Here is a 55209-nt window from a genome sequence, read left to right as displayed (position 1 = left end):
GGCGCCGTTCAGTGTCTAGACGGTGGTGGTTTGACGCTTACATTCTAGGCCAGATGATGTCCTGTTTGGAGCACCATAACTTCGCCCTATAAGACTATAAAGAGAGGCCTATTCGGAACTTGCTTCGAGAGTAGTTGACACTATTCTGATTCCACTTGACTACGTTCAGACAACAGCAAGGTATTGAACAGATTCAGTTCATTTGCCGCCATGAAAGTAGCGGTCATCGAAAACTTGCGCAAGATTATGAGGCTCTATGGCGCCTACAGAGGCACACCAAGGGAACGAACGATACCTCGATACTGGCAGCATCGTTACCGAGCCAGCGTTCAGAGATTTGGCTAAGGCGCCAAGCCACACGTCCGCATCGTCCAGCTCGAATACTCCAGCGTGCGTCTCCTCAGCCTGTATGAACTGAAGGTAACCCGCTGGCACTGCCACCCAGGTGTTCGGCGACTTCAGGTTCTTGAGCGTATGGAATTCACCAAGTGAGTCCGGGTTGTCACGACGCAGCAGGTCAGCCGGTGACTTCGCTGGAGTGCGAAGGGCACTGGATAGGCCTTATCTTCATCAATCCGGTATAGTTGATTTAAGAGCATTCGGGTTGACTGGGCAGTTTCGGCTTCATGCCCTTCGAATGTGAAGACCTCCTACTTGGCAAACGCCTCTCAGTGTTCGAATATCATGGGGCCTACGAAGTATGTATGGTCAGGGAAGCTAGTTGTGTCGCTGTAGCAAAGAAGTGGAGCGATTGCACTCGTAGCTAACTCTCGCACTGACGATAGTTCCGATTCCTTACTACCGTCCGAGTGTCCGCATCTTTCTTGCTGACTGCCTGCAGTTTCGTTCGAGCGAATAGCTCAATCACGTTGGGGAAGACTTGGCAAACGACCGAACCTACGTGTGTACGTACCTCTTCGTCCGGTGGTCAACTGTTGCTAGCCTTTTGACTACTTTCGCCGGCCCGCAGCCTGGGGTGAGCAACGAAGCGACCACTCAGCTCAAGAGGTGTCTGGCACCGTGCAGCTAAGTTACCGGTCCAGCCCATGAACGTGCAAGCGCTGAAGCCAATTGTCGCGAAATAATGTGCCACCAGGGCCCGGGTGTGCTTGGCTAATTCGAAGGAAGATGGAGGCGCTTACCGGTGGCTTCCATCCCCGGCCGGCCTAATCGCCTTACGGCTAACTTAAGCCTCTCGAATGTTCGAAGCTTGTTTCCCCTTCGGACCCTGTGTGACGTCGAACTGAACTTTTTGATTTTCCTTCAATGTCTTGAATCCACCCATTGAAATTGACGAAAAGTGCGCGAACAAATCCTCTCCACCGTCATCTGGTGTGATGAAGCCGAAACCTTTGGAATCGTTAAACCATTTCACTGTACCGGTTGCCATGTTGCCCTCTCGCATTGACCTATAGGTTACCGACTTGAGGGCGATAGATGTCCTCCGGCCGGGTGATTCGAACTCTCCGTAACCGGAAGCGCCGAAGTTCTATTGTAGCTATGTTGTCAGCAAAGCACGAGCTTTTTGGGGTGCGGGATTATGTTCGTTTTGGCTAGGTGGTTAGGTAGCGGCCAGCACGTCACTGGTCGGTGCCGAGGCTAGCGCTCATTTAACTAAAAGTCTTGCTAGCGGCCCAGCTTGCGGCGCTACGCTTGGAGTACATCGGTCATGCTGCTTTCCCTCGCTCTCCGTGCTTCGCCGTGCCAGCGTTCTATCAATGCGGCTTTACAATTATGAAGGTGGTCGGGCATTACCTTGTTGGCCAAGGGTACTGGACGCGCTGGTGCCGCGCTTTTTTTTCACCTAACAGAAGCAACTCGGCAGTGTGAATTCAACTCACCTTCGCTGGTGAAAGCTCGACTTTCGGAGGTGATAAATCGATTTTTCCCCAGCTTCTTCGCTTGGTACATTAGCTGGTCGGCTGCTTTGAACACGAACCGCGGAGACGTTATTGAAGCCGGCTCAATGTAGTAAATTCCTATACTGGCGCCGAGTGAGCTTTCGAAAAGCCTGCCGACTTCGACTGTCTGCTTCAGAAATCGTGTGAAGGCGGCCTCGAGGTCTTGCCGTGCGCTAAGCTTGCTGACCACGACTGCAAACTCGTCGCCGCCAATTCGTGCGGGCACTCCGAACGGGCTTAGTTCAACGCTAAGACGGTATGCGATATGCTTGAGGACTAAATCGCCACCATCGTGCCCTTGCGTGTCGTTAATCTGTTTAAATCCGTCCAAGTCGAGGAGGATGACAGCGCTGCCGTCCTTCGCAGCGGCGGCACCGTAGCAGACCTCATCAAGAAGTTCATCAAAACCAATTCGATTTCTCAGTCCTGTCATCGCGTCAGTGCGCATTTGAAGTGTGAGCGCATCCGTCAAGCGAAAGACGTACAGAGGGAAGAAGATAGTTGCAAGCGCTAAGCCAGTTCTGATAGTGGGAAATTGCTCCCAGTACGATGAGGACAGCAGTACTGCGCAAGTCAAGGTCGAGCTGAGGGTTGAGAAGAAGACTGCGTAGGTTCTTCCGTAACGTAATCCGCTTCCGAAAGTAAGAAGTAGGGGCATCAATACGAAAGGGGCTGCAACCTCGTCCGTGAAATATAACGTGGCCGCGCATAACAGTTGGTCCAACATTGCGGCAGCAATCCGGCGCACTTGGTCGTTCCCAAAATTCGAACGTACTAAGAGCCAAATTGATGTGGCGAACACCAGGTAAGCGGCCTCAAGCATCCATGCCGCGGCGTACTCAGGAGTGCCCCGATACTGGGTGCTCAGGCCCAGGTAAGCTGCGAACGCTAGAGACCAGCACACGCGTGCGATAGCTTGGCCGCGTTCTGTTGCCAAACCAGGTATCACGAAAAACGGCGCTGGCTTTAGCTTATGTAGTTGTTCTAACGGCATCATGAACTAGTGGAAAGTTTCTTAATAGATATTGTCTCATGTTCATGGCTGTGGTTGCAGAAAAACAATAGCTTCTTACGTTACGGTGGTCATCAATACGGGGCATCAGCAACATACGGGTAGTCGCCAAGAAGTGTCATGAGCAGAGCACGGGTATGTCAGGAAATCGTTTGGCTCCGAGAGGCTGTAAGTACGTCGTCGCGTTAGGCCGGGCGAGAGTGACTCGGCGAGGAGTGGCCGCTTAAGCTCTCGGCGGCCGAAGAAAATGCCCCTTAAACAGATGCTTAAGGGGCATGAATTATTTTTCAGACGTCAACGCCTTTTGCGCCTCAAGATTTTGGAAATGACGTTCGTGAGCAGCCCGTCGTTCATGGCGGAGCATAGTTTCGTTGTCTCGTCTGCGCAATTCGAGTTCATCTGGTACCGAAGAAAGTTCGTTAGTACGCGAAGAATCTCCTTTGTTGAGGCTGAATGTGATAACCGCAGCGATGATAATAATGGCAAGGATGGCGCCGCCGAGGATATAAAATTCTTGCATGTCAGTCCTTTCGTTGTTGGCCTAGCACGTATAGCGACAATTGCACCATTTCAGTAGGTCTTTCGGCCAAATTGTCGTTGCGCATGGTTTCGCAGTGCACTGATTGAAAATGCCTGTTCATGCGACGGTTGGTTTCGGGTGGCGGCTCTCGGGTCGGAAGCTCACGATTCCGCAACGATGCAGCGGTTCCGCTTTGGTCACTCAGCACGCAACCGTAGCGGGCCTTGCTTTGGGCCGTAGGTTAGCCCTTGACGACGCAACGGTTGCTGCAAGTCGTACGAGAATTACGGATGCCGCAATTTGTGTATGACATCGTGACATAACTGATGAAGGCGGCAGAGAGCCCCGTCAAAAGCGGTGTCGCGGCCCGTTGTAGCTCGCTTCGCAAGTTCGAATGCTGTTAGTTGTTCGTTACATATCTCGAGCATCTCACATGCCTACACGCTGCTCAGCATTAAATCGTCGTGAACACAAATTTGCGGAAATGCGTCTTCTTAAAATATGTGCGCAAGATATCGAACTTTGATAGGAGGGAATTTTGGTTTGGGCCGAGATTCGCATTGGTGTCTATCAGGAATCGTGTAGAGAGTCTGGCACTCCAGTGCGACGACACATCCACCGCCTTGCAGAACTTGGCAAGCTCCTCCGCAACCGCAGATTCGAGCTTGAGCTGCGCATCGAAATTTTTGCATACGAAGTTGACTTCTTAGCCACTTTGAACGTCGCTCAGGTCCGTACATAGGTGTTATGCAGACAACCTGCGAACGTCATCCTGTCTACGGCACCTGTTCAAGTATACAATCCGCTCACCAATTTTTTCGTCGAAAGCAACGAGCGTATGAGTTCAACCACAGTCCCGACACTTACATTCCTTTCCGATGGAGGGGAAGCCGGGGCCTTGATGCGCGCCCACGACTGGTCACGGTCTCCCCTGGGGTCACCTCACTTTTGGCCACAGTCATTGCGTTCCATTGTCGGTGTACTACTCAACTCAAAGTTCCCTATGTTTGTCGCCTGGGGTTCCGAATTGGGCTTTCTATACAATGATGCTTACGCAGAAATCCTTGACGAGAAGCATCCGTCAGCGCTTGGCAACCGTTTTCAGGACATTTGGGCTGAAATTTGGAACGATATTCTACCCAGCATTGAGCAAGCGTTGTATGGACAGGCTTCCTTCCATGACAACATGCCTTTGACTCTGAATAGAAAGGGGTACGACGAACAAGCTTGGTTCACCTTTTCGTACTCACCGGTACGCGCTGAAAGCGGCGAAGTGGCAGGAATGTTCTGCGCCGTGATGGAAACGACTGAGCAGGTGCTGGCCGAGCGCCATCGCGCAGAGGAACTCAACCGGCTGCAGCTGCTATTCCAACAAGCTCCAAGTTTTATTGCGGTACTGCGTGGACCAAATCACGTCTTCGAAATTGCTAATGACTCATATTGCCAGCTCGTTGGCCACCGAGATGTGCTTGGGCAACCCATACGCAAGGCGCTACCTGAATTAGCAGGGCAAGGCTTCTTCCGGCACCTAGACCAGGTGTACACAACTGGAGAGCCATTTTTCGGCAATGAACTGCCAGTGGTTTTGCAACGCTCGTCTAATGACGAATTCGAGGAACGCTTCGTTAGCTTTATCTATCAGCCGACTTTGGACCACCGCGGAAACACCACGGGAGTCTTTGTCGAAGGCAACGATGTTACCGAATCAGTCAAGGTCCGTCTGGCGCTGCAGCAGAGCGAGAGCCAACTGAAAGAATCACATCGGCGCAAAGATGATTTTCTAGCCATGCTGGCGCTTGAGCTGCGCAACCCTCTCGCGCCCATCGCCACCGCAGCCGCTCTGCTCAAGTTAAGTACTCTGGACGAATCCCGGGTACGAAAGGCCAGCGAGGTCATCACTCGTCAGGTTGAACACATGACTGAACTGGTGGACGACTTGCTAGATGTCTCCAGGGTGACGCGCGGTCTCGTGACACTCCAGCAAGAGACAATAAACATCAGCAGCGTCGTGGCGGACGCTGCGGAGCAAGTGCATTCGCTCATGGAAACGAAGCGGCAGCATTTCATCGTGCACGTTCCGGATGAGCAACTCTTTGTTAGGGGTGACCGCACCCGCCTGATTCAAGTCGTTTCAAACATTCTCAACAATGCGGCGAAATACACACCAGAAGGCGGGCACATTACGTTACGCGTTGCTGTCGACGACGCGCACGTAGCGGTGACGGTGGACGACGACGGGAGCGGCATTCCTCCGACTTTGTTGCCGCACATTTTTGACTTGTTCACGCAAGCGGAGAGGTCAGCGGACCGCTCACAGGGGGGACTCGGTCTTGGGCTTGCTCTCGTTAAGAGCCTAGTTGAACTTCAGGGCGGAAAAGTCTCAGCACTGAGTGCGGGACTAGGAGAAGGCAGTCGATTTACCGTACGGATGCCGCGAGCTGCGGCAACCAATTTCCTTCCCAAGCGCAGTGCGAGTATGGATGAGGCACCGTGCACGGCCACGAAGCGGGTGCTTGTTGTGGACGATAACAAAGATGCCGCAGAAACGCTGAAATTGTTGCTAGAAGCGGCAGGTCACGAGGTCTTTACTGCAAACTTTGCGCACGAAGCCCTGACCATAGCGCGTGAAACGTCCCCGGAAATTCTCTTTCTAGATATCGGCTTGCCAGATATGGAAGGCTATGAATTGGCGCGTCGACTTCGAGGCCTTCCGGAAACGGCCCACTCATTGCTAGTAGCAGTAACAGGTTATGGGCAGCCGAAAGATAGTGAGCGCGGCATCGAGGCCGGATTCGACCATTATTTGGTTAAGCCGGCCAAAGCTGCGGATGTGCGCAGCTTGCTTTTGAGAACGGAGCATTGAGCACTGCTTTTACGAGTTTGGGGTACGGCCCATCAGCAGCGTTCGAATTATCGGATGTCATTGCTTGCAATTTTTCCAAAAATAATCTAATGGTTGAGCCATTTTAGTATTTAGGACCTCAGTATTATCCTTTCTATAACGCAGGGCAATGTTTGGAAACAGTAGCCTACATAATATTCTTTAACGCTAGGCTAATTACTATTATGTTTTCGTGTTCTGTAACAATGCGGTAAGTTGCGTTTTTGTGAACGGCATGTGTAAGCAGGCATCCACGCCGTTAGCAGAAACTGGCGCGCCGCCTGTTAAAACAGCAATTTTTAGATTAGGTCGCCAAAGTTTTGATTCGCAGGCGAGTTGTTCTATATTTATGGCTCTTGTTCCTGCAATAATTAATACACTACATTGGACTGCGCGGAGGGTGTGCAATACTCTGGCCTCATTTTTTACAGTAATTATATGCAGGTCGGATGTTTGAAGCAAAGAGCAAATCACTGCTGCAAGGGCATTGTCATTGCAAAGTAAAAGAATTATCTGCATAAAGTTTATTTAAAGCGAAAATCTAAGAAAGAGTTTCATGAGCATGATGAGGCGGTCTTGCCCCTTTTGCTCGGTAGGTTATCATAACCATCTGGAAAATGTATAGCAGATGTCGTCTTGCACGGGGTATGTGGTCTGCCTGAACTTCTTTCAAATACCCGCTTCTCAGTTGAATATATTTCACTTGTGAAGGTTGATTGGACTGCAATGGATTTGACTGTGCGATGTCGAGCCAGTGCGATGTTACTGGCCGCGCCGCCGCGCGCCGACTCAGCAGTGTCTTGCGTGGGGGAACGACCGGCGCCGGGCCATGTATCAGTGTCAGCAGTTTAGTAAAGCGGCAGCGTCTTCAGCCCTTCTATCTTGAGCTACCTCTTAATAAATTCGATGCGTTTTTGCAACAGCGTAGACAGTGAAGAACAGCGAGCCGCTGGTTTTGATAACATGTGAATTTCCATGGGGAAATCATCTCGGTGCGCTATCTGGCAGTAGGTCGGGCAAGAAGAATCTTCTGATTTCGATAAGATTTACTTTCTTGCAGCTTGTTCCTCCGTGCTCTGTGTTCAACAAATAGTCCATTCTCCGACGAGCTTCCAAAAATCGAACGCATGCTTGCTCGTCTGCGGCAAGTATGAGTGTCTTTCCTTGCACTGAATAGGTGGAAACTCCGAAGTAGGTCAACGGCAGGCCGTCAAGGACCGGCGCGACAGGATGCGACAACAGTAGAGACACCGTGGGAGCCTCATTTGCTACTACGGAGCTCATTGCGAAAAAGTACAAGCTGAGCGCGATGAGCACTCCTTTTTTGATATACATTTCTTCCTCGGATTTTTGTCAGTCCCGAGGTGTAGCGAGGGAACTTAAATTCGATGTGCAGTCATTTACTCGTGCTCGCGCGCGCATTCCTTATTCTTCTGGCGGTGTTCTGTCCATCCCTGGCGAGGGCAGCATCGTTCGCCTGCGATGGACGGCTTTCTGCTGTTGAGCAAGCAATATGTACGGACAGGCGCCTATCGCAATTAGATGAACGCATGTATTCGTTATATAAGCCCATAAAGAGGGCGTATCCAGAAGCGGTTTTTTCCCAGCGAGACTGGCTGAAGTATGGCCGCAATCGCTGTACTGATAATGCTTGCTTGACACAAGTTTATGAATCGAGAATTCGACAGTTCGAAGCTGGAAGTTTTCGTAACTGGGCCGCTATAAACATGCCGAAAATGGCAGCGGCTGGAAGGGCTGGAGCAGGGGTCAACTACCAAGCTTCACAGAAAAATTCTGCAGCGGCCGCTGAATGGATGCGACAAAACAAGATTTTGGAGACTGGCCTTACGTTTGCTAAGGCAAGATACGCGTACCCAACCAATCTTCAAGTGGCTGCAATGAGCTGCAAGACGCCAAATGCGTTCTACCTTCTGGAGAATGAAATGGTGGTATTTTGTTACGAGCTTACGGAGCGGCTTATCCATCAATACCAGAATGCACTGAGCAATGGTCTAACGACCGAGCAGCAGGCGCTGCAACGACTTTTGTACTCGGTTCACTACGTGCTTCAGCATGAACTTGGCCATGCAGCGTTACACAACCGCAGGGCCAAGCGGAACTTCGGCAATCAGGAGAGCGAAGCTGATAATTTTGCGGCGGTGAGCCTAATCTTGTCAGCTCGGAACGACGCAGACCTGGTCGATATGCTCTTTGGGGTTAAGTACTTTTCGGACGTTTTTCGCCAACAAGGTCTGACGCTCGACGCTTTGACCGACGAACATGATTTGTCAGAGCGACGCTATTACGCATTCGCGTGTTTGGCCGCCGGTGCGAACGCTACGGTTGCACAACAGTTTGTAAAAATCTCGCAGTTCACGGAAGCCAGGGTGAAGCGATGCCAGTTCGACTGGCGTAACGGTAGAGAAGCGATGAGCAACTTGAATACCGCTCAAGCCGCAGCGGTTCGACAGTAAAAACGCAGCCACGGACCAGGTAGCCATCTGCGAACCAACGAAAAATTCTCCTCCGACTGAAGAAGTGCCCGTTATCTCAATGGCGAAGCTGCGATAAGCGTGGCCAATGTAACAAAGTGAACCCCATAAGCTATTAAGCAGCACCTATTACCTCGGGCGTATGGAAACAATGTCGCCAAGGATATCTGTGAAAAAAGAGGGATAGTTCTGCAAGACTTCTTCAATTTCTCCTTGAAACAATGGAATCAATCTTTTAACCTCGGCCACCGTATCGGCCATGTCCCAGATTTCGGCTCCAACAGCTTGCGCCACAATGCGTTCGGCGAAACCTGACTCGAATACCAAAACCGACTTACGGTCCGGTAGGCCATACTTAAGCCTTTTCTGCAAATTGTTGGTCAGTTTCACAAGTTTTTCTCCCTCATCAAACGGGGCTGAGTCCGATATCGACTCGCCTATTGCTGTTAGATAAAGCGGAAATTCATAGGAGAACACTGTTTCACAGACGCCCACTACGATATCTATATTGAATTTTCTTCTTTGCTTTCCATAGGCATAAGTTGCACCTAATTCATTCATGATTTTTAGCAGCTTCTCATAGTTCTGACCGTTCAACCACCCTTCGGCCAACTGAAGTATTGCGTCAGCTGGGGTGGTATCCCGAATGAAGTTATTAGAACTAAGTGAGAATAGTAGAGGAGAAAGGGCGCTAAAAATTTCGGCTTCAGACGTTATAAAAATTAAATGAAATTGGTTCGTTCGCACCCATTCATCAATTTTTAATGCTTGGTCAATACCAAGAAGTGTCTTGCCAAATCTTGCTTGTACTTCGGGGTCTGGAACCGCCGCTCCAATTCTCTTTGCAATATTAGCAAAGACCTCTCTTAACTGAAATTTTTCGTCCTCAGTTGCGAGGAAATGCGCTAGCGTTTCCTGCGCTAACTCTTGTGCCTCACCACTGGATTCTCCTGATAATGAAGCTGCTTGATTTTCCATCAAGAAGCTTTCGACTGTTTCAACCGCACGAAATTTGTTCTGCAGCTGCTTTATGATTTTGCTCGTGGTGAATCCTTCCGTTGGATTCAAAGTTACAAACTGGATGAGGTTGGCCAGGCCGGATTCGCCTTGGGTTGAGAGGATATTAGTGATTAAAGCTGGACTCAGTAGTTCGTAGGTCTTATTTTTGTAATCATTCTCGAGCGGAGCTAGCAGTTCCAGCAATGAGCTGCCCGACCCGATGTTAGAGTCAGTGGCGAATAATTTTAATGCATCGGCCCAGTCATAGCTTCCGCGTCTTTGGTTTCGATTGTCGTACAAGTTTGGGTCCGTAAAGATTACAGTTCCCTCAGTATGCATCCCAGCCCTGCCGACCCTTCCCATCAGGTTTCGAAAATCCCGCGGCTTAATCGAGTCGCTTCCTTGAGATGCATTTGTAATGAACAAATAACGGATAGGCAGATTTACACCTTGAGCAAGAGTCGACGTACAGACCACCAATCGAATTCTTCCATTTCGCATAGCATATTCGATTGCCAAGCGTAGCCCATGGGGCGTGTTGGCATGGTGAGCAAATATTCCTAGGCTTGCTCCTAAAGTTAAATAGGAATTCGGTCCAAAATTGTCGCTGTACAGCTTTACGAAACGGGCAATTTCTTGAGGGTCTGAATGTGTGCTTGGAGGAGGAAGTGCGAAATCTCTACCGAACACTTCTTCTACAGCATCCCGGACAACCTTGGCAGCGGAAAGCTTTGTGCTGCAATATATTGCAACTGCGCCATGTTCAATTTGTTTGATGGCTAAGTAAAGCGCGATGGATGTGCTTTTGTCAGTAGGGAATACGCGGGGTACAGATTCACGGTTAGTAATTGTGAGTTGTTGTGGGCTGATGACCCGGGGAACAAAGAAATCTTGTTCTCCTTCGCCTGCTACGTTAAACACTAGTTGTCCCACTCGACCCGGAGGAAAACTCGCGAAGGCCACTAGGCGTCGGCTCTGCAGTCGCTGGTCAGAAACGACAAGCTCATTGTCGCTAAATAGCCAGGCAGCCATCTCCTGAGCGTTAGTTATCACTGCAGATATAAGGATTGTTTGCGCTCGGTGTGCTAAAATTTTCTTAAGCGATGTCAACAAAAGCTCGTATGTAATACCTCTTGCGCCGGTATCGAACTGATGGCCCTCGTCGAAGATAATGAGCCCTACATCATCAGCCAATTCAGGCTGTTGCCGAAGTGCATAGAGAAGCTTCTCTGGCGTTAAAACAATTACCTTTGGAATAGGACGTGCGTCTACGGAATCCCCAAATACCTCAGCTACGTAGTCGGTCTGAAAGCTGTCCGAAAGTCGATTTACCCTATAATTATCATTTCGAAAAACATTTTCAAGGTCTGTCGAAATTTCTTGGCAGAGCGCCCTGAACGGTGCAACGATAATTGCAAAATTTGTCCGGCCGGACATAAAAGACGAGCGGATTACAATTTCTATTGCCCGGGTTTTTCCCGCACTTGTCGGCATCTGAATAATCGCTGACTCACCTCTGTACAATCCAGCATCGCCTAGGACGCGCTGCGAGGGCCAAAGGTCCCTAATCGCGCTGTCACGCATGAGGTAGCTTTGCCAAGCCTCCACGGAGATGTTAGAGTAATTAGGAAGGAGCTGCCACGCAGAATGTCGCACTCGAGTAAGAGCTATCGCACTCAGCAAATCCGAAAAGAGGAGTTCGTGCGCAGTGCCGCTGTTGTACGCCCACTGAACTAGCTTTTTTGAGCGGGTGCGAACGACTTCGATAGAGGTCCCGAACTGAAAATGGTCGTAAAGTGCCTCAATTACATCTCTTGCGAAGCTGTCGTCGATAGGAACTGCATCGTTGTGTTGTTGCCAGGGACTACTTATTGAAATCCAGATGGCTTTGGCTAGTTCATCATGTTCTGGAAAGCCAAGTTGCACTAGCTTTCGAGCCTGAACGAGAGCCCGACCGGGCATGTCCGCTAAAAAATAGGCGGCTGCAGCTAGCAATCCCAGCTCGAAAGAATATCTTTGGTCAATCTGTGATTCGTCGAATGCTTGAAGCACTTGAGCAGCGAATGCCAAATCGTCGATATCGCTAGTTTTAGGGCGAGCATCTGCGTGACCACGATTTACGGCACTTGCAAAGTCACCTATGGTTCCGATTGCTAGAGGAAACTGCATTTCCAAGTCAAGATTTGGCGGCATCTCGACATGGTGTTCGAGCGGAACACCATACTCGTACATCTTCCCTTTGGATAGTGTGATTGCAGCGGCATATCGAGCTCTTGCGCTAGGCTTCACTGGCTGCCCTTTCATAAAGAAGGTGAACGAACTTCATCATTTCAACGCCATGAATTACAATTAGCGAAAGGTTATCTGCGTTATCGTGGCCGCTAGCGTCGGTACTTGACGTAATTTGAGCAGGGTCGAAGACAGCCTTGCAAAAGAGTGCTGCGGCGCCGGTTTTAAGTTTGTAAGGACGACCCAATGGGTCTTGGAATCTCTCTACTTTTAGAACGTCTTCTTCTTTGCCCTGGTCGTCAAGCCGTTGTTTTATTGCGTTAAGCGACTCGGCTATTCTAAACTTATCCTTTTTTGAATCGACAATAGCGTCCTGTAGTCTCGGCTTGGCCTTCTTTCCTGAAAACTGAGCCTTGGATTCGAAGGAAATTAATATATCCTTTTTGGACGGCGCATCTAGGTCTGTTGAAACTATCTTAAATCCGATAACATCGGTTCCCTTCGGAGATTCGTTTCTCACCATCTTCGATATGTACCGTGTTCGAGGAACCCAATAATTTAGCAACCCTTCAAGCAAGTCTGAAACCAAAATTTCAGCAAAATCACCAGAGCGTGTCGCCGGTCCAAAATCTTGGGTTATATCTGGGAAAACTAGTTGCGTTAGGTATTCTGCCCTAGACAGGTTCGTACCCCTGCGCATTTTGTCTATCTTGCTATCTAGACAATAGTGTTCGCGAAAATGCTTGGCCCATGCATTAAGTGCAGCAGTGTCATTGAAATCAAACTTGAGTTCATAAACTGATATCTCTCGGTTACACTGGCTGGTGAGCCGCTTGACCTTTTTTTTCAACCAAATAACATGCGGTAGTTGCGGGGACATGTAATGCCTTTGGATTTCTGCTGATACCTTGGTTTGACGTACGTAGACAGGTGGTAAAAACTTGAGGTCGCACTGCACTGGTTCTTGATAACGATAAACTTTACCACATAGAATCTATTTCTATTGGAATTTTACGCAAATGGTTGAACATAAATGCAAGGTCGAGATTTAACCAGAACGCCCGCGTTTTAAAGGTATGGGCCGTAAAGAGATGGCCAGAGAAGGGGTGTCGCTATTGGTAACTGAAGATTCTGGCCAAGCAGGCTTCTTTTCAGAAGAGTCCTGCCCGTTTAACTCTCTCGCCAGTGCAAGATATTCAGGCTTTTTCAACGCGGAGACAGATGGTGTCGATGTTTAGGCCAAGGCGACTCCACCGGACAAGCGCTCGGCAATCGCACGTTCCATGTTGTCTGGCGCGCCTCTAAGCAGCTCTGGCCAGTCAGCCTTGGCCTTGTCGACTAGGTTTTTTGCAACCTGTACGATGCGGCCGCGACGCATCACCTTTGCTTTTTCTAGCAATGCGTCAAGGTCATCCCACGTGAATGCTCTCACTGTCTTGTCGATTGCTCGATTGAGGGCGTAGTCTTGTTCGGATACTCCTTCGAAGAATGCTGTAACGCACACTGGGTCGTAAAGCGGTGCCAGCTCGGGGTGGACTCCGTCCGGATAGCGAAACGCCCAGTTCTTCAAGTGCGCATCGGTGTTACCCATCAGGATGAACGTGACGAAGCGATTGACGAATTCCTGCACGTCTTGCGCCGGCCTCGCTGACAGCTGGTCGATAATGCGCAGCATATCCGAGTAATCTTTTTGAAGCCCTTTTCCGTACTTATGTTTGGGGTCGTACCGCAACACCTGAGCGAACTCTTCCATATGTATGCGTTGGCCGGCTAGGCCGCGGTCAAATCGCTCAACCGCCAGAATTTCCTCGAACGGGACGTTTTCTGGCAATTCTGCATCGTTGCGCGAAATCACGGACACATTAGCGCAGTCGAGACCCAGAGCTTTGCAGAGTTGAAACCCCATAAATTCGTTAGCTACCAAGTCGGGATGCCGAGTGGTCGGCAGCTTTAGGATGTATGAGCCGGCCGCGCCGTGACGTTTGACGACGTATCGGCGCCCCTCAAGCACCGCTGAGAATTTTGTAATTACGCCTGGCAGCGCGGATGCATCTTCTACAGGAAATTCAACGAAACCAGGTTCGAGCACGTCCAGCCCCAGTGCTGTGTGCCAGTGGCGCACGGCATCGGGGATGCCTTCATCGGCGGGAACAGGTTCGACTTCAATTGCCCCCATCAAGTCATGGCCTGCCGCAGCCAACAGCTCGAATTCATCATCCGAGCTACACCCGCGCTGCGCTGCCAGCCGGTCGCGGTTATGCCCCTCAGGCAGCAAATTCTGGAAGTAGGCTGGCCATTTCCCATCGCTGCGCGACAGGCGAATGTCCCTGGGAGCCGTCAGAATCGCTTTCGTGGACGCTTCGCTCGTACCGAAGTAACCTAACGATAGTGTCTGGCGGTTGGCATCGCTGACGTAATCTTCGTTGAATGACACCCGTAGGATGTCACCATACTGTGATAGGTAGCCGATAAGATTTTTGGCGCCAGCCGGGGAGTGCATAAACATCCGTAGGTAACGAATAGATGTGGTCATACCTTACTTTTAGGGGCAGTATGTTTTTTGGGATGTTCATCTGTCTGTAGCAGCTCGTCAATCAATGAGGGCGGCGCGCCGATGCCTGAAGGCTGGCCAAGAAACCGGCCGCCTGACCGTACAAAATCCTCTAGGTCCGGTCGCAACGCTTTCGGCACGAGCATCAGGTCCATGCCGAGCGTACGCGCAAGCACTAGAAGTGTGGACAGGCGTGGGTCAATCTTTCCGGCTTCTGTACGTTGAACAGTCATCCGGCTCAAGCCCGCCCGCTGAGCTAGCATTTCGTGGGTCAGGCTAGAGGCTTTCCGTGCATTTTGTATTTCATCCAAAATATTGCTCACGATAGTACTCATATTTCGTAAATTGAGTATCAAGAGTAACATACCGAAGTAAGTGAGTCAAATCTAAATGAGTAGCATTATACGCAATTAGCATAAAATGAGTACTATCCAGAGCATTTTAGTGAGCCAAGAATTTCGTGAAAGCTAGCGATATTGAGCGATGTCAGAATGTCATAGTGCCAATTAGACACTGGATATTGTGGTGTGCTTGACGTCGCCTTCTAACGAGCAAACAAGGAGTGCGCACATCAGACTTACCTCGTAACCTCCTAGAGCAACAATGTCCGCCCTTGTTGGTAAATTGCTACTTGGCACTTTTAGCGGTAGTGGACAAGACGATGGGGAACTGGTAGTCGCGCGCGACATTCGTAAACTCGATATAGAGATGGGCCAATCCGCTCATACTCGGAATATCCTAAACTTGGTGGCGATGTTGAACCAGCGTCATGGGTTGCCCATCGCTGTAGACAGGCTGACCGGCATAGAAGCGGATGTTAGGTTCACCGGTGACAAAAGGATTGTCTGCGAAGCGCTGGTCGAGTGTGGCGTTTTCGACGACAAGCATGTCATTCATCTCTACCGCGTGACTACAGAACGCAATGGAACGCGCTGTTTCCTCTACACCGAGTCCGCAGCGTGACTTGAACCATTGCCGGTGCTCATCGACAAGGGATACCAGAGAAATAGGCGCAGCAAGGCACTTTGCAGCTAAACGCGTAAAGCGGTCAAATCGTGGTTCCGGGCGTGTATCGAGAACATCAAGCGCTCGCAGTGCAGCGAGCCTGGCCTTTTCGGTCGTTAGAATAGAAGTCACAGTTCAGTTGGTATGAGTCCCGCCGATGGGAAGTTGCCAGAACGCGGCTTGATGTCGGGGCAGGTGGGTGCAGGATGGTAGCATGCAGTTCCCAGGGGAAAGTATTTTTTGTGGCGAGAGGGCTAAAGGTGATGTTGTACCCGTCCAACGTTGAGGTACTTGCTTGCATGTTTGAACACGCTCACGTCTTCAAAAATGTGAGCCACTTTCTAGCTCCCGCAGCATACGAAATACGAAACCTTTGACACAGGCACACGCATACGAGGCATCTGTCCTTCCTCGGAACGGGAAATGTTCATTCTATGACCTTACTTCAGTGACCGGAAAGCGTCGCTTTTCGAGCATATAGCGTCGCCACAGCGCCAATCTCGTCACCAGTCATCGGCCGGGCCCCGCTTCGCATTTGTTACTGCCTAACGTTGCTGCGTTGGACAGTCTTTGAACAAGACTGGCTCGGGCTTGCGTTCCAACATGGCGTGCGAAGCTACTGGAGCATTCGCCTAGGCATCGGTTCTGTTTCGCAATACTCCCCAACTTTCGCAGTTTTAAGAGCAGGTCATTCGCCAAGACTGAAGGCCCCTATTGGCAAGCGTTACCCAAGCATTGCCATCTACAACGCATTTAAAGTACCTCGACCGCGTTTGAAGGTGGACATTGCCGTCATCGCAAGGATTACTGTTGTGCAGTACGCTGCGTTGCCGGCGAAGAGCTTCCGTCAAGCGAGTAATGAAGTCCTGGGCGTCGCATCGAAATCATTCGTTGCGGCAATCGAAAGAATCGAGCAGTTGGGCGGAGCACGTAAACTGACGAGTCAAGGAAAGGCTCAATGAAGGACGTACACGCGCTTAGTCCGAGGAGAGGGCTCAACACACGTGGCCGACGAGAGTAAGCGCGTCAAGCGGGATACCATGGACGCACACTGCGCTGCAGCTAGAAGTGAGGTAGGGCGGGCAAATCCGCCTGAAGTCTGGCTAGAATGTTGGCGCGTTTGCGCGAACAAGACGCCCGAATAAGCGCAATTGTTCGGTCTAGAAGCGAGCTAGGTATTCATGCGCCGGCAGAAGCTTCTTCGCCCGAAAGAACGACTTCTACTAAGAGTGATTGGAGAACACTATTGTTTTTTTATTAGCGGGTTGTTAACAACCGCCACAAAACTAGTCGAGGGTATGCGCCCCAAACTTTGGTCACGCTTTTCCTTAAGTGGCGACCGGACATATATAGCGGCGCAGTTAAAAGCCGTGCAGCTGCCGCATATTTTTACAGTTACAACGAAAAAAAGTCCGCTGCGGCACACCACAGCGGACTTTCCGTAAAACGAGACGGCTCAGAAGACCATCACGTGTTACGCTCGCGACAATTAACGCTTGTTGTCGTTTTTGTGGCTTTGGCGTCCTGCTTCAGCATGCTGTTCAGGCGAACCTCCACGAGTGCCGCCGCCGGAGCCCGAACCGGAACCCGACGAGCCCGACTGGTTGTTTCCGTCATTCTTATGGCTTTGGCGCCCAGCCTCAGCGTGCTGCTCAGGCGAGCCGCCACGAGTGCCCGAGCCCGAACCGGAGCCCGACTGCTGGTTGCCATCGTTTTTGTGGCTTTGGCGGCCTGCTTCCGCATGCTGTTCAGGCGTGCCGCCGCGGGTAGACTGATTATCGTTTTGATTGGATTTCATGATATTTCCTTTCGAAGTTACGATATTTGAATACGGACTAACGTAGACGTCTCACGTCGCGCTAGCGAATCCGATAACGCATCATGGTCGCTATGTACCGTAAGCTCCATCAGAACACCGCCCACAGGTGGGTAGGATAATGACTACCATCTCGCCCGACGGCGTCAAATGAACTAACTCGGGAGCGTATAGACAAAACTTGTGGCACACACATGCGCCAACTGAAGTTTGGATGCCTTACGGAACCTGCTGTGGATGTGATAGCGAAACGATACTCTGCCGCTGTTTCACTGTAATTAGGCTGAATTTCCGTGCGCAGTGCAATACAGAAAGACGGAGTAACAGCGCTGAGTATGACGTCAGGAACAACGCCGCTTCTCCCTCAATAACTCCACGCTGAACGCTAAACAGCCAAATAAATTTCTTATTTGATAAGGAATTCGCTTCTGTTTTTCCCATCAAGCCAGCGAGGTTGCCGGCCTCGGCCAGACCACGTTTGACCCGTAAGTGGGTCACGGTATTTGGCGGTTGCTGTTCGCCTAACGATTGACGAAACTTTCTTCTCAACTCCTAGGACATCTGAGCCGCTCAATCCATATTGACGCATCAGTTCGCCAACTTGAGCGCGAGCCTGTGCGATTTCCTCTTGCCGCGCTTGCTCAGCCAACGATTGAAGTTTTGCAATTTGCTCTTGATATTCTTTGTACGACGGCACAGTAGCCTCCAGTAATGGCGAATAGTCGTATGATACCAAAACGATTCCTCTACGCCTATCTTCGCGACTTATCGCGTACTGTTGGAGAATTACGAGTTTCCTTAGACAAAGCCGCGTCTTCTCGTGGGCGGGAAGACCTGAATCATGTATGTCTTGCGGTCATTGCCAGTACCGTATCGTCTTAGCGCTCGCCGCATCAGGTCGTCGGAATCTTTTTCCAAGGGTTTGCGGAGGGCGCTACTGCGTGCAACCAGGAAGGTTCAAAACTTTAAGGAATTTTTGAATGTCCGCCGGTTTAACGAAATGGTGGTGAAAACCCGCGGTTTGAGATTTGCGTCTGTCCTCTGCTGTGCCATAGCCGGTCAACGCAATAAACAGTGCCGTTTCGCATCCTGGCCGAGCCAGTAGTCGGCGGGCTAGCTCATGCCCATCAATCTCTGGAAGCCCGATGTCGAGTACAAAGACATCGAACAACTCCTCTTGCGCACGTGTGAGTGCTTCAATCGGGTGATGCTCGATGGCGACACGGAAACCAAGGGCTTCCAAGAAAAAGCCCAGCATCTTCGCAGCGTCAACGTTGTCGTCAACTATGAGAGCGGCACGCCGTTCGGTGGTTGGGGCCACAGAGCCAAATCCTTCTGTATCCTTGGAGAAAACGGATATTGCAGACAAACCGTCATGTTTTTTTGACAGCAAAAATTTACTTTTATGCATTTTCAAAATCCTTGTTCTGTTATTAAGATTTTTTTCCTTTACTGTCACTGACATGAGTGTACTTGTCGCATATTTGGTGAAATTTGTCCAGCGAAGCACCTCATGAATGGTATGAGCTGCTTTCGCCAACGGACCTTCATCACAAGCCCAGTCAAGATAAGTCAGCCTTGCACTCAACAAGCAGCGATATGCGTTATGAACAACGATGCTGTAGTACAAAAAGAGATGTAAAGGCAACCATTTTGATGGCTCTCTATCATTTATATGACAATCTTTCACCTCAGTTTTCGTCTGATGATGAAAAATTTCGACGACACAAAATCGGCGCCGAACTATACCGCTAAAAATTGCTCATCCGCCGTTTGTTCACTGCGGGGTTGCGTAAGACATTGGTCATGGCCTGGATGTTTATGGGTGGTCCAGTTGCATAAGGGCAATAAAGTATTGGATTTGCGAGTGTTGGCAGTTCTGGTGAGTATCTTTCTTTTCCAGACGTCTACACGTCGGATATGGCAGAAGACGTTTTCAGGTTATAGAACGATTTTGGGTTACACTGCTGGCTTGTTCAGTCACTGATTGTGTTTTCGTTCTGCGAAGCAAGCTTAACTAGCGCTGTCTTTTTTGCGTGAACATCGTCGAGGTCAGTTTAAAATCGAGGCTAATAATGCATCCAAGCGACGCTAATGTGAATACAGATAGTTTGGATGAAATTTCGATTTCATTCGCGGCGCTGAGAAATTCTGTGATTGATGAGTGGGCGGAAGCTGTTTCTGAGGCAATTCCTGCAGCAGCTGAATTAAGGAAGCCTATTCTGACAAATACATTGCCGGTATTTTATGACGATATCGCTGAGGCATTGACGGCCGACTATCCTCGTGAAATAGCTACCGCAGGTAGTAATCTTGGATTTGCTCATGGACGAGAGCGTGCAAGCTCAAGCCATTTTACTGTGGCCGACATTGTGCATGAACTGCAAATCTTTCGAAAAATTATTTTTAACGTGACTCGGCGGGAAAATCTTCAGTTAAGGTTTAGCCATCGTGAAATAATCAACGAGTCCATAGATGACGCAATTCGTCAGTCATTGACCGCCTTTAGCAAAGCGCATCATGAGCTAGAGCAGGCAGTGTATGCAGGGCTTTCGCATGACTTGCGGAATCCTCTGAATATTGCGAACTTCGCGGCGCGATTAATCGAGATGAAATCTCAAGATGCAGAGATTGTAAATCTTGCTAAAAAGATTGGCGTGAAGATTGGCGAGGCCGACGCTATGATTCAATCGATTCTCGATAATGCAATGCGTGCTAATAATAAGAAGTCGCCAACAGATATTGACCAGTTCGATATAAAAGCAGTAGCGGAGGACGCTTGTTCTGACATGGAGATGGCAGGACGAACATGTCAAGTCGTCGGCGCGTCCGTAACCGGTTATTGGAGTCGTGGGAGTCTAAAACGAGCATTGGAAAATCTACTTTCGAATGCGCGCAAGTTTAGTGAACCCAAAACTATCGTGACCGTTCGCGTCTCTTCTATAGATGGAAGGATGCTCCTTGCTGTGCACAACGTTGGGAAGCCGATTCCCGAGGAGGATATCCCGCGGTTGTTCAAGGCATTTGAACGGGGCCTGGAGTCGACAGATGTCACAGGATGGGGGCTTGGTCTACCGTTTGTGCAACACGTGGCTGAAAGCCACTACGGCACCGTTGTCGTGGATAGTGCTCCCGGTCGAGGAACTACCTTTACGATAAGCATTCCATTGGACTGCAGACACTGCAGCACTCAGAATACTGCGAAGTAGGCCTCGTTGACACCTATCGAAGTTGTTGCTTGGACATGTTGAGTGAATCCGATAGCTAAATGTCGGCCGTGAATTTTTTTCGCCTCAATTATAGCGAAATCGTCGGCTCATATCTAAGCACCTCGCTTTACGAACTCGCAGAAGATATCTGAGCGAAAAACTTTGATATGCTAATTAGAGCCATATTCTCGACAGTCTATGGGAATGCTAATCGTGAACGTTGTGCCGCGCCCCTCTGCGCTGTCTACTACCACTACGCCGCCATGACATTCCGCTACAATTTGTACAAATGGCAATCCTAGGCCCCAGCCTTTGATATCAAAGTTTTCCAAGCGATGGTATGAGCGAAACACGCTCTCAAATTGGTCCTCAGGGATGGGGCGACCTTCGTTATGCACTGATAATAGCAATCTGTCGTCGACTCTATTTATGTGAATGCTGACTGTTTTATTTTGGTCACCATACTTTTGCGCGTTTGCAAGCAAATTTTCGAGTACGCGCTTCATAGAGACCCTACACCAGAATCCGATAACGGGCTCCTGATTTGGTATTGTAGGGGGTACGGAAAACGACATGTCCGCACATACTTCTCGTACTAATTCTGTCATATCGAATGAGATAATATGTAGTCTAAGTTTTTTTCGCCCGTTTAGTGCTGCTGCATCGAGAAGTGACTGAATCATTACATCTACTTCAGAGAGTTTTGTGCAAATGCGATGAGCAAGTGTCACAACTTTCTCTTCCGATGATTTATGTTGAATCATCTGCGACGAAACTCTCGCTATGTTCAAAGGGTTTCTTAGGTCATGTGACAAGCATGCAATGAAAGTTTCGCTGATTTCGTTATGTGAAATGGTGAACGATTTAATAGCGTCAACAATTGCAGCTTCGACGGATTGACTGATTATATTGCAGTCCTTAGCGCTAAGTGCTATATCTTCCGTGTTTGCGATATCGAATATGACTTGTCGAAAAATTTGGAATTCTAGTATAAGGTCGGCTGGTGAGTAACCGGTCATGTTCGCGCGTTCACGCCCGTGCGCTGCGCCGAGGTTTGTTCCAGCGGTTGCTAATCCCCTAGGATAGTTTGGGGTGAGTGACTCTACCAGGTTGTCGAAAAGTGCGGGAAAGGTATTTAGAATAATTGGGCTGTCCAAGAGCGCGGCTTCAGGGATTTTTTTAGCAACGCGCTCCATCCACTCGGAAAATACAGAATCTCTTATTGATGAAAAAGAGCGGGAAATTTTGTTTAACTCAGCTGCGCTCGGCGCCGCATCGCTAGGATTCATTTCGGAGCCTAATGGTAGAGTAAGATTGCAATGGTTGTTTCCAATAGGAAATGAAATCTTGTTCCATGCTTTATAGTTATTGAGTATAGCTCAATTTTTGTAAAATTCGACCGCGCTTACTCATCAGCCCCTACCTGCTCAGCGGTAGACTTCACGTTGCCGTCTCAGGTACACGGCTGAAAATTTTAGAAGCGTTGGAGCGCAATTCGCGCTTAAGGCGTTGGAATGGGGTTACAATTCGGCCTCGTGGCGGCGCAGCAAGGAATGACGCCTTTGGTGTCGATATCGTCGGGCGCATTGCCTGAGAAAAACGTCAATTTTGGACGGGTAAATGGGTAGAAACGTCGAACACCATATCGTGGTGTGTTTCTTAGATTACGACGGCGTACTTCATACAGATGACGTGCACAAAAGCCATGACGGAAGGGTCGATGTTCGGTCGCCCGTGCGCAGATTGTTCGAATGGGCGCCAATTGCTGAGGAACTTTTCGCACCCTATCCAAATTTGAGAATTGTCCTATCTACTAACTGGGTGGGGATGACTTCCTTTGAGGAGGCTCGCTCATTTCTTCCGCCAGCTTTGCAGCGACGTGTTATCGGAGCTACCTACACGGCTGCGAACTTGCGTTACATCGATTCTTGGCCAAGGGGCAAGCAAGTATGTGATGATGCTCGAAGCCGTCGGCTCAAGCGTTGGTTTGCGGTTGACGATGACGAATCTGGATGGCCGGAGGGCACGAGAGAACAGCTTATCAAAACGTTGGGCCCTTCCGGACTCAGTGATGCCAAGACGCAAGACGCAGTAGTTAGGATGATTGAGCGACTTCTAGGTTTAAGCGGCGTCAGCTAAAAGCAGGTTTGGACGTCCCGACTTCCCGCCGAGCAAGAGGTTCATTGTGAAGACACCTGGGGATATCATATTTCATGAGCGAATACGTCCGACGTCCTGGCCATTGTAGGGTCCTTGGAAGTCGTAGGAGGCTGGCCCGCGTGCTAATCGTTGACCGCGATACAGAAACAGCCCAAATATTTGGTCTTCTTCTGAGGGCACACGGTTACGATGTCAGAGTTGAATGTGATTGCTCCAACGGCCTAAGAGTCGCTAAATTCCACCGCCCTCAAGTAGTCATTCTCGACCTTGGTAGCGACACGATGGATACGTATGAGATAGCGGCTAGACTGCGGGCAATGCAGTGCCTCCAGGAGGTCTATCTCGTGTCATTATCCGCGCCCGTTGTTCCGGCAGCCTATCCTGTAGACGGAGCCCGTTTTGACGCTTACCTAACAAAACCCACGGGTTATGGGGTGCTTATCGGCATGCTTAACCGATTTTTCGCTTCGACCGAATAGCGTTGAATTCTGTTTGTCAGGCGGCTTTGGTTGTGTCATACGTGCTGCGTGAAACCATATCCTCATGACTTAGCAAATTGTGAACGTTACATCGGTCGGATGTGCCTCGCTTGATGGCACTCTTTAGGGACGATACTCAGCTCTACTGCAGACGATGTGCCGCCTCTAATTACGTCAGCGACATATTCGTGGGTTGTCAACCTGCAAGGCGCACTATCAATGCGGAACCTTTTCAGTTGAGTTGATTAGGAGGCAAGGCGCATTCCTGTCCAGCACGCTCATGCTGAGTGGCGAACCTTCGGTGGCGCGCTAGCGCACCGGTGTCAAAGCAGCGGCCGCAGAGCACACTACAACTCGTCGAGCACCTCTCGTAAGGGCAACATAGAGATGTCTCGCATCCATTAACTCTGGATGAATTATGACCGCGACGTCGGCTTCGAGGCCTTTCAAGAGAAGGATGCTTCCTACGGCGCGTCTGGTAACGGAACGGCCGATGTGCCGGCGACGCTCTCACTTGCGTTCCGTCGCCTCGTGAAAACTGCAGTTGTCCTGAACCGCATACTGCATCGTCGAGATACAGCTGCGGAGAACCTCCGGTCTATAAACCCTTAGACTTGGACTCTGCCGCAATTGAGTGAGCGCTCCCAACGCACGGGTTAAGCTTGGCGCTTTGGCAAAGCTCAAAAGGGCTTGCTCAGCCTGACTGGGCGGATTGCGGGCCGTTCCCTGCCGTGGGCTAGCAACTCTTCGTTGTAGCTCAGCGGCTCCGACATTGGTCATCGAATCCGCAGCGAACGCCACCAGTCGCGCTTCTACATCAGGTGCAGCTAAGTCGAACTGTCGTCCGAAATCAGTCAGGTCGCGCAGGTCAGCGGGCTCGACATTTATTGCCCCAGGCGTTTGACTTGCCATTCGACGTCGCCCCGACACGTTTTGGCTGTCTCCAATCACGAGAACATTGCCATCGCAGGTGGGGGGCAGCTGTCCTGGCCGCTTCAATTCGTTGGACGTCAGCAGATTCTGGGCGTAGTTGAATCCATGTTACCTCTGGCGGTGCCGTTCGCAGGTCGACTCCTCCGCCAGCGGCGAGAGTCTATCTGCACGCAAGCAACCAATGTCCGAACCGTTCGGTCTTCGCGTTGCGCCATCTCCAAGGGACCACAAGCTCGCCTATTGAAGGAAACTGTCGAAGTACGTCCCCGTCCCATAAGAGCGAGCGGCGAAAGGTTACCATATTTAAACTTAACGCCATGATAAGCAAGCTCATATGTTATCCTAGCAACATATAAATTGCTTGGCTAACAATAGATGTTGAAAATCATATCAATCGGCAACGGCGAGTCGTTGGAGAGCGAACACATATTTTTATTAGTGGAAACCGATTGTGATGCTGGGGACTATCTTTTGACGGATAGCAGGTATGGTTCGGACGAGGCCCCAACAACCATGCTTGGACATGTCTTCTTCTTTCCTCCTTGTCTAGTCAAGAAGGGCGACTACGTGATGGTTTGGACAAGAAGCGGCATGCCATACCTCAGTAGAACCACTTGGGACGCGCGACAACATAACCTCTTCTGGGGTCTCGAAAGGACAGTGTGGAGTGTAGAAGGTGACCAAGCCTTCCTGTTTTATGCACCGCGAGCTAAACGTACAACTGCGTCTACTCCAGGGCGTAAAAAGCTCACTGTCGAAACGTTAGATTGGCGTACTTAGGTTCGTTGCAGCGCAAGTGCGTTCTCTCTCCATTTCAACGCTCTTCAGACAACTAACGCAGGGATGTTCTGACAGTACGTTGAAAGTACGGCCGTTCTCCGTCGGAAGTCCAGGCGTCTGATGCATCGTCGAGGCCAATTTGGCGCAGCGAACACTCGACGTGCGTTGTCGGACAAGGAACACGATGCCAACGGACACGATAACGTTGTGTGGTTTGGCCAGACTGAAATTACTGACCCGGCGTCAGTGCCGACCTCACTAGCCTCATACTGGTAGAAACCGAACTCGTTGAGTGTTGGCTGGCGCCAAGCGGAATGCCTTCAACAATACGCACGGCTCGCGACCTTGGGCGGCCGGTGGTTCCAGTCCGAGTCGTCTCTTACAAGTACAACAAGAGCGCTCCCGTCAACCAAATGTGAACACCTGAGAACGTCTCTGTATCGACGTTCGATGCAGGACTCGGCATCGACCTCAGGTACGAAGTCCTCCCGCTATCAGCAAACAAGCAAACTGAGGGCAAGGCAACGCTGGAACAACTGCGCACGGCAAGCTGTGCTGCGTTCGCCTTAACAGCATATCCCGTGGTCTAGAACCTAGTGCGCCGATTGAAGGCAAGTGATGGGCTAGAACAACTCTCCATGTACATCTTCCGGCTCCAGCCTGGCAGCAAGGAAGTCGACCCGACGAACGGCGGTGCCGCAGTTTACGCAGCCGCTCAAGCAATCGAACGGGCCCTGAGTCGTGCTACCGGCCGCCTATCCATAATTTCTCAGAACGAGAGGTGATGAGCGAGCAGAGGAGTCCATACAGGTAGAGGACCCGGACCTGTGGCGTGATGGCCTCGGGCACGGCCTGCCCGGTGCTGCTGAAATGCCGGCTGTCGCCCGGTACGAAGGGGTGCCTTGGGGGCCGATGTAGGAGCATTAGCTTTTTCGAGTCCTCGGCAAAACAGATGTCCTCCGCATGCTTGCGGCTACAGCCAGGGTCTCGGTGTTCCACATCCGAAATACGTGCGCATTGACGACGGTCATCGCGGCACACGGTGAGACGCTGACAAGCTGATAAGCTGAATTCGTAAACGCACTATGCGCCTACAAACCCATCTGTCGGCCAAAGAGCAGCGTCTAGCTGAACTATTTATGCACGGACCGCAAGTGTCTGCTGGCTGTAACGCCGCTTCCTCCTGAAGGCGTGCTAGGTACGTTTGACTCTAACGAAGTAGTTTGCGGCGTGACTAAGCGCCAGTTAGGTAGACCCATCAACCTGCACCTTGCAACGTCATCTTTCACCTGCACTATGAGCGTTTTTGCAAGGTTCGCATTGACAATAGTTACGCCTGCGACTCGCCTAATTTGAGTCACATCGGAAGAGGGCTTGTCACCCGCCCCGGTATATTTCATGAAAAGTACGTCCATATCATCACCTCACAAAAGGTACGCCATGCCCGACGCTTTCCGCATGAAATCCGGCGCGTGTGCAGCTAGTATAGAGCATATCCCTTAGCGTACTTAGTCGCTCTGGTGTTCTTGCCCCGAGACTGCTCAAATTCCGCGACAGTAGAGTTGCTGAAAGTGCGGAGACAATAGGCGCGGCCATGGAGGTACCAGACTCTGCCTGATATCCACTCTCATTGACCGTGCTCACAATGCCAACACCTGGTGCCGCACATCCGACGTGCGCCTCTCCAAAATTTGCGAAGTACGGAGTAAAAAAATCACCACTCGAAGCGCGAACCATTTGCAGAGCGGCGCTGGACCCAAACGGATACGCCTCTACACGTCCAAGCGCGGTGACAGCTACAACGTCAGAGACACTTGCTGGAAAACTGCATTTTTCCTTCGCATCGTTGCCAACTGCGGCGACAACCAGGACACCGGATGAGTGTGCGTAGCTGATGGCCTCTGCTATGGCTTCATCCGAAGCGTTGAATCCAAGACTCAGGTTGATGATATCCACGTTCCGGCTGACAGCGTCCAAAATAGCGACGACAACATCGGCCGTAGACATTGACCGCTTTCCTGCCGGGCAAACTCGATAGCTAACGATGTCTGCTGCAGACGCGTGCCCCAACACCTCGTTGTGGCTACAACCAATGATGCCGGCAACATGCGTTCCGTGCCAATCGGGCTCCCGTAGATTGTCATCCTCCACCACGCCCTTCGAAACAGCGTATCGTTTCTTCACAGCAGTAAGGTGAATGTGACGTGATACCCCAGTATCGATTACGGCAATCTTGACGCCCAAGCCGTCGTCGGGCAAAGGAATCCCTAAAAGTTCGGCATATCGCTCGTGTTTCGACAGGTCGATTGCTGTCAGCCGAATCACAACTGGGTCATTCGAGTGGCTCCGCCCGCGCAACACAAGAGGCCAATAGTTTTCAGGAGGGCGCACATGAAGAACACGCAGAACTGGGAGACCAAATTGAATACTTACCTCGCCCAAATCGTTCGAGAATACCGCTTTCGAAAACATGAGACCGTGCTCAATCACGAACGCCACCCCTGGCAGCGGTTTGTCCGATTCATCCACCACAAGGAACCTGAACTCATGACTCCCGTCGAAAGGCTCATCCGCTGTTTCACAAGCGAGCATATCGAGCGGATAGAGCTGCGGCAGCTCGTATTCACGATTCTCAAACAACTTTAATCCAGAATTGCTTTCCAACTCAGCCTTCTGCGTAGCCGACGCTCGAAGCAAAACGACACCATCGATACTGCTCTCGTTTAGAAAATTTGCTCCAGATTCCGTGACGAACGCCTCATCAACTCGCCCCGCAGGTTGGGAGCTGAGAACGAATCCTTCGTTCGACATGGGCATGCTAAAACTCTTCGGAAACGTCATGTATTCTGTTTGAAGCAACTTACTCATCCTGGTGTCCCACTTTAATATTGCTCGAAGGATACCAGACAACACGGGTCAGACGATAGTTTCGAAGTGAGGTAGATGTTGACTGTTGAGCAATCAGACGAAGCACAAAAATGCATTGGATGCGGTGGCGGCACGAGCGTCACGGTGCCGTGAGACACGTTCCTGGGTCTTGGACTACGAGAATGAATTTGTCAGACGCCAGCATCCCGCCCCAGCACGATGGCAAAACTCATTCGGGCGCGCAGGCATGCGCGCCTTACAGGAGGAATCCCTTCCATTTACGTAAGCGGTAGCCGCACCGCTGAGGTGGCGAGGGGAGAGAGTGGGGGAAATCACACGTTGATTGAGTGAGTCCAACTTGGCAAGCCGATTTTTGAAAGATGGTCCACCAAATTCCTGGAGCCAAAAAAACGGATTCGTCCGTTTTCACTGTAGGCCAGCGCGCTCTGGTCGACTTTGAGGCCCGACGCCTGCGCTCGAGCGGTAAGCTGCGCTAACAGCTGGCTATTTGCAGTGTCGCCTCCACTACTAGACTTAGCTTCAAATACGACAAAATCGATATGTCCACCGTTAGTGGCGCGAGCCCGGATATGAGCAAGATTAATTTTCATGCAACTCTTTGTCTCGGATTTGAAAAAAGCCAGGTCATTGACCTGGCCCCGCTTACTTTTTGCCCTTATTCTTTGCTTGGGTCAATGCAGAGGCAGCAACACTCTTCTGCGCAGCCGTAGACTTCGGATTTTTCAGAATTTTACTTGCTTTTGATGCAACAGCGGCAGATGTATTCTCATTACTTTTTTTCGTAGCCATAAATCCTCCAAGCGATTTGACGGAAGTTACTACATGTAGTGCCAAAAGACGCGTGCCTGCCACATATAGTGGTTATATTATACCGGTATCTTCATTCTATGCAACTAAGTAACTGTGTTTTTGTACAGCTAGCTCCGCCATGACCCTGCCGACAGACTGAGTAATGATAGCCCAGCAGGTTTGTGCTTTTATGTTCACTACAAGTTGTCTGCAGCTACATCATATTGCCTTCTAGCTTGGAATTTGGTCTTGCCGCTCATAGAATTTGTTAGGCGGTCCAATCGTGACTCTTTCCCAGCGGAATCGCGACGTGCGATTCACACGATATGTTGCGTAAATGATAAGCGCGTCAAGGCGAGTGCCTCGGCCGAGACAAGAATTAAAGTCGCAGGGACACTTCGTTTGGATGCTGCCTCCGGCCTGGCAGTTGCCACCAACACGGCAAGGCACGGCCTCACAGCTTCGGCCCGGGCGGTGAGATTCACACATTTCACCCGGCGGCACATACCCGGCGACCGTCGCGGTGCCCCTTTGCAGATTTACTGGGCGCAGCTGCAATTGCGCTGGCCAGGCTGGGGCACCTCGACGGCTGTGCGGGTCATTCGCACGTCGACCCGCGCATGCCGCATGGGAAGGCAGATTTCGCCGACGGTTTGGCCAGCGTAGTCGATGAGCGGCCGCTCGTCTGGCGTATGAGTTTGCCGCGTCGACAGCATCAACTGCTGGCGGCAGCGTCGGACATGCTCACAGAATGCGCTGTACTGGTTAAGGATTGCGTGCGTTGTGGGCGTAGTACACTGCTAATTTTTATCCTAAGTATGACTCAAACTGACATTTTCGGGAACTTATGAAAGCAAGTGAAGCAATTCGAATCATTAACGGAATAACTGGACTTTACAGAAATGCAGATAGGAAGAGAAAAAAGGAAACTGCTGAGGCTGTGGTTACAATTATTAGCCAAATAAAAGAGCAGGTAACGGACCCGATTGAAAAAAAAGCATTGAACGACTACCTTAAACTTCCCTCTGTAAATGCTGACATCGAGCGCATCAATTACGACGCAGATTTGCGGCAACAGACGCCCCCGGCACCACTTGGCAAAAAACCGGAAAAGCTCTAATGTGTATTTCGCTGCAGGTTGATACGAAAGCATGAGGAATCCCAATCAGCGAGAAGGGCGCCGTTTCGGACCTTGGGAAAAGGCGTAGTAGATGAGCGTCAGGAGCTCGGCACCTGTTCGCTCTCAACTGGGATATATTGTGCAACAGGCTATTGCACAAACGGACGGCTCGTTCTAACTAGAGTCCACTTCTCGCGAAAACGCACGCGGTTGGCCCGTATGCTTACCACTCTAACTAGTTGCGTCGCGTTTACGCTACGTTAACGTTATGTGGACGAATAGTAGCTGCAACTCCAGCTGAGCTGCAGCGACGACGTTCTTGCACTCACTTAACAGGTTTTGCGCGCATCCCGAGCTTTCGCCCAACCTTAGTAGTCCTCGAGGAGGGCTACTAAGGTCTGCACGACTTTGCCTGCGATGACAAGGGACCTCATGGATAGAAATATGGCGTGAGAGGAACCACAGCGGGGAAGGTTTGCTGGCCAAGGCGCCAGTCTCTCTGCGGCCTCTGACACCGCAGCGTGCCTCAAGGTGCTTTGGCAGGGAACTTCGACCTTAGCCGACCTGAGGAATCGCGGGAGTGCGCTATTATTCTTGCGAAGTGTCGCGTACGCCTCTTTAAAGAGGGCAGTCCTCGGACGTCACCCCGCAACTTAGTCGGTAGTCATGGGACGCGGAGTGGTCTTGATGGAAAAAGGGAGTAGCCGCAGATTCTTCTCCAACTGCCCGTGGCCTATCGCCGCAGAACCATAGGCCCTGACCAACCTAATCGGTTACGCTCCTCTTCTACGGAGGTTGCTGAGCTGGCAAATGAATCTTGGAGTGCTGCTTGGACGATTTGATTGAGGTTGTAGACACGCTAGTTAGCGTGCCAGTAGAAGCTTGGAATGCCCTCACGGACGGAAACGTGTTCGTTAGCCATCAATACTTGCATGCGTTACATACGACAGGCTGCGCTTCGCCACGAACGGGATGGGCGCCTCGCTATCTCATCCTTCGTCGCGGCGGCGTCCTTACGGGGGCAATGTTGCTCTACGCAAAGACCCACTCTCGAGGTGAATACGTTTTCGACCAGTCCTGGGCACATGCGTACGAACGAAACGGGGTTCCTTACTACCCGAAACTGACATCAGCAGTTCCATTCACGCCTGTGACTGGCCCGCGGATACTCGCGCGAACCACAGCAGACCGCGTCGTGCTCATTCAGGCTGCCGTTCAGCTCGCCCGAGCGGCGGACATTTCATCCATTCACGTGCTGTTCCCGAATTTCGACGAAGTTGATGCGTACAAGGAGGCAGGCTTCCTCCTGCGAGAGGGCGTCCAGTTTCATTGGTTGAACGACGGGTATCAAACATTCGACGATTTCCTCGCTTCCCTGACTCGCGAGAAGCGAAAGAAAATCAAACAAGACCGCAGGAAAGTAAGTCACGAGGGTGTCGTTTTCCGCACGGTGCCTGGGGCAGAGATAAGTGATGCCGACCTGGAGTTCTTCTATCACTGCTACACGCAGACGTACAAACTCCACTATTCTTCACCGTATCTAACGCTGCAATTCTTCCGAAGGATTCGAGACGAAATGGGCGAAAATCTGTTGCTCATCGTTGCAGAGAAAGAAGGGAAGAGAATTGCAAGCGCACTTAATTTCGTCGGTAACAACACGCTGTATGGGCGGTACTGGGGGACGACGCAGTTCTTGTCGGGTCTGCACTTTGAAACGTGTTATATGCAGGCGATAGAATATTGCATCAATCATTCGTTGGCCGCGTTCGAAGGCGGCGCACAAGGAGAACACAAGCTCGCGCGTGGACTCCAGGCTCAGCCTACCTGGTCGGCACATTGGGTCGCGGACGACCGCTTCTACGAAGCCATTGGCAAATTCCTAGCGCAGGAGACAATGCACATGGACGATTACTTAGACGAATTGAAAGATAGAATACCTTTCAAAAAAGGCTCGATATAGCTGTGTTCGCGTTGCTAGTGTTCAAATTTTCCGACGTGAGGTACCCAGTCGATGAAAATTTTCGAGCATCAATCGCTGCACCTCTAACTGAGCAGTAAGATTCATAATTTTTGCCGCTTGCTCGGAGTTCTGTTCTGTCAATACTTCGACGGGAGTTGCTCCTCTGATAGTAGCCGAGGCTCGACGATACGCTTCTTGGCTAAGCTTTGAATTGTGTCCAAGTACGCGCGCAAGACCGGCCGAAACTGATTTTAAATCGGTCGGTTTGCTAGATTTTCTAAGCTCATGAATCTCTGTCCTGAACCACTCCTCTGCGAACTTTCGGCGTATTGAGTGCAGCCCCGACCCTACGGGCGCTCCAATCGCCTGGAACGCTTCGGTGAAAATGCTCGACCAAGTTTTATCAGTCATTCGTTTGCCGGTAATCATGGATGTGAATACAGGAAGATTCTTCAGGCGGTCATCGGTAGATGCTGTGTTTACGACATCATCTCCATATAGAGTTCGTAAGTAACGATTTATTTCCCACGCAAGCGCATAAGGTATGTCGAAGTAAAAATTTCGCCCTAGTTTTTGCTTCTTGGGCTGGATAGAGTGCGCTTTCAGGCCTGATGCTATTGATTTTTCAATTTCTTTTTCGGTGAACTGGCTGACCACCAATGAATTAATGCTACCCCTCCGAAAGCCAGTTTGGTCTGCAGTTCGCATAAAAAGGACGTTGCGCGCGGCAGTTTTTGCTGGTTGCGAAAGGTGGAAGAAGTCTTCGATATCATTTAGGTCGGCATTGGTAGCCCAATATTGCGCTCCAACGCTGCTAGAGTTCTCTCCAATGCCACGGTAACAAAGTGGGAATCGCCGGGTGGCTCGTTCATTCCATTTGGTTTGCTTCTCGGAAAAAAGTGTAAGCGAGGACTTAATCGGAAATTCCTTACCCCAACCAATAATCGGTTGACGACAAAGTCCCTCCAGATGAGTCCACGCGAAGAATTCATAGATAATGCGAAGCTTCACGTTCGTTGTTACCTTAGCGGTTGCTTCGCACCTCGAAGCGGTGTTGCCTTGTGTCGACTTTAACGCAACGTCTCGAAAAGCTTTTAGAATTTCGTCATCAACGTCTTCCCAGCTTAATTTCTTAGTGCTTAAATACTTTTCGAAGTCCAACAGTGCATACGCTAGTGGTTGCATAGTCGAATTAAAAGCTTGAATATCTTCATTTGTCATTTTGGCGACCGACAAAGCATAACGATGAAATTCAACGTGTAGAGCTAAGTCCGCTCCGCGAAGTGAGGGTATTTTCAAATTTGGCTTGTACTCGCTCCACCATAATGTAACCGGAAAGCTAAGGGGAGCGCCAAGCGCATTTATTGACTTGAGTGTTGGCATCATGGCGAATTCTCGACTTTAAACTGCATTGGTTGAAGTTTTAAAAGGAGGGCGTTTAAGGTAACTGTTTCGAGGCCGGCAAAGAACAACCCCACCGTTGTTCGGGACATCCACTTCTGCAGCTGACCAGTTGTTGGCGGCGCGTTATTATCGACGCAAACGATACGTACCGCTTGACAAGACCATTTATCTAACGCAATCGGAACGGCGTAGCCTAGGTGAAAATTCAGACAATCGGATAGTGAGAGCGAGACCTGTCCAACAGTATCGACAAAAGCGTAGGCAACAATGACGTCAGTCGGATTACCTTCTAGTAGAATGTTCGGCAGCACGACGTCGATTATTTTTCCTGTTGAGCCAGCAAGAAACCCTTTTTTGTAATCGCTCCGGTAACAAACGATAGTATCGCCGATAGTTGCAACATAGCTTCCCGCTAACTGCACCAGTGGCGTCGCCAAGCGTTCAAATTCACGAACTTCTATCTGTTCTTTATGAAGTGTATCGTTGTAAACTTTGGCAGCTTGCACGGTCGTCGTCACAATGATGGCGGTCGACGTGACCGCAGCTCTGCGATATGCCGAAAGAATTCTCGTGTCCATATTAACTGTAGGCTCGAACGCCGTAACTGTAATGCTCGGTCGCAGCTCAGGAACAAGGAGTTTTTCGTGTAACTCAATGCCTTTTACTCCATCGTTGCGCGTGAGCGGCAACACTGCAGTACGCGCAAATGCTGACCTAATCCGTGCTACATTTGGAATTGCGTAAGCAATATTTATAAATGGACTCGGAGGACCGTCACGTTCGCTTGCGGCCGTTACGATAAAAAGCGTTGGCAGCTCAGGAAGGGCATGGACGAGTTTGCAAGCCGTAACGACATCAATGTCATCGGCACCATGGATAACATAACATTCGTCAGCAGCAAGACGAGCCGAATCGTCGAGCAAAACTTTTCCGAGCAGATAGCTATTGTTTGAGCCTGCCGGCAGGCCAATCGCCTCCTTTTGCGAGCTCGAGGAGTAAATATGCGTGGCGCGAGCGAAACATGGCTTGTTGAGCAAGCCCGAAGCCTCTTTTGCAGACGCAGATAGGACGGTAACCGACGCTCTAGTTATGGTTGGTTCTGGTGGGCTGTGCTGCAGCGAATTTCGGTCTAATACAGGCGACTCGTCAAGGGCTCCATCTGTCTGCTGTGACGGGCGATATGCAAGCTCAGAAAGGCGACGTAGCAGCGCATCGGTAACGATGTGCTGACCGCGAGATTGAGCGAACGTCCCTTTGCCCGTCCCCTTGAGGAACATCGCTCCCGATGCTACCGAAAGCTCGATTGCTCGTGTTGTGAGTGCGCTACTGCCGACCTTCGCCTTCAAGCTAACTCGGAGCTCACTAAGCTGAACTAACTGGCTCAGGTGTTGCAAACAGTATCTGTCTATCGAAAGCGCGCACGCGGCAATTAGTCGTAACGGAGAATCGTGTGTGATAGCGAACCTTGCCATCGCGATAGCGTCTAGCTGTTTCCACGGCATAAATGGCGCCAATAGATAAGGATTCGTTGAAATCACCTCTACTGTTGGCGGCCCCCACAACTCAATCGCTTTCGCGGCCAAGCGCGGAGGAAGGCCTTGTGCAGCGAAGTACGTTGAGACCTCTATCTGCTCGCAATGGGCGCGCCAAGCCTGTATTAGTCGAACCGCCGCGGCTGGGCCAGTTCCGGTTGCGCGCGCGATGGCGATGTAGTCGCCCGCGTTGAGCGCACTGTATACTTGCCTGCCCAACAATCGCCACAGTCGCTTGCCGACCACGACGCCGAACTCGGCAAACGACGGGTGGCGTGCCAAGAGGCTAACAATCTCGGGCCCAGACGACACCTGTCGAACCGCATTAGCAGCAACGAATTGAAGCCCATACTGCCGGTCATGTGCGTAGCTTCCAAAGATTGTCCAGCTTTCGCCAATTGTCGGCGCTTGCTGTGTGGCTTTGCTTGGAGCGACAACGCGCACCGTGCGCGCAGTATTTTCAAGCAAAATCCGAAAAATAGCACCGCCAGTAGGCGAAACATTTACGATTCGTACTACCGCCCCATTTATTTGTTCCACTTACTTCTCCGGGATAAATTGGCCGGTGACATCAAGATGGCGGAGCCTGGCGTTTGACGCGCGCAATTGTTCCAATTCGTCGAGGAGATGGAGCAACGCAATATCAGCTTGGATAGAATCCGTGGATTCTTGAGCCGGAGCAGGGGGCGCTAACGTTGTTGCACGTTTCAATAATTTGTCATCGAGCTCATCAAACAGCGCTTTAATTGCTGCGTTCGTTCCAATAGTCGACGGAGATATCTGCAGCAACCGGCAGACGTTACGTTTAGCGCTTACGCCACGGCTGTTCAGTGGAACCTTGTGAAGTGGGGTCAACTTTATCCAATTTCTTAGTCTCTTGGCGTTTTCTACCCCTATTGTCTGCGATGGGGAAAAATTATGGCTGCTCATGGTCAAAGACTCATTTTCAAAGGAACAACTTTTCGTAGCGAGGCGGTTAGTTCAGAAACCTGTTTTTCAAGCAATGCCACGGTTCTATCATAATGTGCCGCTCCGTTTGCAAGCGCTCTCTCTGTCTGAGTTAATTTTTCGTCTAAGCTAATCTCTTTTAAACGCATTTGAGTAATCTCAGTCTCTTGCCGCTCGAGCACCAGCCGGAGAAAAGTTACTTCATTTTCCAACGCAGTAATTCGGTCGCCTTTATTTTCCTCAATCAACTGCTGTTTAGCTTTTCTTGCTAAATCCTTGCCAAGCCGCTCTATCTCTGCTTTGAGTTTGATGTGTGTGCTGCTAAGCCCAGAGCGATTCGTGCGTGCTATTTTTGGTAATGCGGCGCGGACATGCTCGCAGTTCTGGCTTCCGTCCCATTCACAAAATTCCGCTACGTTAACAGGAAAATAATCGAGTTGAAGCTCGCCATGTTTGTCACGAATTTTTTCTCCTTGTGAACTTGAGAGCCATGGAATTCCAGACTCAACCCATATTCGTAACCATGATATCTTAAGCTTAATTGACTCTTCTACCTGTAGTCGTCCGACCCTTGAGACATGTTTTTCAGATAACATCATGTTAGCGCTCAATTTTTGCAAAAAAAGATAGGTTCCCAGCGGTCAACGATATTGTTAAATGACCATTGCGTCTCGATAGCCGTCTGCTCATCTGCTCTTATGTAGTCATTTATTAGCGTTGCATTCTTCCGAGCTTCTAAGCGGACCGCTGGCGGAAGCGAATAATCTTCTTGTTGTGCCTGTAGCTCCTGAGCTTCTAATGCTAGATGTTTTCGGTATCCTGGCGTCGTAAGGAGGTGAAGGCACCCACCACATTTGTTGGGGCTAGCATTTTCCGGATGAATTTCCCCATCGGAATAGCAGTTGGAACGAGCTTTCGTGCGAGAAGTCTGAGTGCAACAGCACACACCATGCTCCTTTTCCGATGCAACATATCCCCGCCGAATCAAGTGCGTTTGTAAGATGTTCGATTTAATTTCATCACTTTGTTCGCGATATTCAACGCTTGCAGATAGACGTTTCATCAGCGAGAGAATAAGCTTCGGGAAAATGCCTCCCATCAGTTCGCCATTTAGCAAACGTTCAATAAGGTCGGTCACATACTCTTTTTCAATTTCGTCCAGAGTTTTTCTAAGGTCAGATACCTCATTTGCAAGAGCGGGCGCGTAGAGAAATTCGACGCCATCGGCCGGCGATACCCCAGGTGCATCAGTAAGATATATTTCCGTTGTCGAAAATGAATCGTGGCGGTAATGTTCGCTTAACGCGCCCAGTTTAAAACGGTCGTAGCGGTATTTGTACAAAAGTCCAAAAATTCGCCGAAACGGATGCGCTCGCGAATACACATACTCCGGACTAACGCCCGCTAACTGGAAGAACCAAGCGGAGGTTCGAGCGAAGTCGAATTGCGTAGGCTCCACCTTAAATCCATTAACCGTAAAATGACGGCGATAAAATAATTTATCGCTTCTCCCCATCGCTTGTTCACCCGGATATTGCTTCAGAGATGTTTTGAGCGGACGGAAAACTTGTGACAGTTCCTCAAGGCAGCGAACAGCATCGATAACGAGCGGATTGCACCAAAAAGAAACATACTGACGAACGGATTTCGCGACATAAATGTCAATCCTCGTTTCCGTAGCTATATTCGAGACTGTGTTCAAACATCCGAAATATAGGCCGTAAGGTTTGTGTTGACCAGTTATTTCCCTTTGGCGGCGGCCTAGATTGATTGTTACGATGCAGAAAGCCGCCGTTTGCAGAGCGGTAATCAATGTTTTTAGGTCGCTATGTTGGGGATTTTCAAGCGGTAGTGATATGCCTGTGCGGGCAATCGCCGATTTGAACGCGGCAGCTGTAGCTTTCCGTACGTATTCTTCGTTCTCAAATCCTTTATCGCTTACATACTCTACCGCGTCGCGAGTAGCGTTTGCTACCTCCATAATTAATGATTTGTAATCGTAAATCCACTTTAAAGCCTCGGTTAGTATCTTTACAGCGTCCGAAATCGATATATTTTTTGTTCTTCCAATCGTGTTAGGAAAGCGAGTAGTGGCGTCCGCATTACTGTTTGGATACGGTAAAAATGGAATCATGTCGAATCCGGTAGGCAGGAACGAGAGCCTGTTGACCTCTACCATAAGGCGTGAATAGGTCGCTCTTGTGGTCTCCCAGGGCCGCGGGCTACGGTTTTGCACAGCGCTCGGAAAATTCAGCAGTGTCCCAAGTTCTTCAATAAACCACAATGGAATCTGATTTGCAGACAGGGGCAGTCCAATTATTTCTGATAGCGTGACAGCGTTCAGTGTAATATTTGCGGTGTTAGAGTAGCCCTGCAGTCGCATAGCCAAAGCGTTATCGGATTTTGCGGCGTCGAGTACTCTTCTAAGTGCGCCGTCATAATCAAGAAGTCCCCACCATCCATCTTTCGGCCACGACTCGCCGAGTTCACGTGTGTCCTGGTGGGTAACCTGCGACAAACGATATATGCCACGGTGAATAAGCCATGCAAAGAACCGCCGGCAAGTATTGATGAAGCCCGAAACTGAGTCTGCTATTGAATCCGTTCTGACGTACAGGGTGGCGTTAATTCCGGCTTTGAGTGAGTTTTGGAACTCTGGCAGGAAGTTCAACGATAGATGACTGCGGCTCTCTTGGCTAGATGCTCCTGCCCGCGTAATATGAATGTTGCTTAAGTCGAATAAGCGCACCGTAACTTCGGTAGCATTCTGGTGTGAAATATCAATTTCTACCACATTGCTTTCCCATTCGCTTAGATAGCGAGGATGCCTATCTGCGTCCAGCGGCCCTTCGCCGTCGGTGCGAATAGGGCCGTTCGCTCCTCCTGCGGAAAAAATTTCGCCCAATTTGTTCCTACGCATTTATTTTCTCCTCGAGAACTTGCACAGTTCGCCGAAAGGGCCCCTCGTTGATAAGCCTGTAAAGTGCAATGCAAACTAAAATGCGGGGAAGCTCGGATTTTCTAAATCGCTCAGGGTTCGCAAGACGGAGATTGCGCATATTTTTCATGTAATATGCACGCTGATAGACGCAGAGTTCTACCTCAGCAGGTCCGATTGGAATTCTGTTTTCAGTAGGATTTTGCAACCAGGTATCGATTAAATACGAGTCTTCGTTCGATGAGAAGCGTGATGGAGGAGCTAGCATTGCGCGAATGGTCTTCGCGTCCTGGTCATCTGTCGTGGCGTCAATATCCTTGCGTTTTGTGATGTAGAGAATGGCTTTCGCGAGCATCTCACTGTATCTTTTTATATTCGATTCGTTGCGAGCGATTTCTACTCCGCCTATGTAATGCGCTGTGGTTGCAGCACTCGCATGGTGAAGCTTAGCTTGTTGTGAGGCTATGTCGCCCCCGCTCTTCAGATATTCGTAACGTGTTGCTTGGGGACGTATGTCGCTAGCCGTAAATTTGGGTAGATTCCAAGTCGAGGTGAACTCGTGGAAATGTTTGCCATGCAAAAAGACGTCGAACTCCAATTTCTGTCTGTACGAAAGCTTCATCGAAACGAAAGCGGATTCGTTTCGCCGTAACGCATATTTGTCGACTGCAGAGTTGTGCCACAGAAGCATTTCGATTGCTCTTACAGCTGCTTTCTCTTCGATATGAATAGTCGAGTCGTCCGACAAAACCTCGTCTGTTTGGAATTGCTCCGTTTTCGCCTTGAATGAATCCAACTGGTATCCGAATGGTGTTTGCTTAATCCCGGCTACAGTCAGTGCCTGCAACGTGTCACTGTTCCATTGCGTATAACGTAAAAGAATAATGAAGCAAGCCGTTAGTGCGAATCTGGATAGGTAGTGACTGCTTAGTAATACACCAAATCGGGTCCGTGACCCACCATCTCCACTGAGAATTTCTAGGGCTGGAATACCATCGATATATACTCTTGCCTTGCCTGGTGCGCTAGAATACAGTTTCCAATGGTCGATAATTTTGAGAGCTATTATTAGCTTTTCCTCAGGTGTTCTTCGATTGGCCACCTTTTCGTCAATCCGCCCGGAATGTATAAGCTTTTGGACTGTACTTTTGCTTAATGAAGGAGGGATGGGCATGCGGCGCGCTGCTTCGATTACTTTTTGAATGGATTCATGTTCGTCAAGTATAGATTCGCAAGTTGCGAGGATGCGTTCGAGGCGCCTCCGATAGTGTTCTTCGGTATTCCCCGGGAACTCAAAGATGTTATCGGTGGTATCGGCAGAGACCGGCAACTTGAGCTCTTTCGTTTCGGCATTTGCATCCACTCGGTCGCTAATATCTTTCCTTGCCTGGCGCTTTGGCGATTTCAGGGCGGTTATATATCCAACTTGCGAGACTGCTATGCCGTTTCGTATGTTGGATTGACAGTCTCGAAATATATTGCGTACCTTCTCGGCTATAGGCGCGGCCGACTTTATATTTTTTAAGCGGAAGTACTCATCTATTCTGGCGAATAAAACTAAAACATCTGCTCGGGCGAGGTCGGCTGGCGGCGTGCTCAAAATACGCGCGTTTTCGCGATTTGTGGAGATGCTGCGGATTGCAGCGACGAAAGAATATGCAACCGAGACCGGAAGGGGGCACTCTGCGTCATTGATGCTTGCTTCCAGTAAGCCGTGGCGCTTTATCCCCAATGAATGAAGGTCGAGCTCGGGGTGGCGGAAAGTGTATTTTTTGCCGCGTTTGTACTGTGCGACCAAGTGAACCCGTGCGTCTGTCCACTGATGGGCAATGTTGTGATTACCAGTTGAGTCTAACTTCACGGTGCACCCTATCTCTGTTTTCGCAATACAGGGATTCTGCACGAAGAGTTGGGTAAAAGTACATAGGTGCGGAAAGTACGCTATTTCCTAGTTCTGGTAATCACGAATACCGTAGCTAGATTCTTTTAGCTTAAATTTTAGGATGAGATTGCAAAGACATTCGTGAACTATATCGTTGAAAAGCTATGGTCGCGTATTTGACTCCGCTATCCGGACGTGTCCGGATAGGGAACGTGGCTTCCCAAATATCAGAGGCCAATCAAGATATGCGTTTTTTGACCGGTCGGTCAGTCACACGCCGGCCGGGCGGCGACATAGCTGTTCGTATTCGCCGTAGGAATGGCCCTTCACGTACAGGGGCAGGGCGGCGGCCAGCTCGTCGCCGTCGTACAGCGCGATGTACTGCGGCTGCCAGCCGGTCTCGGGACAGGCGCTGCCGGATTCGTGCAGCGCGTGCAGGAAGGCGTACGACAGGAAGGGGTTGGCTTCGCCCTGCAAGGCCAGCAAGCCATCCCAGGCGGCCTGGCCGATTTCGGACAAGGATGAAACGATATGCGTGCGATAATTAAAAGTGGCGTTCAAGATGACGTCCAGACTGTTTCCATAACCGAGAGAGGGGAAGACTACGAGATGAACAAGCCATTCTATAACCTCTACTCGCACCAGTTCGCCCGCGTGGCGGTTGCCATCCCGCGTTGCCGCATCGCCGACCCGGCCTACAACGTCGAGCAGACCCTCGCGCTGGCGCGCCAGGCAGCAAGCGAAGGCGCGGCGCTGGTCGCTTTCCCCGAGCTGGGCCTGTCGGCCTACAGCTGCGAAGATCTGTTCCACCAGCGCGCGCTGCTCGACGCCTGCGAAGCGGCGCTGGCCGCCGTGGTCGAGGCATCCAGCTCTCTGCCGCTGGCGATGGTAGTGGGCCTGCCGCTGCGGGTCAATCACCAGCTGTTCAATTGTGCGGCCGTGGTGGCGAACGGACGCGTGCTCGGCCTGGTGCCGAAAAGCTTCCTGCCGAACTACGGCGAGTTCTACGAATCGCGCCAGTTCTCGAACGCCGACAGCGCGAATGTCGATTGCGTCGAACTGTTCGGCGAGATGATCCCCTTTGGTGCGAACCAGGTGTTCGAGGTCGAGAACTTGCCGCTGCTGCGCTTCCACGTCGAGATCTGCGAAGACGTCTGGGTGCCGGTGCCGCCGTCCTCGTTCGCGGCGATGGCCGGCGCCACGGTGCTGGTGAATTTGTCTGCATCGAACGTTTTGGTGGGCAAGAGCACCTACCGCCATCAGCTGGTCAGCCAGCAATCGGCGCGCTGCATGGCGGCCTACCTGTACACCTCGGCCGGCCGCGGCGAATCGACCACCGACATGGCCTGGGATGGCCAGTCGCTGATCTACGAAAAAGGCGAGCTGCTGGCAGAGTCGAAACGCTTCCTCGACGAGTCGCACATCATTTTTGCCGACGTTGATTTGGAGCGCCTGTCGCAGGAGCGCATGCGCGCCACCACCTTTGCCCAGTCGGCGCGCCGCCATGGCGACGAGGTCAGTAAATTCCGCGTGCAGCGCTTCGAACTGGCGCTGCCGCTGGAACGCACCCTGCCACTGGAGCGCGAGATCGAGCGCTTCCCTTACGTGCCGGCCGACCGCGCCCTGCGCGACGAGCGCTGCACCGAGGTCTACAACATCCAGGTGCAGGCCCTGATCCAGCGCCTGTCCTCGAGCGGCATCCAGAAGGTGGTGATCGGCGTCTCGGGCGGGCTCGATTCGACGCACGCGCTGCTGGTCTGCGCCGCCGCCATGGACCGTCTCGGCCTGCCGCGCACGAACATCCTGGCGTACACGATGCCGGGCTTCGCCACCAGCGGGCGCACCCTGAGGCAGGCGCACGATTTGATGCGCGTGGTCGGCTGCTCGGCCCAGGAAATCGACATCCGCCCGAGCTGCATCCAGATGCTGAAGGATTTGAACCACCCGTTCGCGGAAGGGAAGGAGCAGTACGACGTCACTTTCGAGAACGTGCAGGCGGGCGAGCGCACGAATCACCTGTTCCGGCTCGCGAACCACCTGGGCGCGATCGTGATCGGCACCGGCGACTTGTCCGAGCTGGCGCTGGGCTGGTGCACCTATGGCGTGGGCGACCACATGTCGCACTACAACGTGAACGCCAGCGTGCCCAAGACCCTGATCTCGCACCTGGTGCGCTGGGTGGCCGAGACCGAATCGGTAGTGGCCGGCGGCACCGAGGTGCTGCTGAACATCCTCGGCACCGAGATCAGCCCCGAGCTGGTGCCGGGCAAGGAGGGAGAAGACCAGCCGGCCCAGGTAACCGAGAACGTGATCGGACCGTACGAGCTGCAGGACTTCAATTTGTACTACATCCTGCGCTATGGCTTCGCGCCGACCAAGGTGGCCTTCCTGGCGTATTCGGCCTGGCGCGCGCGGGACGAAGGCCGCTGGCCGGACGAACACGGTTCTCGTAACGAATACGATCTTGCCGCGATCAAGCGCAACCTCGGCATCTTCCTGTGGCGTTTCTTCAAGACCAGCCAGTTCAAGCGCAGCTGCGTGCCGAACGGGCCGAAGGTCGGCAACGGCGGCTCGCTGTCGCCACGCGGCGACTGGCGTGCGCCGAGCGATTCCGAGGCCACGGTGTGGCTCGACGACTTGGCGAAGATTCCCGACTGAATACCCATTTGTTGAACAAGGAGCAGACATGAAACAGATCACCTGCGTGATCAAACCCTTCAAACTCGACGAAGTGCGCGAGGCGCTGGCGGACGTGAACGTCACCGGCCTGACCGTCACCGAAGTAAAGGGCTTCGGGCGCCAGAAGGGGCACACCGAGCTGTATCGCGGCGCGGAGTATGTGGTCGACTTTTTGCCGAAGGTGAAGATCGAAGTGGTGGTGGACGATGCGATTGTCGACCAGGTGGTCGACGCCATCATCAAGGCCGCGCGCACGGGCAAGATCGGTGACGGCAAGATCTTCGTGCAGGATGTGCAGCAGGTGATTCGCATCCGCACCGGCGAGACCGGGCCGGACGCGGTGTAAGATCAATCGGCGCATTATTCTGATTTTGGTAGGGTGGGCACTTGTGCCCACGCGGTGTCATCGGCGAACACCGTGCGACGTCGACCGGTACGCCGCATGATGTGGTCTACCAGATCGGGTTTCGACACATTGATGCCGTACCGCGTGGGCACAAGTGCCCACCCTACAAAGGCGCGGTATCGAAACGCCGCCCGCAAGGTCAAGTTATACAAAACCGGATTCGCGGTCAGCGCCCCATCTGGATATCGAACTTCCAGGTAATCAAGCGCAGCGCGCTGATGAACAGTGCGCTGGTCCACAGCGCGAAGTCGTGCGAGACGTCGGTGTAGATCCCCATCATCAGGAACATCCAGTTGCCGAGGAAGGCGCACAGGGCGTAGGGTTTGCCGTCCCTGAACACCATCGGCACTTCGTTGCAGACGATGTCGCGCAGCACGCCGCCGAAAATCCCCGTGATCACGCCCATCATCGACGCGATGAAGATCGGCATGTTCGCGTCCAGCGCGGCCGAGGTGCCGGCGATCGAGAACAGGCCCAGTCCCACGGCATCGGCGATCACGATCAGGCGTTCCGAGACGATGTGGCGCAGGGTGCGGATCAGCGGCGAGGCGATCAGGGCCAGTACGAAGATGGCGATCGCGTATTCCTGGTGCGTGACCCAGAACAGCGGACGGCGGTCGAGCAGGATGTCGCGCAGGGTGCCGCCGCCGAAAGCGGCGATGAAAGCGACGGTGAACACCCCCACCAGGTCCATGCGCTTGCGCCGTGCTTCGATGAATCCGGAAAAGGCGCCGACCAGGATTGCCACGATTTCGATGAACTTGATGAGGGTCATGCAGTGACTGGGCTGTAGGGTTGTTGCTAGCCTAACATGCCAGCGGGCTCCTGCGGTAGGAGCGCGCGTATGGGGACGGGGACGTCGGTCGGAGTAGGGTGGACACAGGTGTCCACCCTACAAAGGCAAGACCGGGGCTCAGGTCGGGCCGGCCCGCTCCATCTCCGCCAGCGGCAGGCGCACGCTGAACATCACCTGGCCGCCTTCGTGGCGATACGAAATCTCGCCTTCGTGCTCGCGCACGATCTGGGCCGCGATGTACAGACCCAGGCCCATGCCGGTGCGGTTGCGCGGGTTGTGCAGCGAGGTGCGCTTGAAGGGCTTGAACATCGAGGCCACCACTTCCTGCGCAATCGGCGCGCCGGCATTCGCCACGGTCAGCTCGGCCCAGGCGTGGTCGATGGCCAGGCTGGCCACGATCGGTCGCCCGACTTCGCCATGGTGGCGCGCATTGCTCAGCAAATTGGTCAGCACCTGGGCCAGGCGCCCGCCGTCGGCGCGCACGAACACCGGCCCCGGGCTGGCGAACGCATAGTCGATGGTCGGGTAGGCCAGGCGCGATTCGTCGATCACGTCTTCGGCCAGCGCGGCGAGGTCGAGCGGCGCCAGCACCATGCCCAGGCCCATGCCGCCGTCGATGCGGCTCATGTCGAGCACTTGCCCGATCAGGCGCTGCATGCGGTTGCTGGACGACTGGATGCGCCGCGCCAGCGTCGGCTGGGTGCTGCCGCGTTCGAGCAGGGTGCCGGCCATGTTGATCGAGTGCAGCGGGTCGCGCAGGTCGTGCCCGAGCATGGCCAGCAGCTGGGCGCGCGTGGATTCGGTCTGGGCGCGCCGCGCGTTCGAGGCGCGCAGCAGTTCCGATTGCGTCAGGCGCGCATTCGACAGCACTGCCAGCTCCCACGGGTGCGAGCGGCCGCGCACGGTTTCGTGCCAGGCATCGAAGGAGCCGCGCGGGGTCAGGCGCGCGCCGAGCGGGCCGTGCTGCACCGTCTTTTCCGGACGCCCGCCCCAGGACACGTGTTCGATCTGTTCGGTGCGCAGCAGCAGGCACAAGCCGCCGCCGGGCGGGTCGAAGGGCAGGGCCAGCATGCCGACCCACTTGCCCAGGCTGCCTTGCACGTCTTGCGGCCATTCGTCCAGCGCATCGCGCGTGAGGATGTCGCTGGCGTCCGCCGGCAGGGCGCGCACGATGGCTTCGGCGGTCTCGCGCTCGATCGGGCCATGGCTGAACACCTTGCCGTTGTGGACCGCCACCAGCGCCTGCGAGCGGGTTGCGGCCAGCAGGGCGTCGGCGTGGTGGGCCAGGGCGTCGAGCGGCTCCTCGTCGATCAGCAGCGACTCGACCAGGGCCGTACGCACGGTGGCCGATTGCTCCACCAGTTCGGCGTCGGCGCGCGCCTCGATGCTTTGCACGGTCGAAGCCAGCACCTGGGCCAGCACGTCGGCCGCCATGCGCAGCGCGTGCGGCACCTGTTTCGGCGTCATGTGGTGGCAGGCAAGCAGGCCCCAGAGGCGGCCGTTGATGACGATCGACACGCTCATCGAAGCCTGGATGCCCATGTTCTGCAGGTATTCCACGTGGATCGGCGAGACGCTGCGCAGCACGCCGAAGCTCAGGTCGAGCGGCGCGGCATCCGGCGCGCCCAGCAGCGGCACCGGCCGGTAGCCGATGTCGGCGATCATGCGCAGGGTGTTCAGCACGTAGAGGCGGCGCGCCTGGGCCGGAATATCGCCTGCGGGATAGCGCTGGCCGAGATAGGCCACCAGGTCGTCGCGGCGCGCCTCGGCCACCACGTCGCCGCTCTCGTCTTCGCGGAAGCGGTAGGCCATCACGCGGTCGAAGCCGGTGAAGTCGCGCACCTGGCGCACGGCCGTTTCCATCAGGCCCTCGATGCTGCGCTGGCGCCGCACGCGCTCGATCGAGCTGTGCGCGCGCACGGCGAACAGCGCGACCTCGTCGGCCGGCACGTCGCGCGACTCGAACTCGGCCACAATGCGGCCATGTGCGCCATGCACGATGGCGTCGTAGCCGCGCTCCTCGACCACCACGGCCGCCACCATCGGCGCGCATTCGCCCTCGGCCAGGGCCTCGGCGCATTCGGCGATTAGTTCGGCACAGGCGGCCGGCAAGGGGAGTTCGGTATAGGAGCGGCCCAGTTGCAGGGCAGCCAGCAGCCCGGCCGGCACGTTCGCGCTCCAGCCTTCGACACGGCCCTGCGCATCCATGAACACGAGGAAGCCGTGCGGCTGGATCGATCCCGGAACGTGGATGGGTTCTTCTGCGCAGTTAGCCAGGTCGACCTGGCGTGGTACGGGCATCGGGACAGCCGAAATCGACTCCAATGTGGGTCCTTTGTTGAGGCTACGGAAACATTTTGCGGAAACCGCATTTTACAACGCCAACGCAAACGTATGCGCACGGTGTTGTTTCAACAAGGTATCAAAATACGGATCAGCGTTCGAGGGCGGGTTTAAGCAGCACGACCAGGGCGCCGTGGCCGCCATCGGCACGGTTGGCCACGCAAAAGGCCACGATCTCGTCCTTCTGCACCAGCCAGCTGTGCACCACCGAGCGCAGCACCGGCTCGCCGTTCGGCGAACCGTAGCCGATGCCGTGGATGAGGCGCACGCAGCGCACCCCGCGGCGCATGCTGCGGCGGATGAAGTCGCCCACCTGGCCGCGTGCGATGTCGCGCGTCATGCCGTGCAGGTCGAGTTCGTCCTGGATGGGCCAGTGGCGCTTGCGTAGTTTTTTTACAACATCGGGACCAACGCCCTCCCGCGCATAGCTGAGGGTGGGGTCGTCGTCGAGCAGGCCGTCGACGTCGAACAGGTCGGACAGCGATTCCTGCAGCACCAGGGCGTCGTCTTCTTCCTGGCTCAGGCGGCGCTGTTCCGGCGTGGCGCGCAGCAGGGCTTCCTGCACCGGGCGATACACGTAGCGGTCCGATTCCGGCAGTTTGGTCACGCCGTCCATGGCGCCGCGAAACTCCACGGCGCGTTCACGCGCGATGCGCTCGCGCCGTTCGCGCGCGGCCTGTTCGATGGCGCGCACGCGTTCCTCTTCCTTGAGCTGGTCGCGCAAGGATTTGAGGTCGGCAAAGTCCTTCATGCCCGCCATCGTCAGCCTCCGAACCCTTTATTCGCCCAGGGCTTCCAAATAGCGCTGGGCATCCAGCGCGGCCATGCAGCCGGTGCCCGAGCTGGTGATCGCCTGGCGGTAGATGTGGTCCTGCACGTCACCGGCGGCGAACACACCCGGCACGCTGGTGGCCGTGGCCATGCCCTCGGTGCCGCTGCGGGTCTTGATGTAGCCGTTGTGCATGTCGAGCTGGCCTTCGAAGATCATGGTGTTCGGCTTGTGGCCGATCGCCACGAACAGGCCGTGCACGGTCAGTTCCTTGTCGGCGCCGTTTTCGGTGGATTTCAGTTTCAGGCCGGTCACGCCGCTGTTGTCGCCGACCACCTGGTCCAGGGTGTGGTTCAGTTCCAGCGCAATCTTGCCCTCGGCAACCTTGGCCATCAGGCGGTCGACCAGGATCGGCTCGGCGCGGAACTTGTCGCGGCGGTGGATCAACGTCACCTTGGAGGCGATGCCGGCCAGGTACAGGGCTTCCTCGACCGCGGTGTTGCCGCCGCCGATGACCGCCACTTCCTGGTTACGGTAGAAGAAGCCGTCGCAGGTGGCGCAGGCCGACACGCCGCGGCCCATGAAGGCCTGTTCCGATTCCAGGCCCAGGTACTGGGCCGAGGCGCCGGTGGCGATGATCAGGGCGTCGCAGGTGAATTCGTGCGAGTCGCCGACCAGGCGGATCGGCTTTTCGTTCAAATAGGTCGTGTGGATGTGGTCGAACACGATCTCGGTATTGAAGCGCTCGGCATGCTGCAGCAGGCGCTGCATCAGTTCCGGGCCTTGCACGCCCAGCGGGTCGCCTGGCCAGTTTTCCACATCGGTTGTCGTCATCAATTGACCGCCTTGTTCGACACCGGTGACCAGCATCGGTTGCAGATTGGCGCGCGCGGCGTAGACGGCGGCGCTGTAGCCGGCAGGACCGGAACCGAGGATCAGGACTTTGGCGTGTTTCTTAGTGGTCATGAGAGCAGAGGAATTGATGTGGAAAAATGGAAACTGGGGGCGGGACGCGCAGAATCAAGATAGCGATTTCGTCGTCGAATACAACGCAGATTATAGACGATGATGCGCACGAGCATGAATGATGAGGCCGTCTTGGCACTATATGCCTTAGAATGGCTGAATTCCGCAATCGCGAAGATGAATGCACCACGCAGCATGAGCAAGAAGAGTTCCGCCCCTCCCTCGAATGTCCCCCGCAACACGGCCGGCCGCGCTCCGCTGCCGGGCAGGATTGCGCGCCTCCTGCTGGAAGCGCGCTGGATCGCCATGGCGGTCGCCTTCCTGTACTTTGTCCTGATCCTGCTGAGTTACAACAAGGCGGACCCGGGCTGGTCGCACGCGAACACCGTGCCGCAGATCGCCAACCTCGGCGGCAAGGCCGGCGCCTGGCTGGCCGATTTGCTGCTGTTTATCTTCGGGTTTTCCGCCTGGTGGTGGGGCGGCCTGTTCCTGCGCGCCGTCTGGCGCGGCTACCGGCGCCTGAAAGACACCGACCCGGCGCCGCGCGAACCCGAGCACCAGGACGAATTCATCATCCGCTGGATCGGCTTTGCCCTGATGTTCGCCGGCAGCGTCGGCCTGGAATACCTGCGCATGTGGTCCTGGGATGTCGATTTGCCGCGCGCCCCGGGCGGCGTGCTTGGGCAATTGCTGGGCCATGCCTCGCAGGTGGCTTTCGGCTTTACCGGCGCCACGCTGCTGTTGCTGCTGTTGTTCGGCCTGGGCTTTTCGCTGTTCTTCCAGGTGTCCTGGCTGGCCGTGGCCGAGCGCATCGGCGAGTCGGCCGAGATGACGCTGGACTGGTTCCGCCGCCGCATGGAGGCTGGCGAAGACCGCCGCCAGGGCGAAGCCGCCGCCGTCAAGCGCGACGAAGCCGTGGTCACCGAACGCGCCCGGCACGTGGAGAAGCAGCCGGCGCCGGCCCTGCGCGCCGAGCCCCAGCTGGAACTGAGCAAGGCGGCCGCATCGGCCCCGGTGCGCCCGGCCATGAAAGAGCCGCGCCTGGAGCCGGACGAGGTGCCCGAATACATCGACCTGGACGAGGACTTCAGTACCACCCCGCCTGCGGCCGCGAAGCCGCCGCGCGCGCCGGCCGCTGCCGGTGCAGCCGAGCCGGTGCTGGCGCCGATCAAGATCGAGCCGCAGATGTTGTCGGTGCCGAAAGGCGAGCGTGCCCAGAAAGAGCAGCAGACCCCGCTGTTCCGCGACTTGCCGGGCGACTCGACCCTGCCGCCGCTGGCCCTGCTCGACGAAGCGCCGCCGGCCCAGGAAACCGTGGCCGTCGACGTGCTGGAATTCACGAGCCGCCTGATCGAAAAGAAATTGTCGGACTTCGGCGTCGAAGCCGCGGTCGTGGCCGCCTATCCGGGTCCGGTCGTCACGCGCTACGAAATCGAGCCGGCCACCGGCGTCAAGGGCAGCCAGATCGTGAATCTGGCGCGCGACCTGGCGCGTTCGCTGTCGCTGACCTCGATCCGCGTGGTCGAGACCATTCCGGGCAAGAACTACATGGCGCTGGAACTGCCGAATCCGAAGCGCCAGATCGTGCGCCTGACGGAAATCGTCGGCTCCAAGGTGTATAACGACAGCGCCTCGAACCTGACGGTGGCCCTGGGTAAAGATATTGCCGGCAAGCCGGTGGTGGCCGACCTGGCCAAGATGCCGCACCTGCTGGTGGCGGGTACCACCGGTTCCGGTAAATCGGTCGGCATCAACGCCACCATCCTGTCGCTGCTGTACAAATCCGACCCGGCCGACGTGCGCCTGATCCTGATCGATCCGAAGATGCTGGAAATGTCGGTCTACGAAGGCATTCCGCACTTGCTGGCGCCGGTGGTGACCGACATGCGCCAGGCCGGCCACGCCCTGAACTGGGCCGTGAACGAAATGGAGCGCCGCTACAAGTTGATGTCCAAGCTCGGCGTGCGCAACCTGGCCGGCTACAACACCAAGATTGCCGACGCCACCAAGCGCGAGGAACACATCCCGAATCCGTTCTCGATCATGCCCGACAATCCCGAGCCGCTCGACAAGCTGCCGACGATCGTCATCATCATCGACGAGCTGGCCGACCTGATGATGGTGGTCGGCAAGAAGGTGGAAGAACTGATCGCACGTATCGCCCAGAAGGCGCGTGCCGCCGGCATCCACTTGATTTTGGCAACCCAGCGGCCGTCGGTCGACGTGATTACCGGCCTGATCAAGGCCAACATCCCGACCCGGATCGCGTTCCAGGTATCGTCAAAAATCGACTCACGCACGATTCTCGACCAGATGGGCGCCGAAACCCTGCTCGGCATGGGCGACATGCTCTACATGCCGCCGGGCACCGGCCTGCCGGTCCGCGTGCACGGCGCCTTTGTCTCGGACGAGGAAGTGCATCGAGTTGTAAAACATCTTCAATCGATGGGCGCGCCGAATTACATTGAAGGCATCCTGGAAGGCGGCACGCTGGAAGAGGGCGGCGCCGGCGGCGATGCCGTGGCCGGCGAAGGCGGCGGCGAGTCCGACGCCATGTACGACCAGGCGGTGCAAGTCGTGCTGAAGAACCGCCGCGCCTCGATCTCGCTGGTCCAGCGCCACCTGCGCATCGGCTACAACCGCGCCGCGCGCCTGCTCGAACAGATGGAGCAGAGCGGTGTGGTCAGTCCGATGCAATCGAACGGCAACCGCGACATCCTCGTGCCCGCCACCAGCGCCGAGTAAGCTGTCTGCCAACGGGCAATGGACGCCCACCCTTGCGGCGCGGTATGTAAACCGCCTTTGTAGGGTGGGCTCTCGAGCCCACGCGGTCGTGCGCATGCACACCCCAACGCTAAAAGGACCACAATGACCAAGAATTTAAATAAATACCTCGCCACGCTGATCGCAACCCTGACCATTGCCGGCTCCGCCCACGCCGCCGCCCTCGACCAGTTCAAGACCTTCGTCGCCAACACCAAATCCGCCAAAGGCGAATTCACCCAGCAACAACAACGCAAATCCGCCAACGGCAAGGCCACGCCAGCCTCCAGCGGCAGCTTCGTCTTCGCCCGCCCCGGCAAGTTCATCTGGAACTACCAGAAACCCTACGAACAACTGCTGCAGGCCGACGGCGACCAGCTCTACATCTACGACAAGGACCTGAACCAGGTCACGGTCAGGAAGCTCGGCAACGCGCTCGGCTCCTCGCCGGCCGCTATCCTGTTCGGCAGCAACGACCTGGAAAAGAACTTCACCCTGTCCGAAGCAGGCACCCGCGACGGCCTGGAATGGCTGAACGCCGTACCGAAAGCGCGCGACACCACCTTCGAGCAGATCAGCATCGGCCTGCGCGACGGCATCCCGCAGGCAATGGAACTGAAGGACACCTTCGGCCAGACCTCGGTATTGAAATTCACCAACTTCCAGCGCAACCCGTCGTTGGGCGCCCAGCAGTTCAAGTTCGAGATTCCGAAGGGCGCAGACGTCATCAATAACTGATCTGTGGCGAGCCGTAGGGTGGGCACTCTGTGCCCACGCGGAAGCACGCGTGGTGACAGCACATGTAGGGTGGGCCGGGCCGCGCAAGGCACTCTGTGCCCACGCGGAAGCATGCGTGATGCTCGCCGTTTTAGCACTGCAAAGCAAAGGCTCAGTTAGCGTTCGCAGGTGATCATTTGGATGCGTGTCGACGGTTTCCCAGCGTGTGGTTGATGGGCCGTTAACAATGATCATCGTTCCGCGTGGGCACGGGGTGCCCACCCTACGGGCGCCGTGGATGGCGGCGCCACGAATAGGCAGCACCGCGACTGCATCAAGCGTGCGCGCCCTCATGGACGCCGTGCGCGGGGCGGCGCGATCGGGCATACGCTAAACTAGCGGGATGCACAACCATTCGCACCATTTCGCCATGTACCCGAATTCGCCCCGCACGCCAGGGGCACGCCATGGATGACCTGTTCAAGCACGAACCCGCGGCCCCACTGGCCGAAGCCCTGCGCCCGCGCACCATCGATGAAGTGATCGGCCAGAGTCACCTGCTCGGCCCCGGCAAGCCGCTGAACCTGGTCTTTAAATCCGGCAAACCGCACTCGATGATCCTGTGGGGCCCGCCCGGCGTCGGCAAGACCACGCTGGCGCGCCTGACGGCCTATGCCTTCGACTGCGAATTCATCGCCTTGTCCGCCGTGCTGTCGGGCGTAAAGGACATCCGCGCGTCCGTCGAGCAGGCCGAGCAGTACCTGGCGCGCGGCAAGCACACGATTTTGTTCATCGACGAGATCCACCGCTTCAATAAATCCCAGCAGGATGCCTTGCTGCCCTTCGTCGAATCCGGCCTGGTGACGCTGATCGGCGCCACCACCGAGAACCCCTCGTTCGAGGTGAATTCGGCGCTGCTGTCGCGCTCGCAGGTCTACGTGCTGAAGGCGCTGAACGACGACGAAATGCGCCAGCTGCTCAAGCGTGCGCAGGAGCGGGTATTGAAGCACCTGAGTTTCGATGAGGTCGCCATTAACACCCTGGTCGGCTATGCCGACGGCGACGCGCGCCGCTTCCTGAATCTGCTGGAGCAGACCAAGACCTCGGCCGAAACCTCGGGTATCACCACCATTACCGGCGAGTTCGTCGACAATGCCCTGACCCTGAATTCGCGCCGCTTCGACAAGGGCGGCGACAACTTCTACGACCAGATCTCGGCCCTGCACAAGTCGGTGCGCGGCTCGCATCCCGACGCGGCCCTGTACTGGCTCTGCCGCATGCTCGACGGCGGCGCCGACGCCAAGTACCTGTCGCGCCGCATCGTGCGCATGGCCTGGGAAGACATTGGCCTGGCCGACCCGCGCGCGTTGCAGATCGCGAATGACGCCGCCACCACCTACGAGCGGCTCGGCTCGCCCGAGGGCGAACTGGCGCTGGGGCAGGCCGTCATCTATCTGGCCATTGCCGCCAAGAGCAATGCCGGCTACAACGCCTTCAATGCGGCCATGGCGTTTGTCCGCAAGGACAAGTCGCGCGAGGTGCCGGTGCACCTGCGCAATGCGCCGACCAAGCTCATGAAGGAGCTCGGCTACGGCCACGAATACCGCTACGCGCACGACGAGCCGAACGCGTATGCCGCCGGCGAAACCTACCTGCCCGATGGCATGCCGGAGCCGCGCTGGTACCAGCCGGTGCTGCGCGGGATCGAGGCCAAGGTGGCGGACAAGCTGGCCTTCCTGCGCCAGCTCGACGCCGACGCGCAGGGCGAAGAGAGTTAAGGAAAGGGGTGCTCCAGGCGCCCCTGAACAGCTCATCCGTTACACGCGTAAATCAGGCTTTGGAAAACCTGCCCCCTTGGTACAATTGCGTTTTCGACATACGCCTCGCAGAAGCCGACAATGATAGACATCCAACTCCTCCGCAAAGACATCGACAACGTCGCCGCCCGCCTGGCGACCCGCAAGTTCCAGCTCGACGTGAGCGCCTTCAATGCCCTGGAAGCCGAACGCAAGGCCATCCAGATCCGCACCGAAGAGCTGCAGGGCAAGCGCAACTCGCTGTCCAAGCAGATCGGCATGCTCAAGGGCAAAGGCGAAGACACGAGCGCAGTGATGGCCGAAGTGGCCGGCCTGGGCGACGAGCTGAAAGCGAACGAGGTCTCCCTGGCTGATGTCCAGCGCAAGATGGCCGAGTTCATGGAAGCGATTCCGAACCTGCCGCACGAATCGGTCCCAAGCGGCACTGACGAAACCGGCAACGTCGAAGTGCGCAAGGTCGGCACGCCGCCGAGCTTCGACTTCGAAGTGAAGGACCACGTCGACATCGGCGAAAAGCTGGGCCTGGACTTCGACACCGCCACCAAGCTGACCGGCTCGCGCTTCTCGGTGATGAAGGGCGGCATCGCGCGCCTGCACCGCGCGCTGGCCCAGTTCATGCTGGACACCCACACCGACAAGCACGGCTACCTTGAATGCTACACTCCGTACATGGTGAATGCCGATTCGCTGCGCGGCACCGGCCAGTTACCGAAGTTCGAGGAAGACCTGTTCTCGGTGAAAAAGGGCGGCGCGGAAGGCGAGGGCGAGACCTTCTACCTGATCCCGACTTCGGAAGTATCGCTGACCAACATCGTGCGCGACGAGATCGTGCCGCTCGACCAACTGCCGATCCGCATGACCGCGCATACCCCATGCTTCCGTTCGGAAGCGGGCAGCTACGGCCGCGACACGCGCGGCATGATCCGCCAGCACCAGTTCGACAAGGTCGAGATGGTGCAGGTAGTGCATCCTGAGCAGTCGTACGCGGCGCTGGAAGAAATGGTCGGCCACGCCGAGTTCATCCTGCAATCGCTGGGCCTGCCTTACCGCGTGATGGCGCTGTGCACCGGCGACATGGGCTTTGGTGCGGCCAAGACCTACGACCTGGAAGTCTGGCTGCCGGCACAGAACACCTACCGCGAGATTTCCTCGCTGTCGAATACGGAATCGTTCCAGGCCCGCCGCATGGGCGCGCGCTTCCGCAATGCCCAGAACAAGCCTGAGCTGCTGCATACGCTCAATGGCTCGGGCCTGGCGGTCGGCCGTACCCTGGTGGCGGTGCTGGAGAACTTCCAGCAGGCCGACGGCAGCGTGATCATTCCGGAAGTGCTGCGTCCGTACATGGGCGGGCTGGAGCGCTTGACCGCTGCTTGACGTGTGGCGGGGAAGGGCCGATTCGGTTGAAACGAATTAGCTCTTCCGTTTTCGGTAGAGGCTGGCTATAATGCGTGTCTCTTGCAGCGACCACGCCGCAGTGAATCAGGAGAGGTGGCAGAGTGGTCGAATGTACCTGACTCGAAATCA

The 55209-nt window shown here is 53.9% G+C and carries 39 protein-coding genes and 1 pseudogene; 14 read left to right on the top strand and 26 right to left on the bottom strand.

Annotated features, from left to right (window positions below; all coding sequences use genetic code 11):
* Nucleotides 1-1186: 1186 nt before the first annotated feature.
* From QWL29_RS21355 to QWL29_RS21345, 3 genes are all read right to left on the bottom strand, one after another.
* Entirely contained in the window at nt 1187-1390 is a 204-nt protein-coding gene (locus tag QWL29_RS21355) for a cold-shock protein (RefSeq protein WP_305824892.1), read from the bottom strand.
* Nucleotides 1391-1800: 410 nt separating this feature from the next.
* Nucleotides 1801-2898 carry a GGDEF domain-containing protein gene (locus QWL29_RS21350; protein ID WP_305824891.1) on the bottom strand — a complete coding sequence of 366 codons (1098 nt, stop codon included), beginning with the start codon at nt 2896-2898 and terminating at the stop codon, nt 1801-1803.
* Nucleotides 2899-3193: 295 nt separating this feature from the next.
* Nucleotides 3194-3433, bottom strand: coding sequence for a hypothetical protein (locus QWL29_RS21345; RefSeq protein WP_305824890.1), 240 nt, complete (start codon nt 3431-3433; stop codon nt 3194-3196).
* A gap of 1003 nt (nt 3434-4436) precedes the next feature.
* On the opposite strand from QWL29_RS21345, the gene QWL29_RS21340 reads away from it, so the two are divergent.
* On the top strand, nt 4437-6296 hold the full coding sequence (locus QWL29_RS21340) for a hybrid sensor histidine kinase/response regulator (protein WP_305824889.1): 1860 nt from the start codon (nt 4437-4439) through the stop codon (nt 6294-6296).
* Between the two features lie 1568 nt (nt 6297-7864).
* Entirely contained in the window at nt 7865-8788 is a 924-nt protein-coding gene (locus QWL29_RS21335; protein WP_370663729.1) for a DUF4344 domain-containing metallopeptidase, read from the top strand.
* 147 nt (nt 8789-8935) lie between these two features.
* Here the strand turns inward: QWL29_RS21335 and QWL29_RS21330 are convergent, their stop codons facing one another.
* The 5 genes from QWL29_RS21330 to QWL29_RS26840 all read right to left on the bottom strand — a co-directional run bounded on the left by QWL29_RS21330 (nt 8936) and on the right by QWL29_RS26840 (nt 15722).
* The gene (locus QWL29_RS21330; RefSeq protein ID WP_305824887.1) at nt 8936-12094 is read right to left on the bottom strand and encodes a DEAD/DEAH box helicase; all 3159 of its coding nucleotides are present in this window, start codon (nt 12092-12094) and stop codon (nt 8936-8938) included.
* On the bottom strand, nt 12084-12914 hold the full coding sequence (locus QWL29_RS21325) for a Hachiman antiphage defense system protein HamA (protein ID WP_305824886.1): 831 nt from the start codon (nt 12912-12914) through the stop codon (nt 12084-12086). Before QWL29_RS21325 ends, QWL29_RS21330 begins: the two co-directional genes overlap by 11 nt.
* A gap of 354 nt (nt 12915-13268) precedes the next feature.
* Nucleotides 13269-14567 (bottom strand): type II toxin-antitoxin system HipA family toxin, encoded by a 1299-nt coding sequence (locus tag QWL29_RS21320; RefSeq protein ID WP_305824885.1) that lies wholly within the window; start codon nt 14565-14567, stop codon nt 13269-13271.
* Entirely contained in the window at nt 14564-14908 is a 345-nt protein-coding gene (locus QWL29_RS21315; RefSeq protein WP_370663728.1) for a helix-turn-helix domain-containing protein, read from the bottom strand. The genes QWL29_RS21320 and QWL29_RS21315 overlap by 4 nt, the downstream gene beginning before the upstream one ends.
* Before the next feature lie 415 nt (nt 14909-15323).
* Nucleotides 15324-15722, bottom strand: coding sequence for a GAF domain-containing protein (locus QWL29_RS26840; protein WP_370663727.1), 399 nt, complete (start codon nt 15720-15722; stop codon nt 15324-15326).
* A 419-nt stretch (nt 15723-16141) separates the two neighbouring features.
* On the opposite strand from QWL29_RS26840, the gene QWL29_RS21305 reads away from it, so the two are divergent.
* On the top strand, nt 16142-16552 hold the full coding sequence (locus tag QWL29_RS21305) for a hypothetical protein (protein WP_305824882.1): 411 nt from the start codon (nt 16142-16144) through the stop codon (nt 16550-16552).
* Nucleotides 16553-17079: 527 nt separating this feature from the next.
* Here QWL29_RS21305 and QWL29_RS21300 read toward each other — a convergent pair.
* The 3 genes from QWL29_RS21300 to QWL29_RS26835 all read right to left on the bottom strand — a co-directional run bounded on the left by QWL29_RS21300 (nt 17080) and on the right by QWL29_RS26835 (nt 19096).
* The gene (locus QWL29_RS21300; protein ID WP_305824881.1) at nt 17080-17388 is read right to left on the bottom strand and encodes a hypothetical protein; all 309 of its coding nucleotides are present in this window, start codon (nt 17386-17388) and stop codon (nt 17080-17082) included.
* Between the two features lie 424 nt (nt 17389-17812).
* A complete protein-coding gene (locus tag QWL29_RS26960) occupies nt 17813-17995 on the bottom strand; it encodes an H-NS histone family protein (protein ID WP_441295513.1) in 183 nt (60 codons plus the stop codon).
* Nucleotides 17996-18340: 345 nt separating this feature from the next.
* On the bottom strand, nt 18341-19096 hold the full coding sequence (locus tag QWL29_RS26835) for a response regulator (RefSeq protein WP_305824880.1): 756 nt from the start codon (nt 19094-19096) through the stop codon (nt 18341-18343).
* Nucleotides 19097-19481: 385 nt separating this feature from the next.
* On the opposite strand from QWL29_RS26835, the gene QWL29_RS21285 reads away from it, so the two are divergent.
* On the top strand, nt 19482-20615 hold the full coding sequence (locus QWL29_RS21285; protein ID WP_305824879.1) for a sensor histidine kinase: 1134 nt from the start codon (nt 19482-19484) through the stop codon (nt 20613-20615).
* A gap of 170 nt (nt 20616-20785) precedes the next feature.
* On the opposite strand, the gene QWL29_RS21280 is transcribed toward QWL29_RS21285, so the two are convergent.
* Nucleotides 20786-21904 (bottom strand): sensor histidine kinase, encoded by a 1119-nt coding sequence (locus tag QWL29_RS21280; RefSeq protein ID WP_305824878.1) that lies wholly within the window; start codon nt 21902-21904, stop codon nt 20786-20788.
* A gap of 331 nt (nt 21905-22235) precedes the next feature.
* Between QWL29_RS21280 and QWL29_RS26830 the strand changes: the two genes are divergently transcribed.
* The gene (locus QWL29_RS26830; protein ID WP_370663726.1) at nt 22236-22754 is read left to right on the top strand and encodes an HAD domain-containing protein; all 519 of its coding nucleotides are present in this window, start codon (nt 22236-22238) and stop codon (nt 22752-22754) included.
* Between the two features lie 74 nt (nt 22755-22828).
* Nucleotides 22829-23254, top strand: coding sequence for a response regulator (locus QWL29_RS26825; protein WP_370663725.1), 426 nt, complete (start codon nt 22829-22831; stop codon nt 23252-23254).
* Between the two features lie 3132 nt (nt 23255-26386).
* Here QWL29_RS26825 and QWL29_RS21275 read toward each other — a convergent pair.
* The 3 genes from QWL29_RS21275 to QWL29_RS21265 all read right to left on the bottom strand — a co-directional run bounded on the left by QWL29_RS21275 (nt 26387) and on the right by QWL29_RS21265 (nt 28645).
* On the bottom strand, nt 26387-27835 hold the full coding sequence (locus QWL29_RS21275) for a S8 family peptidase (RefSeq protein ID WP_305824877.1): 1449 nt from the start codon (nt 27833-27835) through the stop codon (nt 26387-26389).
* Between the two features lie 332 nt (nt 27836-28167).
* On the bottom strand, nt 28168-28446 hold the full coding sequence (locus QWL29_RS21270; protein WP_305824876.1) for a hypothetical protein: 279 nt from the start codon (nt 28444-28446) through the stop codon (nt 28168-28170).
* A gap of 52 nt (nt 28447-28498) precedes the next feature.
* Entirely contained in the window at nt 28499-28645 is a 147-nt protein-coding gene (locus QWL29_RS21265; RefSeq protein ID WP_305824875.1) for a hypothetical protein, read from the bottom strand.
* Nucleotides 28646-29492: 847 nt separating this feature from the next.
* Here QWL29_RS21265 and QWL29_RS21260 point away from each other — a divergent pair.
* Complete coding sequence (locus tag QWL29_RS21260; RefSeq protein WP_305824874.1) at nt 29493-29765, top strand: hypothetical protein; 273 nt, start codon at nt 29493-29495, stop codon at nt 29763-29765.
* Nucleotides 29766-30594: 829 nt separating this feature from the next.
* Nucleotides 30595-31725: a GNAT family N-acetyltransferase gene (locus tag QWL29_RS21255; RefSeq protein WP_308635929.1), complete on the top strand. Its 1131-nt coding sequence runs from the start codon at nt 30595-30597 to the stop codon at nt 31723-31725.
* A gap of 21 nt (nt 31726-31746) precedes the next feature.
* Here the strand turns inward: QWL29_RS21255 and QWL29_RS21250 are convergent, their stop codons facing one another.
* From QWL29_RS21250 to QWL29_RS21220, 7 genes and pseudogenes are all read right to left on the bottom strand, one after another.
* On the bottom strand, nt 31747-33111 hold the full coding sequence (locus tag QWL29_RS21250; RefSeq protein WP_305824873.1) for a hypothetical protein: 1365 nt from the start codon (nt 33109-33111) through the stop codon (nt 31747-31749).
* Nucleotides 33108-35201: a helix-hairpin-helix domain-containing protein gene (locus QWL29_RS21245; RefSeq protein WP_305824872.1), complete on the bottom strand. Its 2094-nt coding sequence runs from the start codon at nt 35199-35201 to the stop codon at nt 33108-33110. The genes QWL29_RS21250 and QWL29_RS21245 overlap by 4 nt, the downstream gene beginning before the upstream one ends.
* On the bottom strand, nt 35202-35591 hold the full coding sequence (locus QWL29_RS21240; RefSeq protein WP_305824871.1) for a hypothetical protein: 390 nt from the start codon (nt 35589-35591) through the stop codon (nt 35202-35204).
* A 2-nt stretch (nt 35592-35593) separates the two neighbouring features.
* Complete coding sequence (locus tag QWL29_RS21235) at nt 35594-36208, bottom strand: hypothetical protein (RefSeq protein ID WP_305824870.1); 615 nt, start codon at nt 36206-36208, stop codon at nt 35594-35596.
* 8 nt (nt 36209-36216) lie between these two features.
* On the bottom strand, nt 36217-38529 hold the full coding sequence (locus tag QWL29_RS21230; RefSeq protein WP_305824869.1) for a hypothetical protein: 2313 nt from the start codon (nt 38527-38529) through the stop codon (nt 36217-36219).
* Entirely contained in the window at nt 38522-40408 is a 1887-nt protein-coding gene (locus QWL29_RS21225) for a hypothetical protein (RefSeq protein WP_305824868.1), read from the bottom strand. The genes QWL29_RS21230 and QWL29_RS21225 overlap by 8 nt, the downstream gene beginning before the upstream one ends.
* 324 nt (nt 40409-40732) lie before the next feature.
* Nucleotides 40733-40990 (bottom strand): annotated as a pseudogene (locus QWL29_RS21220) (peptidogalycan biosysnthesis protein); the annotation flags it as partial.
* 48 nt (nt 40991-41038) lie between these two features.
* Here QWL29_RS21220 and QWL29_RS21215 point away from each other — a divergent pair.
* On the top strand, nt 41039-43087 hold the full coding sequence (locus QWL29_RS21215; protein WP_305824867.1) for an NAD(+) synthase: 2049 nt from the start codon (nt 41039-41041) through the stop codon (nt 43085-43087).
* 28 nt (nt 43088-43115) lie between these two features.
* A complete protein-coding gene (locus QWL29_RS21210; RefSeq protein WP_305824866.1) occupies nt 43116-43454 on the top strand; it encodes a P-II family nitrogen regulator in 339 nt (112 codons plus the stop codon).
* A gap of 226 nt (nt 43455-43680) precedes the next feature.
* Here the strand turns inward: QWL29_RS21210 and QWL29_RS21205 are convergent, their stop codons facing one another.
* From QWL29_RS21205 to trxB, 4 genes are all read right to left on the bottom strand, one after another.
* Nucleotides 43681-44289: a trimeric intracellular cation channel family protein gene (locus QWL29_RS21205; RefSeq protein ID WP_305824865.1), complete on the bottom strand. Its 609-nt coding sequence runs from the start codon at nt 44287-44289 to the stop codon at nt 43681-43683.
* Nucleotides 44290-44427: 138 nt separating this feature from the next.
* Entirely contained in the window at nt 44428-46611 is a 2184-nt protein-coding gene (locus QWL29_RS21200; RefSeq protein ID WP_305824864.1) for an ATP-binding protein, read from the bottom strand.
* A 133-nt stretch (nt 46612-46744) separates the two neighbouring features.
* On the bottom strand, nt 46745-47413 hold the full coding sequence (locus tag QWL29_RS21195; RefSeq protein WP_305824863.1) for a Smr/MutS family protein: 669 nt from the start codon (nt 47411-47413) through the stop codon (nt 46745-46747).
* Nucleotides 47414-47431: 18 nt separating this feature from the next.
* Nucleotides 47432-48388 carry a thioredoxin-disulfide reductase gene (trxB, locus tag QWL29_RS21190; protein ID WP_305824862.1) on the bottom strand — a complete coding sequence of 319 codons (957 nt, stop codon included), beginning with the start codon at nt 48386-48388 and terminating at the stop codon, nt 47432-47434.
* Nucleotides 48389-48583: 195 nt separating this feature from the next.
* Between trxB and QWL29_RS21185 the strand changes: the two genes are divergently transcribed.
* The 4 genes from QWL29_RS21185 to serS all read left to right on the top strand — a co-directional run bounded on the left by QWL29_RS21185 (nt 48584) and on the right by serS (nt 55059).
* Nucleotides 48584-51133 (top strand): DNA translocase FtsK, encoded by a 2550-nt coding sequence (locus QWL29_RS21185; protein WP_305824861.1) that lies wholly within the window; start codon nt 48584-48586, stop codon nt 51131-51133.
* A 123-nt stretch (nt 51134-51256) separates the two neighbouring features.
* Nucleotides 51257-51889: an outer membrane lipoprotein chaperone LolA gene (lolA, locus tag QWL29_RS21180; RefSeq protein ID WP_305824860.1), complete on the top strand. Its 633-nt coding sequence runs from the start codon at nt 51257-51259 to the stop codon at nt 51887-51889.
* Nucleotides 51890-52335: 446 nt separating this feature from the next.
* Nucleotides 52336-53646 carry a replication-associated recombination protein A gene (locus tag QWL29_RS21175; RefSeq protein ID WP_305824859.1) on the top strand — a complete coding sequence of 437 codons (1311 nt, stop codon included), beginning with the start codon at nt 52336-52338 and terminating at the stop codon, nt 53644-53646.
* 120 nt (nt 53647-53766) lie between these two features.
* Entirely contained in the window at nt 53767-55059 is a 1293-nt protein-coding gene (gene serS, locus QWL29_RS21170; RefSeq protein ID WP_305824858.1) for a serine--tRNA ligase, read from the top strand.
* Nucleotides 55060-55209: the final 150 nt, after the last annotated feature.

It is taken from the genome of Massilia brevitalea (assembly GCF_030711405.1).
Taxonomy (GTDB): domain Bacteria; phylum Pseudomonadota; class Gammaproteobacteria; order Burkholderiales; family Burkholderiaceae_D; genus Telluria; species Telluria brevitalea.
Note: the sequence above shows the minus strand (reverse complement) of the source record. Positions and strands in the feature narration are given on the sequence as shown.

Excerpts from the sequence above, each read along its gene's own strand:
- QWL29_RS21355 (WP_305824892.1), bottom strand. The coding sequence starts at position 1,390 with ATGGCAACCGGTACAGTGAAATGGTTTAACGATTCCAAAGGTTTCGGC.
- QWL29_RS21350 (WP_305824891.1), bottom strand. The coding sequence starts at position 2,898 with ATGATGCCGTTAGAACAACTACATAAGCTAAAGCCAGCGCCGTTTTTC.
- QWL29_RS21345 (WP_305824890.1), bottom strand. The coding sequence starts at position 3,433 with ATGCAAGAATTTTATATCCTCGGCGGCGCCATCCTTGCCATTATTATC.
- QWL29_RS21340 (WP_305824889.1), top strand. The coding sequence starts at position 4,437 with ATGTTTGTCGCCTGGGGTTCCGAATTGGGCTTTCTATACAATGATGCT.
- QWL29_RS21335 (WP_370663729.1), top strand. The coding sequence starts at position 7,865 with ATGTATTCGTTATATAAGCCCATAAAGAGGGCGTATCCAGAAGCGGTT.
- QWL29_RS21325 (WP_305824886.1), bottom strand. The coding sequence starts at position 12,914 with ATGTCCCCGCAACTACCGCATGTTATTTGGTTGAAAAAAAAGGTCAAG.
- QWL29_RS21320 (WP_305824885.1), bottom strand. The coding sequence starts at position 14,567 with ATGACCACATCTATTCGTTACCTACGGATGTTTATGCACTCCCCGGCT.
- QWL29_RS21300 (WP_305824881.1), bottom strand. The coding sequence starts at position 17,388 with ATGAAATCCAATCAAAACGATAATCAGTCTACCCGCGGCGGCACGCCT.
- QWL29_RS26960 (WP_441295513.1), bottom strand. The coding sequence starts at position 17,995 with ATGCGTCAATATGGATTGAGCGGCTCAGATGTCCTAGGAGTTGAGAAG.
- QWL29_RS21285 (WP_305824879.1), top strand. The coding sequence starts at position 19,482 with ATGCATCCAAGCGACGCTAATGTGAATACAGATAGTTTGGATGAAATT.
- QWL29_RS21280 (WP_305824878.1), bottom strand. The coding sequence starts at position 21,904 with ATGAATCCTAGCGATGCGGCGCCGAGCGCAGCTGAGTTAAACAAAATT.
- QWL29_RS26830 (WP_370663726.1), top strand. The coding sequence starts at position 22,236 with ATGGGTAGAAACGTCGAACACCATATCGTGGTGTGTTTCTTAGATTAC.
- QWL29_RS26825 (WP_370663725.1), top strand. The coding sequence starts at position 22,829 with ATGAGCGAATACGTCCGACGTCCTGGCCATTGTAGGGTCCTTGGAAGT.
- QWL29_RS21275 (WP_305824877.1), bottom strand. The coding sequence starts at position 27,835 with ATGAGTAAGTTGCTTCAAACAGAATACATGACGTTTCCGAAGAGTTTT.
- QWL29_RS21270 (WP_305824876.1), bottom strand. The coding sequence starts at position 28,446 with ATGAAAATTAATCTTGCTCATATCCGGGCTCGCGCCACTAACGGTGGA.
- QWL29_RS21265 (WP_305824875.1), bottom strand. The coding sequence starts at position 28,645 with ATGGCTACGAAAAAAAGTAATGAGAATACATCTGCCGCTGTTGCATCA.
- QWL29_RS21260 (WP_305824874.1), top strand. The coding sequence starts at position 29,493 with ATGAAAGCAAGTGAAGCAATTCGAATCATTAACGGAATAACTGGACTT.
- QWL29_RS21250 (WP_305824873.1), bottom strand. The coding sequence starts at position 33,111 with ATGATGCCAACACTCAAGTCAATAAATGCGCTTGGCGCTCCCCTTAGC.
- QWL29_RS21240 (WP_305824871.1), bottom strand. The coding sequence starts at position 35,591 with ATGAGCAGCCATAATTTTTCCCCATCGCAGACAATAGGGGTAGAAAAC.
- QWL29_RS21235 (WP_305824870.1), bottom strand. The coding sequence starts at position 36,208 with ATGATGTTATCTGAAAAACATGTCTCAAGGGTCGGACGACTACAGGTA.
- QWL29_RS21230 (WP_305824869.1), bottom strand. The coding sequence starts at position 38,529 with ATGCGTAGGAACAAATTGGGCGAAATTTTTTCCGCAGGAGGAGCGAAC.
- QWL29_RS21215 (WP_305824867.1), top strand. The coding sequence starts at position 41,039 with ATGAACAAGCCATTCTATAACCTCTACTCGCACCAGTTCGCCCGCGTG.
- QWL29_RS21210 (WP_305824866.1), top strand. The coding sequence starts at position 43,116 with ATGAAACAGATCACCTGCGTGATCAAACCCTTCAAACTCGACGAAGTG.
- QWL29_RS21205 (WP_305824865.1), bottom strand. The coding sequence starts at position 44,289 with ATGACCCTCATCAAGTTCATCGAAATCGTGGCAATCCTGGTCGGCGCC.
- QWL29_RS21200 (WP_305824864.1), bottom strand. The coding sequence starts at position 46,611 with ATGCCCGTACCACGCCAGGTCGACCTGGCTAACTGCGCAGAAGAACCC.
- QWL29_RS21195 (WP_305824863.1), bottom strand. The coding sequence starts at position 47,413 with ATGGCGGGCATGAAGGACTTTGCCGACCTCAAATCCTTGCGCGACCAG.
- trxB (WP_305824862.1), bottom strand. The coding sequence starts at position 48,388 with ATGACCACTAAGAAACACGCCAAAGTCCTGATCCTCGGTTCCGGTCCT.
- QWL29_RS21185 (WP_305824861.1), top strand. The coding sequence starts at position 48,584 with ATGAGCAAGAAGAGTTCCGCCCCTCCCTCGAATGTCCCCCGCAACACG.
- lolA (WP_305824860.1), top strand. The coding sequence starts at position 51,257 with ATGACCAAGAATTTAAATAAATACCTCGCCACGCTGATCGCAACCCTG.
- QWL29_RS21175 (WP_305824859.1), top strand. The coding sequence starts at position 52,336 with ATGGATGACCTGTTCAAGCACGAACCCGCGGCCCCACTGGCCGAAGCC.
- serS (WP_305824858.1), top strand. The coding sequence starts at position 53,767 with ATGATAGACATCCAACTCCTCCGCAAAGACATCGACAACGTCGCCGCC.